Below are 48,312 nucleotides of genomic sequence, written 5' to 3'. Positions count from 1 at the left end.
ACCTTCTATACCAAAAACATTTTGCTGAACGAGGGTATCCGCGCTTGGATGGCTCCTCAAGATCAACCCCACGAACAATTTGTATTCCCTGAGGAAGTTCTACCTCGCGGTAACGCTCTCTAAAAATTAAAATCCGAACTTATGTTCTGAATTAGGGTTATGGTTGCTGAAAATTGACACCACCGAGATGAAATAATCTCTTTGTAACAACCCAAGAAAGTGTCAATATTCCCCATTCTCTAGTTGTCTCTCACCAAAAGGTGAGAGATTTTTTTGTATATGCTTAATATCTCTAAATTTATATGTTATGTTAGGTGAAGGTTATAAACCCGGAGTAAATACTCTGCCCTTTGAAAACTAAGACCGCTTAGGCAATAAGGAGGTGATGCCCATGATAGAAAGTAGTAAATGCATGGGTCATCAGGTTGCAGTTAGCCGGCTGTGTGCCGGGGCTGTTCTCTAAAAGTTAGCCTTAGTCATCTTTGAGATACTAAGTTAGCTCAAGTAGCTAGGCAAGCTCGGAGTTCCTTCCGGCAGTCTGGTTGCAACCTGAAGACCCGCTAGACCGCTCTTACTTAGATCATCCGATCTTAAGTTAGGGCGGATAGTTTTTTATAGGTGACTTTTATTGGTTGCTTTTGAAAACTTAGATAGCGATGCCTGCGGCAAGCAAACCTAACGAATTAAGTTTTTTTAAAAAGAAAAATATCTTACATCAAACCTTGGGGTCTGATCAGATGTGAGCAATAGTGTCTATCTACCAAGTTTGATTTACAGCAGTTTGCGAGTAACTGATGTCAGATGCAAAATGTAACCAATCAATATATAACTAGGAATTTTTTGATATGGCACAACTACTTACCGAAGCGGAAATTCAAGAACAGGCTAAGGTTTTGACAGATTGGACTGTTGAAGACTCCAAGTTGCAGATTACCCGCACATTCAAAGATTTTATTGAAGCAATTGGGTTTGTCAATAAACTAGTAGAGCCGGCTGAGTCAGCAGGACATCATCCAGATATAGAGATTTCCTACAACAAAGTGAAGATTACACTCACAACACATGATGCAGGTGGGTTGACGCAGCCAGACTTTGATGTAGCGCGGGCGATTTCCCAAATCAACTAAGTACAGCATTTCATTAATTCGTAGCGAAGAAATTTGGCAAACATCTGTGTCCCTCTGCGTTTAAAAACGCTACGATTTTACGCAAAGCTGTACTAAGTGATTTCTTTTGATATGTTGCACCAGGCGACTAGAAGTCACCGCAACACAGACTAAGTTGGTAAGCGTGAATAATTAAAGGCTCGTAGTAAGCGACTCCAACCTGATTCTCAGGGCTAGAGCCGCTTATTATCAGCCAATTAAATTGACATTGCGTAATCAGCAGTAGGGAGCGAATGACCTAAACACTACTCCCTGCTTAGATATTTAGATCAGTAGGTGTGACAGTTATTAAGGCGATCGCTCCAATCTTGCCATCTAGATCAGATGTTTTATAATGTTATGATATGAAGATATGTTTTTGCATAAGTTAATCACATAAGTTTTTAACCCCAAGTTAATCGTTTATTAGCTTTGCAAAAACTAAAATTGTAGTAATGGCAACTATGCCTCATCCACAGGTTTCAATAAGATGTCGCATTTTTGAGAATGTAGGTGTAACGAAACCAATTATCTAAACAAGGTGTGAGGAGTAAAGTAAAGATGTCTAATCTATTGTGGAAATCCTTAGTGGTTAGCCCAGCAGTTTTGGGAGCAACATTGCTAGTTTCGGCAACAGCAATTGCGGCTCCAAGTGCAACCACTCAAGTGTCACCAGCTAAACAAACAGGTGTAACTGAAGTTGCCCAACAGCCAGAAGTATTGGCTCAAACAACGATAGATCAAGTTAATCGCTACAGTAACGAAGGCAACCAAAATAACTCTCAGTCTCAAGTAACATCAGTTTCTCAATTTTCTGACGTACAACCCACCGACTGGGCATTCCAAGCATTGCAGTCCTTGGTTGAGCGTTATGGTTGTATTGCAGGTTATCCGAATGCTACTTATCGCGGTAATCGTGCTTTAACCCGTTATGAATTTGCCGCTGGTTTGAATGCCTGTTTGGATCGGGTTAACGAATTGATTGCCACAGCAACAGCTGACTTGGTGACTAAACAAGATTTAGCTACCTTGCAGCGGTTACAAGAAGAATTTTCCGCAGAATTGGCAACTCTACGCGGTCGCGTAGATTCCCTAGAAGCGCGGACTGCTGAATTGGAAGCTCATCAGTTCTCCACTACTACAAAACTAGTCGGTGAAGCCATTTTTGGTGTTACAGATGCGTTTGGTGGTACCAATGGTAACAATAATAATACTGTCTTCCAAGATCGGGTACGTTTAGACCTGCAAACCAGTTTCACGGGTAGAGACGTTTTACATACCCGTCTAGCAGCCGGTAATGCACAAGCTTTTACACTGGCAAATGGTAACGCTGGTGCTGAAGGCACACAAACATTTCAAATTGGTACTGGCAACGGTGGCAACTCTGTCAGTATAGACCGCTTGACCTATGAAGTTCCCATTGGCCCAGCCAACGTTTACATTGCAGCTAGTGGTGGACAGCATAGCCAGTATGCTGCTGTCAACAACCCTTACTTTTTCGATAAAACTGACGGTGGTAACGGTGCTTTATCTACCTTTGCTTCTGAAAGTCCCATCTATCGGATTGGTGGTGGTGCAGGTATAGCGCTGAATGTACCTCTTGGTAAAGGTGGTGGCATTCTGGGAAATAGCTCAATCACTGCGGGTTACTTGGCATCGAATGCTAATAATCCTGGTCTTAATCAAGGTCTGACAAACGGGAGTTATGCTGCTTTAGGACAGTTGAACTTTAGTGTTGGCGATCGCGTGGCTTTAGCTGCTACTTACGTCCACGGGTATAATGCCGGTGGTGGTTCGTTGTTCAACTCAACTGCGGTAAACGGAATTGGACCAGCAGTAGGTACTAATCAAGCTAACACTTTACTAAATGCAGGTTCCAGCAATTCCTACGGTGTTGAGGCAGCCTTTAGACCCAGCGACAAACTATCAGTTAGTGGCTTCGTCTCTTACCACCAGGTCACTGGCTTCGGTGCAAATGATGATTTTAACGCTTGGAGTTATGGTCTTGGAGTAGCCTTACCTGATCTCGGTAAAAAAGGTAACGTTCTAGGTATCTTCGCTGGTGCAGAACCCTATTCCTTTAACCGACCAGGTTTTGTTGGTAACAATGTACCATATCACTTTGAAGGCTTCTACAAGTATCGTGTATCAGATAACATCTCAATCACCCCTGGTGTAATTTGGTTGACCTCTCCTGGTCAAAACAGCAATAATGACGATGCAATTATCGGTACACTCAGAACAACTTTCACCTTCTAGAGTGTTGACTATCCACTAACAATTTTTAAATCTATTTCTCCCCGCCTGACGGCGGGGCTTTTTGTTTGGGAGCATCTCAATCTCAATGAGTGTAAAAACACACCTTGCCCTGATGAAATGATGCCTCCGGCACGCCAAGGGCGAACGCGGCTATACGAGACTTTACCCACGGAGGTGGGTTTCAAATTCTTTGAGTCTGCGTAGGTGGTCACTGAGCCTGTCGTACCACTTCGTGGAAGCAAGCTACGCGCAGCATCTCGTAGAGAAGTGCGGACGAAAGTTTGTGCAGCCGCGATTTCTAAGACACTGTTGGTCAACTCTTGATGGGTTAGACCCCTCACCCCTAAAACCTTGGCTTGGCGTTGCTTTCCCGCCCTGAAATAAATTTCGGGCTAAGAGCTACTGTCCGTTGAAACGGACTAAAATCAAGAGCAATTGCAATGATCGGTTAGACCCCCGATCAATTCGCCAACAGTATCTTTCTAATCGCCTGGTATTTTTGCTTTCGTTGAGATGCTCCCTTTTTGTTTTCAGTAGCAGCAATGGATAAACCCCAGTAGTTAACCGGAGTATACTATAAAAGTTAGGAGTTGTGAGTTAGAAGTTGTGAGTTATGGTGGTTTTTATTATGAATAGACCAGAGTAGGGTAGTCATTAGTAATGCCCCCTCTACAAGTGACTTACCCCGGATTTCTCACCAGATTTATCAAACCGAGGTGCAGAGGTCGTAGGGGCGGGTTAAGCGAGACATTCATGAATGATGGATCATATCTGTTAACCCGCCCCTACTGAAGAGTGAGAAATGCGGGTTACGCCGTGAGCAACTTTTTATGATTTAGGTTGGCGGTATAAAGTTACACAATGTGTAATATCCTAACTCTGGCAATTTTAGATTGAAGGAAAAAGCGTTCGACTGAGCGCTCACGCCGAAGTCTAAAATCCAAATTAAATGACTCCTAACTCTTAACTCCTAACTCCTAATTCCTAACCCCTAACTTATTGCTGCTTGTGGAACTATCTTGTAAATCGGAATACGCAATTCTCGCCTTATTAGAAATGGCCGCTCATTACGAAAGCGGCGAACCGCTGCAAATTCGACAAATTGCAGCACAACAAAATATACCCGATCGCTATCTAGAACAGCTACTAGCAACCTTGAGGCGTGGCGGTATAGTCAAGAGTCAGCGCGGATCAAAAGGTGGCTATCTGTTAACGCGAGAACCACGGAAAATCATCGTTTTTGAGATTTTAGAATGTTTAGAAGGCTTGGAGGTGGGCACTGGTCAAGAAAATCTTAATCCCAAAACGCTAGACAGTTCGGTTATAGAAGAAATTTGGCAAGAAGCAAGTCGCGCGGCAAATTCAGTGTTGCAAAAATATACGCTCCAGGATCTTTGTGAAAAACGAGATTCGCGGCGGCAGTTGGATATCATGTACTACATTTAGTCAAGAGTCATTGGTCATTGGTTAATGACTAATGACTCTTGACTAATAACGAAGTAAGTGGGTAGGAATAAATCAAACTATGTTATGCAATGTAAATATAATTAAGCTAGCTCGTAGTAAGCGGCTTTCTCCCTGAAAATAGGGCTGAAGCCGCTTACTACGACCCTTTAATTATTAATACCCACTTGTTTAATAACTAATAACTAAGGACTAAATTATGCGAATAGCTCGTAACATTACAGAACTGGTTGGTCGTACACCTCTAGTGCAGTTGAACCGTATTCCTCAAACAGAAGGATGTGTTGCGGAAATTGTAGTGAAGTTGGAAAGTATGAATCCCTCGGCATCAGTTAAAGACCGAATTGGGGTGAGTATGATTAACGCCGCAGAGGAAGACGGATTAATTACTCCTGGGAAGACAATATTGGTAGAACCCACCTCTGGAAACACAGGAATTGCCCTAGCAATGGCAGCAGCAGCTAAGGGTTATCGATTAATTTTGACAATGCCAGAAACGATGAGTGCGGAACGACGAGCAATGTTGCGGGCTTATGGAGCAGAACTGGAACTAACGCCAGGAATGGAAGGTATGAGTGGAGCAATTCAGAGGGCGCAGCAAATAGTTAATAACACACCAAATACTTATATGTTGCAGCAGTTCCGCAATCCAGCCAATGCAAAAGTGCATCGGGAAACTACAGCAGAGGAAATCTGGGAAGATACTGATGGACAGGTAGATATAATCGTGGCAGGAGTGGGTACAGGTGGTACGATCAGTGGTGTAGCAGAAGTGATTAAAGCACGCAAGCCTAGTTCTAAAGCGATCGCAGTTGAACCAGCCAATAGCCCAGTTTTATCTGGGGGACGACCTGGCCCCCACAAAATTCAGGGGATTGGCGCTGGGTTTATTCCTCAAGTATTAAAGATAAAATTGATTGATGAAGTGATTACCGTCACCGATGAAGAAGCGATCGCCTACAGTCGGCGTTTGGCAAAAGAAGAAGGGCTACTATCTGGTATATCCAGTGGAGCCGCTTTATGTGCAGCAATTCGTCTTGGCCAACGTCAAGAAAACAAAGGACGTTTAATTGTGATGATTCAGCCCAGTTTTGGTGAGAGGTATTTAAGTACACCGTTGTTCCAAGACTTAGAGGCAAGGTTAGCCGCTAGCGTTAGTTAACGCTACATTGAATTAATGGTCAATTCTCAGCACGTTTCTAACCATTACGAAACTCTCAAAGTTAGTCCAAGTGCAAGCCTTGCGGAGATTAAGCAAGCTTATCGCCGCTTGGTTAAGTTGTTTCATCCTGACAGTAATCAGGAAACAGCCGATCGCGAGCAAATTATCCGCATCAATGCAGCTTATGAGGTCTTAGGCGATAACCAAAATCGCCGCAATTATGACCAAGAACTGCAAGATGACCCTCAAAAATTAAATAGCGATCGCCAACAGCGTACAGCATCAGCACAAAAACATTACCAGACAAGACGAAAAACTGGACGGGATGTTGATGAGCAAGTTGAAGAATGGCTGCGCCAAGTTTACCAACCAGTTAATCGCTTACTTTGTAACATTCTCTATTCGTTAGAAGAACAAATGGATCAATTAGCGGCTGATCCCTTTGATGATGAGTTGTTAGATGAATTTCAGGAATACTTACAAGCCTGTCGAGATGATCTCAAGCAGGCACAAATTACTTTTCGCTCCCTGCCGAATCCGCCTAGTTTAGCAAGAACGGCGGCTCATCTTTACTACAGCCTCAATCAAGTAGCAGATGGACTCGATGAATTAGGTTACTTTCCTTTGAATTACGATGAGCGTTATTTACACACAGGTCAAGAACTATTCCGCATAGCTACGGGATTACACTGTGAAGCACAAGCGTCTGTTACATAGTTATTGCCCAATGCCCAATGACTAAGAAATTAGTTTATGCTGGAAACAGAAAAAGGTTAAGAAATTTTAAATTCTGCTCATAGTATACTCATGCCATGTATTGTTAATCGCCGCGCCCAGTTTTCAGCAAGTCATCGCTATTGGTTGCCAGAACTGAGTGAAGCCGAGAATATTGAGAAATTTGGTGCTGGCTCTAGATTTCCGGGACACGGACATAACTATGTCTTGTTCATCTCCCTAGCTGGGGAATTGGATGAATATGGTATGGTGCTGAACTTGTCTGATGTGAAACACGTAATTAAACAGGAAGTTACCAATCAATTGGACTTCTCTTATCTCAACGATGCGTGGGCAGAATTTCAACAAACTCTGCCCACCACTGAGAATATTGCACGGATTATCTGGCAACGACTAGCACCACACTTGCCTCTAGTCCGTGTGCAGTTATTTGAACATCCTGAACTTTGGGCAGATTATATGGGAAATGCAATGGAAGCCTACCTCACCATCAGTACTCACTTTAGTGCCGCCCATCGGCTAGCTCATCCTAATCTCAGTAATGAAGAAAACACTGAGATTTATGGTAAGTGCGCTCGTCCCCACGGTCACGGGCACAACTATCATCTAGAAGTCACTGTCAAAGGGAAAATTGACCCGCGTACTGGCATGATTATTGATTTAGGTGCATTGAATCAAGTGGTGGAAGATTATGTGGTAGAGCCATTCGATCACACCTTTTTAAACAAAGATATTCCCTACTTTGCCGAAGCTGTGCCCACTGCTGAAAATATCGCACTTTACATTAGTAATTTACTGCGATCGCCGATTGAGGAATTGGGAGCTAAACTTTACAAAGTAAAACTGATTGAAAGTCCCAATAACTCCTGCGAAATCTACTGCACTGAGTCAGAATCAGATTCAGTCAGTGCATCTGTGAATCAGCCAACACTAGCACGAGTTTAGCTAATTGAAAATTAGGCATTGGGCATTGGGCATTGGGCATTGGTTATTAATCATTCTCCCAACTCCCTCACTCCAAATGCCCAGTTAGAAAAGTTTACTAACTAAGCAGTTAAAACCAGGTAACAAAGGACTTGTCAATTCATCTTGACTAAATAAAGTAGCTGCTAACTTTAATGCAGCTTGTTCACGTCGATAAACCTCAACTTTCTTCTGTACAGAATCGCAAATCCAATATTCTTGAACCCCTTGCACCGAGTACAGCTTCAGCTTTGTTTCCCTGTCACGTTTCTCATTTTTTTCGCCGGGTGAGAGAACTTCTACTACTAACTCCGGTGCGCCCGTCAGGTGTCCAGCTTCATCTAGCAAGTTTTTTAAGCGTTCATGACTTGCCCATACCACATCAGGGATCACATTGTCCGAATCTGAGAAAATAATTCCAGGTGTGATCGCAGCTTTACCTAAACCAGTTTCATCTGACCAATTGTTAAGAACTGTAACAATATTGCCACAACTTGATTGATGATCCCAGCTAGGTGATTTAGTCACAAATAGTTCTCCATCAATAATCTCATAGCGATTTCTGCGATCGCTAGCAAATAGCTCTAGGTCAGCAGTCGTCCAACGCACTGGAGTTGTTTGCATAGAAACCCCCTAGCATTTTCTTAAATCATACTTTTAAAAATACCGACGGCGGGCGGAATGTCGCAAATAGCGATAAATGCCCCACGCTAAAACTCCAAAAAAGAGATTTAGTAAAAAACGACTAACTATAAACCACAAAATATCACTGTCAAAAAGCTTTGACGGACTCAAAGGGCTAACAGTCCTGGCTAAGAGAAACAGACCAAAAATAGCATTTCCACCCAGCACAAGGGCAAACAGTACTAAACTTCTCTGCCAGTAACGGCGCTGAATTGTACGGTCTGAAATTAGGGTAATTACAGGTTTACCCTGCACTTTTCGCAGTAATTGTTCTAGTCGCCAAAACATCCATAACAGAAACGGAAATAAACCATAACTCAGGAAACGTAGGGGTAGTGAGTAACGCCAAGCACTAGATAAGACATTAACTAGGGCATGGCAGATTACAGAATTTAGCCAAGCCCTAAAAATAAACTTTTTGTCTTGATTTAACCGAGTATTGGAGGAAATATAAATTCCTAAAGCATATCCCCAAGGAGCAGAGAACATGGCGTGGACTGGCGTGCCAATAGTGCGGTCAAGAATTGATGCGGTATCGTGGAAAAGGTAAATCCAGTTCTCTTCGGCAGTAAATCCAAGAGCAACGGCGATGGTGAAGAGGAAAACCGTCGAGTGAAGTAATCGATATTTGCGTTGCAGATAGTAGGTTGGGATCAAAACCGCAGCTAACTTGCAGCCTTCTTCAATTGTACCTACTTCCACAAGCTGCCGCAAGGCTATACCAGGAAGCCAACGTTTGAGATGTTGCCAGTCTACAAAATAGTTCGCTACAGTTTCAAAAACCCATTCGAGGCTAAGGGCTAAGATGCCAGATATTGCCCCAATGATAAAGAACATCAGTAACTTTAACAAAGGTGGGGCAAATGGCACCCGACAGTAGTAGTAGCCTAGCAGCAACAAGGGTGGTATTACTGCCCACAACAGTAGAGAGAAATCAACCACTCACCTGAGCAATCACTGTACGGTGACGGTGGGTATTGTTGGTGATAGTGGGAGTTTGGAAACCCGCCTCAACAATAGCTTGCTCAATGTCCAAAGCGAAATATTCATCTAAATACGGTTCAGTACTTTTGAGCAAAGTCAAAATGTAGGCTGGCATTTTTTTATAAACTTCAGATTTGGGATTCATATCCATGATTGCCAAGTAGCCACCTGGACGCAGCACGCGCCGCATTTCAGCTAAAATCTGTCGGGTTGGCGCTTGGGGTAATTCGTGGCACATCAGGAAAATGGAAACTAAATCAAAAGAGGCATCAGGTAGCCCTGTAGATTCCGCTTGGGCATGAAGCCAGTTAATCTTAGCTTGACGTTGTTGGGCGCGGTAATTGGCAACGGCTAAGAAGTAGGGAGACAAGTCCAAGCCGGTGATTTTGGCATGGGGATAAACTGCTTGTAAGGCAAAACTACTCAAGCCAACACTACACCCGACATCTAAGATATCTTGCGGCTCCTTGGGAATTTGATTTTTCAGGATATTGTGGTAACTCTGGCGCAGCATAGGATCGCCTTGTGCTTCTTCAGCATCCTGCCAAATCTTCGCGTGGACAGCGTAAGCAGCAGGTTCTACCTCAAAAGCGGCTTGCCAATTGAGATTTCCAGTTTCGTAGGCATGGAATGAGGTGACGTAGTAATCGGGGTAGGAAAGCTGAGGATTTTCTACTTGAGCGAGATCAGCTTTCCAATCAAGCGCCTGTAGTGTTTTGACTTCTTGCGTCCAAGGCACACCAATTCTTTCGGCACGTTTAATCATCATTTGTCTAGCTTGATGCTTGGCTAGGTTAGCTAAAGGCTGGATTGCCAGTATGCCATTTACCAAGCGGGAAGCTAAACCAGGATTATTGTTTACAGCAGCAGTCATAAATCAGTTTGCATTTAAGAGCCTTTTCTACTTATGACATAGTTGCTGGAGGCCAGTCTAGATGCAAATTGAAAAACATTCTGGGGGATGGGGACTGGCGATTGGGGATTGGGGATTGGAGAGATGGGGGAGTATGGAAAGTAGGGAAGCAGGGGTGGAGAAGAATTAATAACCAATACCCAATGCCCAATGCCCTATTTTGCCGTAGGTTTGAGAGCTAACAACATCTCTAATTGACTGGTGGATTTATCGGGGCTATTGGCGGTAAAACCAAGGCCACGAATAGAACTCAGAATAGTGACGGTATCGGCGTTAGATGATACAAAACTATTGAACAGGGGGACAGTTTTAGTTTTATCCATATCCAGGTAGAAATAGCCACCGTTAGGCTTTTGCAAAGAACCAGTAACGGCTTTGAAGGCGTCGCTAGTATCAAGAGATGGATTTTTACGATCGCTAATTGCGTCAGCAATTGGGCCACCAAGAGCTACAAATACAGTATCTTGATCTAGCCAACCATGTGCCAATAAAGCTCCTTGTCGGGGAATTTGCCATTCTGTTACGTCTTTACCACCAATATTTCTGTTGGCGACGTTGATTTGTTGGGTTTTGGCAAGGGTATCCAATTTTGTCAAGGTGGCTTCGGCAGTTTTGCGATCGCTAGTATCAAATACTAAAGCACCGCCAAAACCAACACTCGCTAATACCCCTTGATTTGACGGAATCGCACCAAGGGCAAATTCCCCATTCATCCAGCCAAAAACATCCTTATCCAGGTCAATATTCACGAGTTTCAGTTGTCCTCGCGCTTGTTCCAGAGCTTGCTTCATTTCTGGATAATCTTTTGATTGTTCTACTAGCGTTTCCCAGCTACGGCTGATGCCATTACCGCTAATCAAAGCAAAGGTATCTGTCGGAAATTGCCCGACTATATTCCCAGGACTTGATTGATACTGAAATTTATTTAGTTGCGGATCTAAATTAGCGATCGCTTTTACCCGCACTCCGGCATCATCAACACCAATACCCGCTACCACAGATTTGATCTGCTTTAGTTGCGTCAAGGTTTGTGGGGGTAATTGCTTTGCCTGCGGATTTGCACCTACTAATTGCTGTACCATCCCGGCATAGTCTGGTACATAAATTTGGGCAAGGCTGTTTTTGACATCCACTCCTTTCAGAATGCTGCTAGCACCTTCTGTACTCGCGAAAGAAGACTGTCCTTTAAAGGTATCAATTGCTTTTTCTATAGCTTGCTTTTCGGGGGCTAATACCAGCTGACTATTATTTAAAACTACGCTATACGTCGGCTTGCCATTTTGGGTAGTTTCGACAATTTTTTGACCTTGATAGTCAGACTCCTGTAATTTCACCCCTTTTTGTGACTTCAATTTGTTAGCAAAATTCAATGCGCTGAGTTTGTCCTTGATTCCCACCACTATCAGGATATTCGGTTCCTGCTGTAAATTTGTTGGTACATTAGGTGCGCCAGAGGGCACGTTTAGCTGTACCGGTTTTACAGGATTTGGTGGCAGTACAGCAATCATCACACCACCAGCCCAAGGCTTGATGTCTTTTTCATAAGAAACATTACTGTCACTGAACATTTTCTTATTGAAATCTTCCAGACCTTTCGCCACTAATTTTTGTGCTTCTGGAGTGCCAAACTGCTGTAATTTAGCCCAAGCTTCAGGGTCAGTAGTAACATAAGTTGCCATCAATGCTGTTGAAGGTACTACCTTAGCACTGCCTATAGCGTCTGAACTACCTCCCGATGGGCCGCCTTTAAAATACGTATAAGCTACTATACTTCCTACTACAACTACAGCAGCACCAACAGCAGGAATGAGAAATTTTGATTTACTTTCAGGCATTTTATTATCCTCTTTTGCTCAGATTGTCACCGAGATTTATACAAGTGTCATTGTAGAGTTTTCGGATTTATTAATATTTTCCGCTCATTGATCGGTATTTACTGATAAAATTAGTAGTCCTATAAGTTAGCAGTCTAAGAATTACTCGCAAAAATAATTCAAAGGGATGATGAGCAAATCCGCAAATGATATGCTGTTCCTCTCAAACAAAATAGCCTGATTAGTAGCAACAAGCTATCCTAAGTTATAAGAATAATTAGGAGTATTTGTACTTAATGAGAATTTATCGAGGTGCAAGAGACTCTTGACTCAATGACAAAAAAACGCAGAACATCAGGAAAAATAAATGCGGTAGGGATATGAAAAAATTCCCAGGATCGGTAGCCGATCTTCGGAAGTTCGGGTGAGATTCATTTCAATCCCCCAATCCCCAAGGTGAATTCTCACCTCCATAATGCCCTATTGATTTGGGAAATACAGATACCGCTATTTAGCTTAACAACATCCAACCAAGCCAGACTTTTCAGGATTACAAGGTCAGTAAGGATCAATGTCGAAGTCTTATTTTGATACAGATAATAACGGACACAAACCTTTTGAGTTACCGGGAGCAAGACCACACTACAACCCCGATCGCCCCGGACAGGTAGAGCATATTTTTCTCGATCTCAGTTTGGATATTCCTAAGCAAAGCTATCAGGGCAGTTGTAGCATTCGCCTCTTACCAATCCGTAATGGCATTGATCGTTTAACTTTGGATGCTGTCAACCTGAATATCGAGTCTGTGCAGGTGGACGATGTGCCACAAAATTTTGACTATGACGAGGAACAGCTTTCTATCAAGCTTTCTGAGGCGACCCAGGTTGGTAAACGCTTGCTGATTGCGATCGCTTACTCCGTGGCAAAACCGCAACGCGGTATTTACTTTATCCAACCAGACAAGCACTACCCAAACAAGCCTACTCAAGTTTGGACTCAGGGAGAAGACGAAGACTCTCGCTTTTGGTTCCCCTGTTTTGACTATCCAGGACAACTGTCTACTTCGGAAATTCGCGTCCGCGTTCCCAACCCTCTCGTGGCGATTTCAAACGGCGAATTAATTGACACCACAGAAGATGGTGATTACAAAATCTATCATTGGTCACAGCAACAAGTTCATCCTACCTACTTGATGACTTTAGCTGTAGGTGATTTTGCTGAAATTCGGGATGAGTGGAAGGGTAAACCAGTGACCTACTATGTAGAAAAGGGACGGGAGGGAGATGCTAAACGCAGCATGGAAAAAACTCCCCAGATGATCGAATTTTTGAGTCAAAAGTATGGTTATCCATACCCTTTCCCGAAATACGCCCAAGTTTGCGTTGATGACTTCATCTTTGGCGGCATGGAAAACACCTCCACAACCCTGTTAACAGATAGATGTTTGCTGGATGAACGCGCCGCCTTAGATAACCGCAACACCGAAGCTTTAGTCGTCCACGAACTCGCGCACCAGTGGTTTGGTGATTTGGTAGTGATTAAGCATTGGTCTCATGCTTGGATTAAAGAAGGGATGGCTTCTTATTCTGAGGTGATGTGGACAGAACAGGAATATAGTCTCCCAGAAGCAGCTTACTATCGTTTATTGGAAGCTCGTCGTTACTTAAGTGAAGATAGCAGCCGTTATCGCCGTCCAATGGTAACGCACGTTTATCGAGAAGCTATTGAACTTTACGATCGCCACATCTATGAAAAAGGGTCTTGTGTTTATCACATGATTCGGGCCCAATTGGGAGATGAATTATTTTGGCAGGCAATTCAAACATTTGTCCAAGATAATGCCCACAAAACCGTAGAGACAATAGACTTGCTCAGAGCGATTGAAAAAGCTACCGGACGTAATCTTTTGTTCCTCTTTGACCAATATGTTTATCGTGGTGGTCATCCCGATTTTAAAGTAGCTTACTCTTGGGATGGGGATGCCAATTTGGCAAAAATAACAGTGACTCAAACCCAAGCTGCTGAAGGTAAAAATGGCAGTAAGGATTTGTTTGATTTAAAAATACCTATTGGTTTTGGCTATGTACAGCAAGATTCATCTACCAAAGCCAACACGTCATTTTCAGCACTGACTACTTTTGCTGTGCGCGTGAATGAACGCGAACAAAGCTTCTATTTTCCCCTAGAAAATAAGCCCAAATTTATCAGCTTTGATGTTGGAAATAATTACCTGAAAACAGTAGCTTTAGAATATCCAATCGCGGAGTTAAAAGCACAGTTAGAATTTGATCCCGACCCAATTTCGCGTATTTATGCAGCAACAGCTTTGGCGAAAAAAGGCGGCTTGGAAGCAATCATTGCATTGTCTAAGTCGCTAAAAAATGACCCATTGTGGGGTGTGCGTGTGGAAGTGGCGAAGCAACTAGTCAAAATCAATTTAGATCAAGCTTTTGATGGCTTAGTCGCTGGATTAAAAGATAAAAATGCTCACGTGCGACGAGCTGTAGTAGAAGCACTTAATCAAATCAAAACTGCTGAAAGCTATAAACTTTTGAGAGGAATCTTGCAAAAGGGCGATCCTAGCTATTACGTAGAAGCTGCTGTTTCTCGTGTAATTGGGGCGATTGCATCGGCAAACTTGGAAGACAAACCCAAGGAAGACAAGGTATTAAAGCTGCTGAAATCAGTTTTAGAAGAAAAAGCAGGTTGGAATGAAGTTGTGCGGAGTGGGGCGATCGCTGGTTTAGCTGAATTCAAAAACTCAGAAGCAGCTTTAAATCTGCTCATCGAATATACCAAACTCGGTGTACCACAACCCCTACGTTTAGCGACAATTCGCGCTTTGGGAAAGATTTCTGTAGGTCAAAGTCCGGCTAATTTGGAACGTATTTTAGAAAAATTAACAGAACTAGCCAAAGAAACCTTCTTTTTAACCCAAATAGCCGTAGCCGCAGCATTAGGACAAATGGAAACACCCAAAGCAGTGGGTATTTTGCGATCGCTAGCTGAACAAACAGCTGATGGGCGTGTACGTCGTTCTGCTGAAGAAGAAATTTCCAAGGTGCAAAAGAATATTGGTTCAGAAAAAACCCTGCGTCAATTGCGTGAAGATTTTGACCAACTCAAACAACAAAACCAGGAATTAAGAAGCCGTTTAGAAAACTTGGAGGCCAAATCTAAATAGCACTACATGATAATTAAAAGTAGCTAATTGGTAATTGGTAATTGGGGCAAAACCACTACCAATTACTAAATTTTTAGTTAACGTTGTAATTTTTATTGTGGACACACTGAATATTGTATTTTCCACTTAAATTGCAGGGTATAAATAAATATAATGCCAAGATCCCCGACTTCTCACAGAAGTCGGGGATCTTATATTGTAAGCGGTTACTGAGTTCTCATCTCTTCCTTCAATTTGCATACGTATGCAAATATTTATATTTATATAAAGGATAGTTAAGAAAAGATAAAATCGTCTAGAACCTGGATAATTAGTTGTAGTTTTATAAAGTATAATTAAGAAAAAGATAAACAAATCTAGGCAGTATATAGATACTAAAATCGCCTCGAACACTATCCCCAAAAGATAGAGTTCTAGTTGTTTTAGATAAAAGACTACCGCTATTCTGAACTTGCAACTAACTTGTGGGTCAAGAAAAAAACAATCATTGTAAATTTTTCAGTTGAAGAGGCAAAAAAAGGCGTGGGTCAGTATCAACCTACTCAGCTAAAACTCTATAATCCAGATGCGATCGCTCGCTACTATAGTTACCGCCCCTGGTTAGCCTGGGGGCGACTGCTGAGAATTATCTCCTCTTTTGCAGGATTTATATTCAATCTGAAGTGGGACGAATGGCAAGATCGAGTTGAGCAGAACAAGGGTAAACGAGCTATCCAGTTGCGAGAACTGCTCACCAACCTCGGCCCGACTTTTATTAAAGTTGGTCAAGCCCTCTCCACTAGACCAGACCTCATACGCAAAGATTTCTTAGAAGAACTGATCAAGTTACAAGATCAGTTACCACCTTTCGCTAATGCGATCGCTTACCAGATAATTGAAACTGAACTAGACCGCCCCATTCACGAAAGCTTTAGCGAACTCTCACCTAACCCAGTCGCGGCTGCTAGCTTAGGTCAAGTATACCGGGGTCGTCTAGTTAGCGGCGAAGAAGTCGCGGTAAAGGTGCAACGCCCCAACTTACACCCAGTAATCACACGCGATCTATATCTGATGCGTTGGGCAGCAAGTTGGCTAGCTCCTTGGTTGCCTTTAAATCTCGGTCATGACCTGACTTTAATTGTGGACGAGTTTGGCATAAAGTTATTTGAAGAAATTGACTATATTAATGAAGGCCGCAACGCCGAGAAATTTGCCAGCAACTTCCGCAACGACCTGCAAGTAAAAGTTCCAGGCATTTACTGGCGTTACACCAGTACCCACGTTTTAACCTTGGAATGGATTGATGGCTTTAAGCTGACGGATACTCAACACATCCGCGAAATAGGTTTAGACCCAGAAGCAATTATCCAAATTGGCGTTACCTCAGGATTGCAACAGCTTTTAGAATATGGCTTCTTTCATGCTGACCCTCATCCTGGCAATTTGTTTGCCGTGCCTGATGGTCGTATGGCTTACATTGACTTCGGTATGATGGATCAGTTGGAAGAAGGCACCAAAGAAACATTAGTCGATGCGCTAGTGCATTTGGTGAATAAAGACTACACCGACTTAGCCGAAGACTTTGTAAAATTAGGGTTTCTGACTCCAGACACGAATATTTGTCCGATAGTGCCAGCATTAGAAGCAGTGCTAGGAAATGCTATTGGTAAAAATGTCAAGGATTTTAACTTCAAAACTATTACCGATGAATTTTCGGAACTGATGTACGAATATCCTTTCCGAGTCCCGGCGAAGTTTGCTTTGATTATTCGTTCCCTGGTAACTCAAGAAGGTATTGCCCTGAGCCTCAACCCAGATTTCAAAATAGTGGAAGTGGGTTATCCCTACATAGCACGGCGGTTGCTGACAGGCGAATCAGCAGAATTACGGCGGCGGTTATTGAATGTGTTGTTCAAAGATGGTAAATTTCAGTGGCAGCGGTTAGAGAATTTAATTGCGATCGCACGTACCGATAACAACTTTGATGTATTGCCCACAGCCCAAATGGGGTTCCAATATTTAATGTCGGAAGAAGGCAAGTTTCTCCGGCAACAGCTGGTACTTGCTCTGACAGAAGATGACCGCCTCCACACCGAAGATGTCCAACGCCTGTGGAACTTGGTTAAAGATGACTTAAAACCAGATCGTTTATTAAATGTAGCGATCGGTATTTTAACAGAGTTATCCAGAGAGGGTGCCGCTGCTATCCTCCCAAAAGCTACATTACTTGGGTCTTTTGCTGAAAACCAGTCAACAGATAAAAACTAAAAATCTTTAATATAAATCAGGAGTTTTCATGTACTATTTCCCTGAGCAACCGCCTTATTTTCTCTTACTGGTTGGTTTTCTGACAGCATTAACATCTGGTTTAGCATTATCTGGCACTTTAAAAGTAATTGTGCATAAATGGCCAAGCCAGCGTACAGAAAATACTAAACCACGTTCCTCACTGAAACAACTGCTTGTACCATTTATCGGCATAACAGGCGGTACTTGTCTATTTCTCTCTTCAGGCTTAGAGATATTTGGCTTTCCCTCCTCTTTAGCTTTAGGAGTCGGTCTACCAATTAGTCTCTTTACTTGTTTATTAGTTTGGTTGCAGTTGGGAAGTATGATGACCTTTATAGAACGCGAAGGTATGCAATCTTTAGATTTAGATTCTTTTTCTTAGGATATCACGAACATGCTGACATTGGTGCTGCCAAAACAATCAAAGATAGAGGTTTGGAAATAGTACGTGGGGACTCTGCGAAACTAGTTGTGAATCACCAAAACGCCCAAAAGACATCACCACGCTCTATGAGCAAACGTGGTGAGTTTGGGAACCTGTGTAAACAGGATATTAAGATTGTAAAGTCTTAAGAATCTCCTCGCCTTCAGGCAGGAGAGTGTCAATTAGTAATTCTATCCTTTAAATTACGATAGTTAAGCTTAATATTATTGATTTTCTGATTGAAAAAACTTGTAGTAGTCTTTTTCAGACGTATTAGCGGACTCTGAGACCTAAAGCTTTTTGGTCTTTGCTCTGGCGATTTTAAATACCTATAATGCAAAAACACATCTCGATATGGAATATTAACATCTTCACCAGCGCAAAGTTGAGTAAAATTTGAGGAACTGATACTCATATAGTGTATATAAGTCAGCTGCCGTCCTTGGTCATAGAGGATATTATCTACCGCATCAAATTGAGAAGCCCAGTGATTACCAGTTGCCTGTTCGCAGTCATGAAAAGCAAAGTTATAATAGGAAATTCCACTTCTCAACACCATATAGTTAAATAAAGATTGGTCAGGCGCTAAAAAAGCCATGACATCAGCTTCACCCGCTGCTAATTTGTCAATTAAGTCGGCTCTGAACGCTGGAGAAAAAACATTTTTCTTAGTAGCAAACCAACCAGCACAAAAGACTTTAGATTGCAAGTTATCTGAGTTGAAAACTTGCTGCATAAGCTCTGGTGAACCATCAAAAATAAATTTTAAATCAGACTTATACTGAAAATCATTGACTACCCAATCGTAATTATCTAATTTTTCATATACATAATCTACGGGGCCCATTAACAAGGTATCTGCATCAAAATAAATAAATCTATCAAAGGGGCCATCCACAGCACAAAATTTGCGGTGCATTGGTAACTCATAGAGTTCCGGAAAGCCCCATTCTCGCCAAGTTTTTTGCGCTCTAGGATAATTTTTCCATATCTGAGTAGCAAAGTTATCCCAATAAGCGATGGAATCAGAATCTTCAAACAAAGTGATATTATCTCTAGATGCAATCTCTGCTTTTACCTTGTCTAAGCGATCGTTATATGGAAGTATACAAATAGGAATTTTCCTACCAGCATTAGCTTCTATACTGTTGAGCAACGCAATCAATTGGTCATAGACAACATCATTGGCTAAGATGTAAATGCCATCAATCATTGGGATACTCCTAAATATTAAGTGCGGGCAACAACAAAGGGAAATAAACGGCGAGTCAGTTTGGGAATGAAAGCGAATTTACCCTCATGGAGATAGCGATAGTGTTCCCACAATTGCCAATAGGGACTACCAGTTTTCATCCGTGTACCAGCCCAATGAAGATATTTTAATCGTTGTCCTCGGTCATAGAGGGCATATTCTCGCTGTTGGAAATTTTGCGAACCTGCCCAACTCCCAGGGCCTCCCCCAGGAATTTTGACGAGATTTCCACGCTTGGCAATTAGTTTGAGAACAAGATAATTTAAAATTGGTTGGTCTGTAACTCCTTCAGAAAAATCAAAATATTCGCGATGCGTTGCACATTCGCGCAAAGCTTCATCCATCTGTTGTTCGGTAATAATTCCTTTTCTCGAAGCCCAAAAACCGCTGTTGAAAACATCTTGAAGTTGAGCATCGGAAAAAATTTGCTGCTCTTTGACAAATGCGGAAAAGATATTTCGCAGCTTTTCATTAGCATGATGGTAATCACAACAGAAGAAATCAACTTCTGAAAGTTTGTCTAAATTGTCGGCGATTTTTTCAAAAACGACAATATCCGTATCAATATAAATAAATTCATCTAAAGGCCCAAACCACGTTACCAATTTACGCATTTTGTTGGGTAAGGCAAGGAAATCGCGATCAAAAATTTCTCCGATGCGTTTGGTAAATGTATCAATAAGTTCTAAATCTGGAAAAATTTGGACGTTGTGTAAGGTGGCAAGCTGTTCTGCTACCTTGTGATAATTGTCATTAAAAGGTATAAGATAAACGGGAACTTCTCGATCATAGTAACGAATGCTATTAAGTAAAGCAATAGCATTATCGATAACCCGATCATTGGCAACTATATAAATACCCCTACTCATAAATTATCCTTGGTTAATTAACTTAAGTTTTTGCAAAGCTTTTGTAAGTAAGTTTGGTATTGGAGCGTCATTAGAAATCTTCGGAGGATTTTTAAAGACTGGACGTTTCTCTGGCTCGTGTAGATAACGATAGTAGAGAAATAAATCTCGATAGGGAAACTCAATATTTTCTCCAGCACAGACTGCTTGATTGATATTAGGAGGAATACCAATATAATGGAGATAAGTTAGTCGATTGCCTTTGTCATAAAGAATTTTATCTTTTTCTTCAAAATGTACAGAAGTAACAGAGTTGCCTGTAACCTTATCGTCTGGTAAATGATGAGCAAAGTTATAAATTGGTATACCAGACCTCATAAACATATAGTTTATAACTGGTTGATCTCCTGTTGGATAGAGTATTTCTCTTTCATTTGCTCTCAAAAAAGATAATAGGGTTTCTAATTTATTTTGTTCAAACAGTCCTTTTTTAGAAGCGTAAAACCCTGAACAAAATATTTCTTTTTTGATGCGATTTTCATCAAAAACTTGTAGTAGTTTCGCTGACTGAATATTATAAACTTTATCTGGATGTTTAAACTGGAAATCGTAGACAACACAGTTATATTCATCTAATTTCTGAAAAATCAAATCTAGTGAATTCATCACTAAAGTATCGGCATCCAAATAAACAAACCGATCGAAGGGCCCATCAAAGGCACAAAATCGCCGATGACCACCATAAATTCGATATTTCTTTTTGTTCATACTAGCAGGACTAGCCTCTAGCATAAATTGATCCCAGCGATTGATTGATTCTTGATTATCGTAAAGAAATACATTAGGGCGTTTAGCAATTTCGGCAGCAATCCGTTGTGTCTGATCGTCAAAAGGATAGATACAAACAGGAATTTCTGACCCTAAGATAACATCAATACTGTTTAGCAAAGCCACCAGTTGATCGAAAACATAATCATTGCCAAGGGTACAAATACCATTCATAATTTATGAGTGTTGATCGACAAAGTTTGACAACCAGTTAAGCAGGTTTAATTTGTGTAAGATAATTTGACGTGCTTCTGCGATCGCATCTTTGGCAGCATACCAAGCATCAGGTGTAGCTGTCACTTCTTTGATATAAGCAATGCCTTTTTCATCTAAACTGGGCAATCTTAAAAAACTACCCGGTGGCAATAATTTATCAGCTGCCGGGCCACCATAATAAATTGGCAGACACCAAGCAAGCAAACTATCCCAAAGTTTCTCACTTACATACCAATTATTATTAGCATAGTTTTCAATTGCCAGATTGTAATAGTATGGTGCCATGCCATACCACTTATTACCTAATTCTCCCAACTTTTCAACCCATTCTGGCAAGTTACGCCCATATAAATCAAATTTAATATCACTAGATTGTAGGGACTGCAAAAAGTCTAAACGCTGGCGATGATTTGCTGTGCGATTAATACCCGAAGTAATCCAACTACATGGAGAAACTTTTTCAGGACATGGCATTTCATTTAAATCTTGAAATGAATTTGAGTGATACCAAATAGCAGGCATATAATCGGGATTAGGAGCAAAATCATCAGGGCCAGAAACGTATCCGCAATATTTTTGTGCTTGTTGATAATTACGATTATTTATTTCGACAATTTCATCTAAAGGCGGTTCTCTGAGTAAATAAATAATCCGCTCTTTGTTAACACCACGCAGTAGAGATTCAACATCTACTACTGGTTTTTGCTGCCGTTTGCGAAAACGATCTAACCAAGATATTTGTGGTGATGCTTGAGGAAAATCAAATTGATATGTCACCAGAAAATCTGGTTTTGCTGCTAGTGTCTGCATTTGGATATTGCCCCAAACTCCAAATGGATTTGGGGTCTGTTGCCACAGCCAATCGCCTCTGGATTCTAAACCTCGATAGCTGCTAATCATACCTACAGTTGCAATAGTCATTTTAGTTATTAGTTATTTAGTTATTAGTCATTTTATTTAATCTCCTCAATTTTTCCTTACACAATAAGTTGGGGAAGCAGAGATTCATCAACATAACTAAGGATTTTTGCTGCTCGATTTTCCCAAGAAAACTGCTTGACAAATTCGATACTATTTGTATAGCCTTCTATCTTTCTGGGATGAGTTTCTAAAACCCGCTTCAGACTTTCGGTAAATTTGCTGGGGTTATCTGGTTCACACCAAGCAGCGATGGCTTGGGTATCTTGAAACTCAACTAATGATGGAATCTCCGTCGAGACAATGGGGGTTCCGGAGGCGAAGTAGTCAAACAGCTTTAAAGGAGATGTAAAACTTGCCGCTTTTCCCGAACAATGGGGGTGAGCTAAAACATCAGCTGCTTGTAGCAAAGATGCTAACTCATGATGCAAAACATATCCCAAAAATTTAAGATTATTAACCTGCTTTTCTTTTACCAATTGCTGATAATATTCAACTTCTGTTGGCTTACCACCTGCACAGGCAAATTGCACATTAGGCATTTCGTTAGCTACATCAATTAGTACATCAATACCTTTAAATTGCTGTAGCGCTCCAGCATAAACTACCAATTTTTGGCTTTCATCTTGCAATAGTTTTTGACGCCATTCTGCTGCTTTTTCTGGTTGTCTCTCCATAAATAAGCGATTAAAACCATTGTGGAGCTTAATCACTTTTTCTGGTGGCATCCCATTTTTAATCATGCTTTCGCGGATGGTTTCGACAACGGTGACAGCAATTTGCAACAGCGGATTTGTGACAATTTCTGGCTCAAATGCCTTGTCTTCGTGGTGGTGATGTTCGTAAATTGCAGGAATGCCATTTTTGATAGCAGCTTTGACAAAATTCCAGTTGCGACTGTGGACAAGTTTGGTAGTCGGAAGTATGTGAAATGGTAAATAATATTTGCTGGCAATGGTGTTAGATTCAGTAAATTTGCTCCGAAAATGGTCAATGGGCCAAGGCATCGGTAAGGGAGCAACTTTTAATTTGTCATGGAGGTTGTAATACTTAATAAGTTCTGTGGGTGTTTGTCTTGGTTGAAAAGGACGAACTAGATTAACTGGGTTAATTGCTTTTGCTCCTTTGTCAAAGTACACCAAAACTGTTGAGTATCCCAAATTGGCGGCGGCGTTAGCTGCATTTGTAGACTGCACTAGATGAGCCTCTGGCTGCGGCAACTCTTCACCGATGAAAAAAATATAGTGCTTTTTAAAATTAGGATTTTTCAGATTTTTAGACATTAATACTATCCTCAAACTTTCCTAAATCATCGAGCAGATATACAGCAGATTCATAACTTTCAGTAATTAATCCATTTTGTTCTTCTGTGGTGTATGTCAAATTATCAGCTAGAGAGCGGAGAGAGCTAAGTATGAGGTTAAGAGGAGTCCGAAACTCAACGGAGATTTGATTAAAAATTTGATAATGCTTACTGATAACATTTTGATTTTGGTCAGAGATTGAGATCATTTGCCCACGAATTTGCAAGTTAATGACATCCTCAAAAACATCAATGGTATTGAGAATTCTTAAGGCTGATTTATAAGAGTCTTCAATTAATTCGTGCCGTTCTTGAGAATCGTCTACTAAATCATCAAGTAATAAACGTAGGAACCCAATCATCGAGTTCATCTGCGTCCGAATTTCGTGAGAGATCCGGAGCAAGCTTTGATTGTGTTTGGCAGCAGTTTCAGGACGTTCTGCAAATTGCATTGAGTACAAACGCGAGTAGTAGCCACCCTTTTGCAAAAGTTCTTCATGGGTTCCGATTTCTACTACTTGTCCTTGATCTAATACGGCTATTTGATTGGCTTTTCGGACTGTGGAAAGGCGGTGAGCAATTACTAGGGTGGTGCGATCGCGACTCAAATCATCGAGTGCAGCCTGTACTAAGCGTTCGGAAACCGTATCTAAAGCGCTGGTGGCTTCATCTAAAATTAGAATTTCGGGATTTTGGAGGAGGGCGCGGGCGATCGCTAATCTTTGCCTTTGTCCACCAGATAACATGACGCCGCGATCGCCAATTAAGGTTTCAAATTCCTGAGGCAATTTGCTAATAAACTCATAAGCATTGGCCCGCTTGGCTGCTGTCAGAATTTCATCATCAGTAGCCTCTGCTCGCCCATAAGCGATGTTATTTCGCACCGAGTCATTAAAAAGAAAGGTATCTTGACTGACAATTCCCATCCGCTTTCGCAGAGATACAAGATCGAACTCCCGCAAATCAATGCCGTCAATGCTAATACTGCCAGCGATCGGATCGTAGAATCTGGGCAAAAGGTCCGCCAAAGTCGATTTACCAGCACCAGAACCACCTACCAATGCTAAGGTCGTGCCATGCGGTAAATATAAATTCACATCTTTGAGTACCAACTTCTCATGACCAGGGTAGGCAAAGCAAAGAGAATTAAAAGACACCCCCTCTTTTAATTTTGTATAGGGAAGCTTACCTTTGCCCATGAACGGCTTATCGTGCAGGCTTAAAAACTCATTGGCAGCATCCACACTGGCAGAGGTACTGGCAAAGTTGCTGCGAATCGTATTTAACTGAGAAATCAATGGCAGTACTCGCAGCAGTACTAATAAATATGTCAGAAGTACAGTAGAAAGAGAAGAAACTTGGTTAGCAAAGAAGGTTTTACTTAAAATTACAATCAGGAGTATAGCTGTAATACCCATCACCTCACTCACAGGTGTAATCGCTTCCGAATTAACCTGAGATTGAAAATCTGCTAATTCGCGATCGCGAATTAATTTTTTAATCCGTTGATATTCTTTTTCTTCATTTCCCGTTGCTTTTACCAGTCGAATTCCGTTCAGGGTTTCTAGTATAGAGATTGAGTATGCTCTAGACATCTCACTCAGCTGCTTCCCAAAATTTTTAGACCGAGAAATCGAATACTGATTTATTAACGTCACTAACGATAGCAAAAGCGTCGCAGCAATTGTCAACTGCCAAGATATTGACAGCAATAAACCGACAAAAACTAAAATTGTGATTCCCAAAATAACTATCTTGACCGTACTACTTATAGCACCAGCAGCTCGGCCAACTTCTCCACCAAGACGGTTGATTAAATCACCAACCTTTGTCTTGGCATAATAATCAATATCAACGTCTAGTAATATCTTTAAGCCATCTTCGCGCATGTCTGATGTCAGCTTTCGGCTTAAAGAACTCGATGCTAAGGAACTGGCATAATTAGCTAAGTTCTTTAAAATAATTGTGAAGATAATCGCTCCAGCCATGACTCCTACTCGGTAAGTCTCTGGAGTATTATCAAAGGGAGACATAATCTTTTTTAGAATGGGGGGAGCCGTACTTAAATCTATTTGTTGCCCCACAATTTTTAAAACCACTGGCACAATTAAAGCTGTGCTGATCCCATTAAATAAAGCTCCAGAAAATCCTAACAATATTGTTAGCAAAATCAACCCTGGATATGGTTTAGCGAATCTTAGTAGTAGTTTTCTAGTAGACATTGGATATTTTTATGACACTTTTACTTATTAATATTATTCACAAAATTACTTGCCAAATAAAGCTAATCATCAAATAAATACAGGACTGGGTACTGGGGATTGGGAAAGAAAATATGATTAAGATTTGGTTGGGTTCCCAATCCCGAATCAAGATTCACAACCGAGAAATTACTAACTTGAGCGTGGAAGCCATAGCTTCTATGCTATAATATGCCACACATCTTTCTCTTGCCTTGATACCTTGCTGGTTTGCTGACTCTAAATCCTGAAAAATCAATTGAATTTGTTCAGCAAGCTGTTCAGGAGAAGCAGGTTCGACTAAATAACCAGTATCACCTAAAATTTTGGGAATATCTCCAACGCGCGTTGATAATACAGGTTTAGCCATTGCCATTCCATCTGTCAACTTCAGGGGAAATTGAGCGCGAGTTTCTGGGGTGTTTCGCTGGGGAATGACTACAATATGAGCTGCTGCTACTAAATCAGGCATAACATCAGCTGGATACTTTGGTAATTTGATAATCCAGCGTCCCCACTTTTGTTGGAGTTGGCGATCGTAATCATCATAAGGACTACCACCTACAATCACTAGTCTTAAGTCTGGTTGATTAATTTTATCCAGCGCCATGAGAACATCTTCTAGACCTTTGTAGGGTCTTGGCGCACCAGGAAACATTAAAATACGATATTCAGATAAACCATAACGATTTCTGCTGGACTCAGCATCATATCGAGTGGGATCGAATAAAGAAATATCTTTACCATTAGGAACAAATGTACCGCCAAAACGCTGCTGCAAAAATTCAGTATGCACCGTCACAGCATCAGCATGACTTACTAAACCTTCCATCCATTTCACATACAAAGGATGATAAGGATTCCTGAGTGCGCCGTCTGGTTTCAATAATTCTCTAGCTAATTGTTGAGGTGTAAGACTATAATGCCAGTCATCACCACCATACCAACTGAGTTCCCAATCATCTATGTCTAAAATTAACGGTTTTTTGCTAAATATTTTGTTTAGTAGAGCTACTCCAAAACTCGCTATTTGCGGTTTGATAGCGTAAATTATATCTCCATTAATCTTTGGTAAAAATTTACTAATCTCTCCAAAAAACTCTGGGAAATTTTTGCCCGGTAAATTATAAACTTTTAATTCTGATGGTAAATTTCGATATAAGTTATTTCCAAATAAAAACCCCATGATTTCAACTTCATATTCTAAACTTCTGAGGGCTGTTGCTATCAAGTATGCACGCAAAATAGCTGCGCTTGATAAATCTGAAACTAACAGCGATATCTTGGAAAAATTTTTCACGATTTTTAGACTTATTTTTATTTAGTACGCCAAGGATTTGTAACTTGATTCGGTAAAAATACTTGAGCAAATCTGTCAAAAACCCTTGTGTATAAGGAACGAGTAATGTTTTTAGCATACTGGGGTCGATAAGGATAGGTACAGTGAAGAACTTTAATTTTATCTTGAATATCATAATCCTCTTCCCACTTACTGAGATAATTATAGGTGGGTGGTAGGATTTTTTTATGAGGTTGTACAGATGCGATCGCAGATGCAAAAGCCCCTTGATCTTTTAGAAGTAATCTATCTTGGTTATTTTTGACAATCTCAAAATAACGTTGAAATTCTTCAAAGAATATCTTGGTTACTTCTGTTTTCCGAAAAGCCATAAATCCGCCATTGTACTGGATACTATCTGCTTGTAATGGCAAACCTACAGATTGCAAAATTGGCAAAACATTTGGTAAAAGGTCATCTTGCTTTCCACGCAGTAAATTTGTAGCTTTCAGAATAGAAGGTTGCACATCTTCAGTTAACAGAAAATCATATTCATCCAAATACTCAAATACGTCGTTGATATCGGAAAGTAAGCAAATATCTGAATCCAGGTAAATCGTTTTATCAAACTCTGAGGCTGCATATAAAGCCAGTTTAGCTTGCCTTGATGCTAAAACAGTATTTTCATTTGTAGGCGCTGGCTTTAAAATTACATTTTTAAAAGCCTTTAATAACGGATAAAGAACTACCGGTACTTGGTCAATTAAAATAATTATTGGCTCTTGATGGAACTTTCTAATTGCCGCTAAAAAATGAATACAATCTTGAAAAGAGTAAAGTCCGGTTAAAATGGTAATAAATCCTCTTGTAGAATTCATAAAATATCTCAGATAAAGAGTTAATCTAAAAGCTTTTGCACTTTTAAAGAAAATTTTTCCCAACTTAAATCTTCAACGGTTTTACTGATATCAGTTTGAATATCAAATGCTTGCTCAATTAAGTCGCATACTACTTGATATGGACTATCAGTATCAAATAAAAAGCCATTTTGCCCATGATTGATAATATCAGGAGCAAACCCTGTTTTACTCGCTACTGGCACAATATTACACATCATCGCCTCAATTAAAGGTATTGGGCCACCTTCTAATTTTGACGCTGAAACAAAAACATCCATCTGAGCATAATACTTCGGATAATCCGCATAGGCAGCTTGAATGTAAGATAGGTTTGGTAAAGCAAGTAGTTCTTCAAATATTTCGTATTGATCCCAATTTCTTCCTAGGAGAATAAACTTTCTATGGGGCATTAATTTGATGATATTGAATATCATCTCTGGAGATTTTCTGAGATAGTAGGCTGTACAAAAGCCAATAGTGCCATTTGAGCGTTGATGGGGTTGAAAAATCTTAGGATCGGCACCACCTAAAATAAAAGTCGTTTGTTTTCTATTTACTCCTTGACTATTAATCAATTCTGCAAATTGGGAACAAGTACATATAACTTTAGTAGTTTGATTGAGTGTATAAATAAGTTCTTCATTACTTCTACCAATATCTTTCGGATGGGTATACCAAACGAGTAACTTGCTTTGCCAAAGAATTGGATTTTGCTTCAAAGCTATGGGTAGAAAAGAGTAGTGAGCAAAAAAGTATGCTTTAGCTTGAGGGAGATCGGCCAGAGAATAGGCAAAAAAGTAATCACCGGGAAAATATCTAGCAATTTCTCGGCATATACCTTCGAGTATCCAGCCTTTAGCATCGTTAATTACAAAAACTAGATCGTACAGTTTAGCTGGCGAACTATCTCCTAATAACTTGCTAATGTTTGATTTAGTTCTCTCAAAAATATATGGATATTTATAGCTTTCTATTCGACCTATAGTTAAAATTTTAAAGAATATTTTTTTAATTAACGCCCGATCTAAAAAATGCATTTTTAATAATCCATTTTATTAAAATTATGAATCTAATCTTAAGTGATTTGTATTTTTAAAATCAAAAAAGAATACAATAAATGTAACTTTTTATTTGCGGTTATTACCAGAGAAATTTCACTGATAAATTCAGATTTATTTTACTTTTGTTAAGTGTATTTACTGGAGAGTTATAGTAGTATATTGTCGGGTTCAATATAGCAATAGGATTTGATTTTTTAACTCATTTGCATGGCGCGCGTTGGCGTTGGCAAAGCCTCTCGTAGAGAAGCGCAAGCGCAGGGAGTAGGGATATAGAGAATCGGCCTTTTTAATCTGTACGGAGTTTTTTCACGCAATTAAATAGGAGTCCTACGGTAGATTACAGTTATACTGAACCAAGTATAAATACTTGATATAGCTTGTGCAAGTAGCCTTATTACTTGATAAGTCTTAAGATTATAAGGAATATGCCGAAAATCCTTGAGGAACAGGCGCATAGCGCCCTATTCCGTACTCCAGGCTGCGTGATGTTCGCCCTTGGCGTCTCCCCTTAGGAGAAGGCTGGCTGAGTCCTTCAGGACTCCATGAAGTTTTGTTTTGCCTTGATTGTTAGTTTATACCAAGTAATGAATACCAAACATATATTATGTTGTGAGGGAGGCAGAGGTAATGCAGGTAATCCGTCTGGAAGCACTCTCAGACAACTACATATTCTTGTTACACGACTACAAACAAAATATCGCCGCTGTTGTCGATCCAGCGGAGGCTCAACCAGTATTGAAAAAACTGGCAGAATTAAAAGCTGAGTTGGTAGCAATTTTTAACACCCACCATCATAACGATCATGTGGGTGGTAATAAGCAATTAATAGAAGAATTCCCCCAACTGATAGTTTATGGAGGAGCCGAAGATCGTGGGAGAATTCCTGGACAACAGGTGTTTTTGCAACAAAGCGATCGCGTCCAGTTTGCAGACCGCATAGCTGAAGTTATCTTCGTCCCCGGACATACCCGCGCTCATATCGCTTACTACTTTCCCCCCGAAAAAGCTGGTGATACAGGTGATTTATTTTGCGGCGATACCTTATTTTCTGGTGGTTGTGGTCGCTTGTTTGAAGGAACACCGGCCCAAATGGTGGACTCTTTAAGCAAACTGCGTTCTTTACCCGATGATACACATATCTGGTGTGCCCACGAATACACCTTAAAAAATCTGCAATTTGCCCTAACTGTGGATGGCGACAACGCCGACTTACAAAGACGCTTCAATGAAGTGAAGGCTTACCGTAGTCGAGGAGAAGCCACCATACCCTCGCTATTAGGAGACGAGAAGCGAACCAATCCCTTTTTACGTTGGGATCAGCCATCATTACAATCAACCGTTAAGAGTGGCGATGGAGTGCAAACCTTTGCACGTATACGGGAAATGAAAAATAACTATTAGTCATTGGGCATTGGGCATTGGTTCATCTTTCCCAGTCCCCAGTCCCCAGTCCCCAGTCCCCAATCCCCAATCCCCAATCCCCAGTCCCCAGTCCCCAGTCCCCAATCCCCAATCCCCAGTCCCCAATCCCCAGTCCCCAATCCCCAATCCCCAGTCCCCAGTCCCCAATCCCCAATCCCCAATCCCCAGTCCCCAGTCCCCAATCCCCAATCCCCAATCCCCAATCCCCAATCCCCAGTCCCCAGTCCCTAATCCTCCAACTTTCTAGGGCGAATAGTTGCGATCGCACCCTTTCTTTCGCTACGATCTGTAAGCTTTAGGGTATTAGGCCAAAAAGCTTGGAATACAGCACTGAGATTGTGAGCTATGCTGCCCAAACCCAAATTAATCAGATTTTACAGGAAAAACAAAAAACGATGGCGAAACGTGTGCAGTTAGTTTTAAATCAGGATATCAGCAAGCTGGGAAAATCTGGCGACTTAGTAGAAGTAGCTCCTGGCTACGCTCGTAACTATCTGATTCCTCAGAAATTGGCAACCAATGCCACTCCTGGTATTCTCAAGCAAGTAGAACGGCGTCGCGAACAAGAGCGTCAACGGCAATTAGAACTCAGACAACAAGCCCTTGAACAAAAAGAATCTTTAGAAAAAGTTAGCAGCTTGACAATTGCCAAGCAAGTTGGTGAAAACGAAGCAATTTTCGGTACTATCACCACCCAAGATGTTGCAGATGCAATTAAGGCAGCCACCGGTCAAGAAGTCGATCGGCGTGGTATTACTATCCCCGATATTAACCACCTTGGTACTTATCAAGCCGAAATTAAGCTGCATTCTGAAGTAGCGGCGCAAGTCAATATTCAAGTCGTGGCTAGCTAACTCAGGAGAGGGACGAGGGGGATGAGGGGGATGAGGGAGCAAGGGAAGTAAAAGTGAATAATAACTCCTAACTCCTGTACAGACGCGATTAATCGCGTCTCTAGCAAAATATTAAAACTAAAATCGTTTATGGCTGAAGAACGGAGTTTTCAAGGCGACGGTAGCGATACCTACGGCGGTAAACTACGCCTACCACCACAAAATATTGAGGCGGAAGAAGCGATTTTGGGGGGTATTTTGCTAGATCCAGAAGCGATTAGTCGAGTTAGCGATCGCCTCCTTCCCGAAGCTTTTTACATTAGCTCTCACAAAGATATTTATCAGGCTGCTGTGAGGCTCCACGCCCAAGGTAAACCCACAGACTTACTCTCAGTCACAAGTTGGCTAACCGACAATGAAATGCTTGCCCGCATTGGTGGCAGAAATAAGTTAGCAACTCTAGTAGATCGCACCGTGTCAGCCGTTAACATCGACGCCTTAGCAGGGTTGGTGATGGAAAAATACCTGCGGCGACAGTTAATTAAAGCTGGCAATGAAATTGTGCATCTTGGTTACGAGACAGAAACCGAGTTACCACAGGTTTTAGATCAGGCAGAACAGAAAGTATTCGGCGTTACTCAAGAGCGTCCCCAATCGGGTTTAGTTCACATTTCTGATACTCTAATTAATAATTTTCAGGATATTGAAGATAGAAATCAGGGTATTGCCTTACCTGGAATTCCCTGCGGATTTTACGATTTAGATGCTATGACTAGCGGCTTTCAGCGTTCTGATTTAATTATTGTCGCGGGCCGCCCATCAATGGGAAAATGCCTAAGCTTTGATTCAGAAATTGTCCTTGGGGATGGACAGATTGCCACAATTGAAGAATTATATAACCAACGTTATGGCTCATTATTGACGTTAAACAATGATTGGAAATTTACCTTTACTCAACCATCTGCATTTGTAAATGATGGTATCAAGCCAGTTTTTCGTGTCACTACTCGCTTAGGGCGAACTATTGAAACCACAATCACTCATCCCTATTTAACTATTAAAGGCTGGCAAAGACTAGAAAATCTGAAAGTCGGTGATAAAATTGCTGTCCCGCGAAAAATAGATGTATTTGGCACAAAAACCATCCGTGAGTGCGAAGTTAAGTTATTAGCTTATTTAATTGGCGATGGCGGATTAACTAACTGCAATCCCCGATTTACAAATGGTAATCCATTACTGCAAGCAGATTTTTCGCAAGCAGTTGCAGATTTTGGTGGTTTAACAGTTCGTTGGGAAACTTCTCAAGGAAAACGCACACCATCACTTTGTGTTCGAGGAGATTTAGAATTTATTGCTATTCAAAGACAAGTTTTTGCTCAAAGTTTTAAACTAGCAATTCAATCGCAGTTATTGACAGGAAAAGAAATAAGTCAATTAGTTGGAGTCAGTCCCACTTTACTTTGTGCTTGGAAGCAAGGAGAGTGTGTACCAAATTTAGAAACTTTTGGTTCATTATGCGAAATTTTACAATTAGAGTCAGAAGAGTTTGTATCTCATGGATTTGCCTGCATGAGCAAATCTCGAAAGAATTCGCTGACACTTTGGTTAGAAGAATTAGGTTTGTGGGGTAAAGATGCTCATTCTAAAACTATCCCAAACATAGTTTTTAAATTAGAGCGATCGCAAATAGCCTTATTCCTTAATCGTCTCTTTGCTACAGATGGATGGGCTACGCTCCTTACTAGTGGACAATCACAGTTAGGGTATGCAACAGTCAGCAATAAATTAGCAAGGCAAATCCAACATCTTTTACTAAGATTTGGCATCATTGCCTCTCTTAGAAAGCGGTCTGTCAAGTATAATAACACCCGCAGAACAGCATGGCAATTAGATATTACTGATGCCTTATCTATCAAAACTTTTATTGCAGAAATAGGTATTTTTAGTAAAGAAGAAGCAATAGCAAAAGTTGCAGATGCAATATCTCAAAAAAGATATCAAACTAATCGTGACTTGATACCTATAGAGATTTGGGAACAAATAGCAGTAGCAAAAGGCAATGAAACTTGGAGTAGTTTAGCTAGACGTGCAGGTATTCAAGGCTATACAAATATGCATGTTGGCAAACGTGCTTTAAGGCGGGAAAGACTTTGGATACTAGCCACAGCTTTAGATAATTTACCACTTCAACAGTTAGCAGCAAGTGATGTTTATTGGGATGAAATAGTTGCCATTGAGTCAGTGGGAAACAAGCAAGTTTATGACTTAACAATTCCAGAAACACACAACTTTGTTGCCAATGATATTTGTGTTCACAATACAGCATTCTGCTTAAACCTCGCTCATAATATTGCCGCTTCTTATAAATTACCAGTTGCTATTTTCAGCTTGGAAATGTCAAAAGAGCAACTGACGCAACGGTTATTAGCTAGCGAAGCGCAAATTGAAAGTAGTTATCTGCGGACTGGCCGCCTCAGTCAAACGCAGTGGGAACCTTTAAGCCGTGCTATTGGTATCCTTTCGGAGATGCCAATTTATATTGACGACACGCCGAATATTACAGTTACACAAATGCGTAGTCAGTCAAGAAGACTACAAGCTGAAATTGGAACTGAATTAGGACTAATTGTAATAGATTACCTGCAATTGATGGAAGGAGCAGGCGATAATCGCGTACAAGAATTGTCAAAAATTACGCGTCAACTCAAAGGTTTAGCGCGGGAATTATCTGTACCAGTTATTGCCCTATCTCAGTTGAGCCGAGGAGTGGAAGCACGCACTAACAAGCGTCCGATGTTATCAGATTTGAGAGAATCCGGTTCGATCGAACAAGATGCCGATTTAGTAATCATGTTGTACCGCGATGAATATTACTCTCCCGATACTCCCGATCGCGGCATTGCAGAAGTTATTATAGCTAAACACCGCAACGGGCCTACGGGTACTGCGAAACTTTTGTTCAATCCACAGTTTACAAAGTTTCAAAATTTAAAAATTTAGCCTCAAAGTTACAGATACTTTTCTCATGTTTTCTAGCTGTACTTCTGCCCCATCTGTACTCTGAAATACCTAATTTTTTTGATAGGGCATTGGGCATTGACAACAGAGAGAATAAAAACTTCTTTTAATAATTTTCCCTTGTCCCCAGTACCCAATCCCCAATCCCCAGTCCCTAATCCCTATTTAACTCCCAGCAATTCCACATCAAAAATTAGAGTTGCATTGGGTGGAATCACGCCACCAGCACCACGAGCGCCATAGCCTAACTCAGATGGGATGATTAACTTACGACGACCGCCGACTTTAATAGTGCTAACTCCTTCGTCCCAACCTTTGATTACTTGTCCAACGCCTATTTTAAAGCTGAAGGGTTGGCCGCGATCGCGTGAACTATCAAACTGAGTACCATCTTCTAGAGTGCCGACATAGTGAACTTCAACTGTTTGTCCAGGTTTAGGAGTCGCCCCAGTCCCCTCTTTTAAATCGACATACTTTAATCCAGAGGGGGTAGTTACGACATTAGCATCAGACATAGTATTACTCGCAATTAAGATATTGTTTTCAGTTACAGCTGTGGATACTGGCGGCGTTTGGGTTAACTCAGCAGCAATGGCAGTACTCTGTTTACTGCCTACTTGCCCCACAACCAAAAGCACAACACACACCAGCATGAACGCCACGCTGAGGAAAATTGGTTTCAAAATCAGTTCTCCTTACTTAAGTATCCTGGCAAAAACATTACCAACAGGACACAATTAGTTTAAATCAGAAAGGGCATTTTAACGCCAAAGCTTATTTTCTAAATCGCGCAATTGACGCTCTAAACGGTCAATTCTACCCCTGAGTTCGTCCACTTCCGACTGGCGAGCCACTCCCAAATCCTGCATCATATTTCGCATTTGCCGCTGCATTTGGATATCGAAGTTTCCCTGTTCCGACTTTAACTGCTGGGCAATATCATCTATTACCGCCTTGGCTTGCTCAGGATTGAGCTTACCGTCTTTAACTAAATCATCGCTGACTTGCCGCAGTTTTTCTGCGACTATAGACGTTGTACCAAGACCGACCATCATTAGCTGTTGTAACCAGTTGTTGTTGTCCATACTCCCTTCCTCTTACTTATTAACCAGCCGACCCTTGCTTGCTCCTGAGTGTAGGCAATCAAGCTTCTTAAAGCGTGGTTATTCTAGCCTACATCTCTATTTTGGCAAATTGGCAAGCACAAAGATAAGGATCAAAGGATGTGATTATAGAACTCCTCAAGTTTAAAGTTGCCCAAATTTACCTATTTTGGCGATGTCAGAGGCGATTCCCCATAAATTACAAAGCTCACATTCACCGCAAAGGGTGAGTGTGAGTAGTTCATGGGAAGATTTTATCTAGAAGGAGGCACAAATTTGGAGCGAGGGCTGAATATCGGGATTTATCCTTAAACAAGAAGTTAAATTTGTGTACGCCATTTCTGCAAAGCAATCTCGTAATCCTCTGATTTGCTCTGATAAACACTCCACCAATGAAAAAATAGTCCTAATCCCCATCCTAATACTGGAAAAATAGCCCAAAAATAACTAGGACTAGTGATTAAATTTAAGAGAATGAGGAATAAATTCACCGCGAGGAAAGAAACAAAGTGTGTCCAAAAGGCTCTGCGTCGGAAAGTATTAAATGTGTGTCGTGAACGTTCTTCTTCTTGTTGAGCCAACCATTTTTGTTCAGTTGTTTCCAAAATATTAGAAGAAATACCTAACTCAGATGCCATTTCTAAAAGCTGTTCTCGTGAAAATTCACCTTCGTGTTTACGAGTGAGTGCTTTTTGCAGGATTTGTTCTACATCTTCAGAATCGTAAGTCATTTTAATTACCTTATAAGTTTGTGTGTAAATGCGCCTTTTATTTCACGAACTTATCTCTCGGTTTCGTTCAATTCAGTTAGCAAATGCATCCACATTTTGCACCCAATACTTAGTTACATTCGCAACACTATTATTTTCTCACAATTGATTTATGGCTACTGTATTTGTCAATACCTCTATAATTGCTTTGATGAGTGCGATCGCTATTACGGCATTAAGCCAAAGGAGTCTGGTAGCTCGATTCCAGGCAAAGAACCAACTACATCTTGCTGCCTCAATCGAGTAAATATCGCTGAAATAACTCTTTGAAATTTCCGCAAATATTAAATTTAATGGAAGATTTAAGATATCAGGAAGGGTGTACGCTACCTAGTAGTCTGTCAAGTTTAATTTGATAGGTTCGTAGTTTGCACTTTAGCGCAAACTACGAACAATCCACACCCCTCAACTATTTCTTGATAGACCAGTGGGAATCCGTCAATAGAGGACTCAATCAATGGGATATGTAATTGCTACTGCAAATATGAAAGGTGGCGTTGGTAAAACCACCCTCACCGTCAACTTAGCTACCTGTTTAGCTAAAAATCATGGCAAGCGGGTGCTTGTCCTTGATTTAGATAGCCAAATTAGCGCCACACTCAGTTTGATGTCGCCTTTAGATTTTGCCAAGCGCCGTAAACAAAGCAAGACATTTAGGTATCTGATAGACGAAATTATCAATCCAGACCCGCAAGCAAAACTCACAATTCAGGATATCATTCAATCCCCGGTTTGTAATCTTCCCGGACTAGATTTATTGCCGGGAGACATCGATTTGTATGATGAATTTGTTGTTTCAGAAATGCTGCATAAGCAAGCAACTGCTTTGGGTGAACAAGACTTTGAAACAATTTGGAATCGCTTTGAAAGGGTTTTGATTAATAACATCTTAAAACCAGTACGTCAAGAATATGATTTTATCCTGCTCGATTGTGCCCCTGGCTATAATCTATTGACTCGTAGCGCTTTGGCTGCCAGCGATTTCTACATACTTCCTGCTAAACCAGAACCATTATCTGTAGTAGGTATTCAACTGCTAGAAAGACGGATTGCCCAATTAAAAGACAGTCATGGACATGAAACAAAAATAGATATAAAAATGCTGGGAATCGTATTTAGTATGTCTAGCGCTAACCTGCTCACTGGTAGATACTACAAACAGGTAATGCACCGCGTTGTTGAAGATTTTGGTGTAGAAAAAATTTGTAAAGTACAAATACCAGTTGATGTCAATGTTGCTAAGGCTGTTGATAGTTTTATGCCAGCTGTTTTAAATGCTCCCCAATCAGCAGGTTCCAAAGCGTTCTTTCAGTTAACTCAAGAGTTGTTGCAAAAGCTGTAGCCCTACTCGTTAATTTATGAACTACATGATTTCCGACTTATGAAATTAGATATATGAGTGAAAATTAGCGTTTATACAAGGGTTTACGGCAAAAAATAATTAATCTCACCATATATCTATTAAATTAGGTCGGAAGTCTGAATATTTCTATTTTTACAAAGCTTTGAAGAAAGAGAATTTATACTTACTCGGTGCGAAAAAAACTACGTGAAACAAATCTCAAATCCCAATTTTAAAATTCTCTATTGAAAAAAAAATTCTTGTAGGTATGGGGTCATTCTAAAATCTAAAATCCACAATTCAGTGACAAATAATTTATCCTTTTCTAAAGTTCAGCAGTTATACGGAAGCTATAATTGGTGAGATTCAGCTATTGAGTGAAAAGGTAAGTAAATCTCACTAAGAAACTCACTGAGAAACTAATGGTTAGTAACGATTCTGCGCAGGTAGAGAACAATCAGCATTTGCTAATACGCCTACCACGAACTCTGAGTTATCTCGAAACCTGGGGCTTTGGGTTAACAGGTCATGTTGGATGGATTGGTACTGCCCCCATCATTCATGCAGCGTTAGGGCCAAAAGCTATCTTAGTTTGGTTTTTTGGCACGATTATTTCCTTTTTACTTAACTTGCAGGTACAAAGTTTAGGTAGACATTGGCCAGATATCGCTGGAGGAACACCAAACTATACCACAAGGCTATTAAAGAACTTTCCTGCCTTAGGCCGTTATGCAGCCTTAGGATACTTTTTTAGCTGGGCAGCAGCACCAGCATTGTATGCGATTATTCTCACCGACCTAATTAAAGTCAATTTTGAAACATTAGGTATTTCTTGTCCAGAAACTTTATTAAGAGTTTTATTTACAGCGATTCCTTTTATTTTAGCCTTCAGTGGTACTCGTGCTTTAGCACTCCTGCATCTGTTTTTTGTATTCCCAGCAATTTTATTACTGTTATTGTTTTGTATTCAAGGCGTATTATGGTTAGTCTTCTCATCTGCTAGTTTTAAATTGATCTCAACTAGCACACATAGTTTGAGCTTTGAAGAATGGGCAAAGTGGTTTTTTTTAGCTAGCTATTCAATTTATGCTTGTGAAACTACTTCTTCTTTTGTTGCTGATAGTCGCCACCCATATAAAACTTTAAAGTTCTTAACTGTCGCTGCTTGGTTAATTCCTCCAGTGTTTCTAGGTGGTTCTTGGGTATTAATGTGTTCGGCTCAAAATCCTACAATAGGTGACGATACGTTCTTAAATCTGGTGGCAGCTTCTAAGCCTTTTTGGGGTGAATCTGCCCCCTTTTTAGTAACACTTTTGATTACTATATCTTGCCTTCTAAGTTCTGCTACGGCAGTTTCCAACTCTCCTCGGATATTATACCAACTTGCCTTAGACAGACAGCTTTCTCCCATATTTGCATTAGTTTCCCGTCAAGGTGTCCTTGGTCCTGCAATTTTAGTTACCTTTATACTCAGTTTGCTTTGTCTAAATTTGGGAAATGTATCTCAACTTGTCACAGTGGCGGGCACATGTTATCTCATGTCAATTATGGGATTACATCTGGGATTATGGCTGTGTCGTGGCAAACCCCACGTGTTATGGCCTTGGTGGTCACTAGGTTTTTTCTTGCTAGAAACAGTAGTTCTAATAGTGGGAGGTTTAGCTTGGAATTGGAGAGATTTCTTAGTGGGATTATTATTACCTATTATTCTGATGAGCGGAGATGTAGCGCTACGTCGCTTAAGATTTGCGCCATTACACCCAAACTGGTGGACACAGCTTTACGATACTAGGTCTAGTAGAAATAACCCAGACTTTGTAGTATTACAAGTGATTGTTTTAGTATCATTAATTTGTACTACCGCTACAATCAGTTGGATTATCCGCGATTTTTTAGATAGATTTTCTAATAATCCTCAAAACTCTTTACTAGCTATTTTATTAGTGACGCTTTCTTTTACAGGAGTAGCGATCGCTTGCTGGACAACTTTACCAGAAATTATTGCTATTGACGAAGCACGCAAACAAGCCAGAAACCTATTTATTACTACTCTCGATACTGTTCCAGATACAGTTTTAGTCTTAGATGAAGACGGTACAATTTCTCAAATAAATGCTGCTGCTGAAGAATTATTTCAAACAAGTGTTCAGCAGTTACTTGGGCAAAATTTGAATCAAATTCTAATATGCTATCGCGGTAAACCGGAGGAATGGTCTATTAGAAGTGAGCAAACTTTAAAAATCAACCAAGGTTTACGAATTGTTGAATCGACTATTTCACAGCCATTTAATTCGCAGCTACGGGAGTATATTGTGATCGTGCGTGACATTACTAAGCGAAAGCTAGCAGAGGAAGAATTAGTCCAGTATCGTTATCAGCTTGAGCAGTTGGTACTAGAACGCACTATTGAACTTATTAGAGTTAATCAACAATTGCAACAAGACATTCTCAAGCGTCAAGAAGCACAAGAACAATTACTGCATAATAGTCTTCATGATGGGCTAACTGGATTACCTAATCAACGATTGTTTATGGAGCGGGTGCAGCAGGCAATAGAACATAGTAAACTGCAAAATAATTATTTATTTGCTGTACTTTTCTTAGACCTAGACCGATTTAAAGTTGTTAATGACAGCCTTGGACATCTACTAGGAAATCAACTTTTGATTGCAATTTCTCATCGGCTAAAGTCAGTTTTGCGAGGCGGAGATATAGTTGCTCGTTTTGGTGGAGATGAGTTCACAATCTTAATTGAGGAAATTGAGGATATTAGTACCGCCATACAGGTAGCCGAGCGAATTAAAAAGGTTTTAGCTTTGCCATTTCAATTAAATGAGCATCGGGTATTTACTAATGTTAGTATTGGCATTGCTTTAAGTAAAGCAGATTATGAGCAAGCAGCGCAGATTCTACGTGATGCTGATGTGGCAATGTATTGCGCTAAATCACTTGGTAAGGCACGTTATGAGGTTTTTGATCCCAAGATGCACGAGGGTGCAGCTTTGCTTTTGGAGTTAGAAACTGCTTTACGTCATGCGCTACTCAAGCAAGAAGAATTTCGCCTGGATTACCAGCCAATTGTTTCACTGACAACTGGCAAAATTATTGGATTCGAGGCACTGATACGTTGGTATCATCCAGAACGAGGGCTGATTTCTCCTCAGGATTTTATTCCCCTGGCCGAGGAGACTGGAATGATTGTTAGTATCGGGCAATGGGTGCTTTATGAAGCCTGTCACCAAATGCACACATGGCATAAACAATTTCCTACCTCAACACCTCTGACAATTAGTGTGAATTTTTCTGGTAAACAAATCACGCAACCTGATGTGTTTAAAGAGGTTAAACATATATTACAGCAAACTGGACTGGAGCCGTGCTGTTTGAAATTGGAGATTACTGAAACCTTGCTGATGGATAATTTTGAATTGGCTATCACTGTACTTTCTCAGTTAACAGCGCTGAATGTCGAGATGCACATGGATGATTTTGGTACTGGTTATTCATCCTTGAGTTATTTGCATCGCCTACCAATCAAAACTCTTAAGATCGATCGCTCTTTTGTCACCAGTATAGGTAGTCGAGGAGAAAATTTAGAAATTATTCGAGCGATTGTAACATTAGCTCATAATTTGAATATGTCTGTAACAGCAGAAGGGATAGAAACTGTAGAGCAATTAGCACAATTGAAGGCTTTACAATGTGATTATGGACAAGGGTATTTTTTCTTACCACCTATGGAACGGGCAGAAGTAGAAATACTACTTGCTGCTAACTTGTACGGAAAAAACTTTTTAAAGAGATAAACCAGGAGTCAAAATACAGAATTCAGAATACTCTACCCATAAAGTCGCTTAACTACATCTACATTAATTAGTGTAGTGCTGGTTGTAGCTGGAAATCCTCTACGTTATTAACTAACCCTTCTTCTAACAGAAGTTCGTTAACAAAAATATCGATTTTATCCCGATTGATATTTTGCATGACTATCAGGTGTACCCAGTTTTCACAAATGGCTAACTGCCACTTTTTAATTAACTTTTGAGAAGGTTTTTGAAACACTACGGTATTGGAAAAATCATTGAGCATACATGGATATTCTCTGATTTTAAGTTGTTGGAAAAGATATTGGGCGTTATCAATACAGGTCTTTGCTTCTTTAGCTAATCCATGATAACCTCTTGTTTTTATTGCATACCAGAGAATCAGAGGTGTATGACCGTTTCTAGAACCCAGAATTGTTGTATCTGTTGAACCGATATATTCAATTGCTGTTTCAACTTTTTCTACCCATTTTTTCTTAGTTAAAACAACACCGCAAGGTACGGGAGAACCAATGAATTTAGCAGAAATAGCTACACTATCTATGGGTTTTTGAAAGTTAACTTGCGGAGCGCCATCTAGAAAAGGTAATATTAATCCTGAAAGTGCAGCATCGCAATGAATGTAGTAATCTTTTATCTGATTGCGCTCTAAAATTTCTAGAACTTTGTCTAAGTTATCAATCGCACCTTTGACAGTAGTCCCAATATTTAAATTTACGATCGCTGGACAATTACGATTTTCGCTAATGAGTTGTTCAAAATGTTCATAATTCATCTCTCCGTTAATTTGCGAATTAACAATATTATGTTGAATGCGGAATAATTTGGCTGCTTTGGGTATTGAGTAATGAGAATCTTCTGATGAGTAAATAATCCCATGAGGGTAGATTTCCCTTGCTAAGAATATTCCATATAAATTACCTTCAGTTCCGCCAGCAGTAACATAACCCCAAAACTTATTTTCTGGAATTTTATAGAGGTTAGCAAAAAAAGATAATACTTCTTGCTCAAACTTCCGAGAATGCAGTCCAAAATCTGGCTCAATATAAGGATCTCCAGCATTATTCAACAGAAAATTGAAAAATTTGCCGATCACACTGTAGTCACAACTTAAATTATATGGATAGCCTGCATGAAACTGCGATCGCTGTTCTATTTGCAGCAAAAAATCTGCCAACTCTTTAGCAACTGTATCTGACATATCTTTTTCTCTCTTAAATTTTGAGTTAATGGATGCTTCAGTCTAATTTCTACGTATTAATCCATACCTTTATATTTTCTTAACAATCTAGAGACTCCCCTTTCTTTAAAGAAGATACAGGTAAAATACGTAGCTATCTTCAGTAAAAATACTAGATTTTTTTGTTCTAAAGTATATTACCCTTAGGACTTACGCACTTTACAAAAGGACTATAATGTGTATTACGTAAAATATCTATTTCCAGCGCTGACTCAAAAGACCTCTCCCTCGTTTTACTACGTAAAATAATCCCTCTCCGATTTGGAGAGGGAAAGACTGGAAATTTAGTTAAAAATAAGGAGAAGTTCGGCGAATTAACGTATATTTACTAGAACTCTCCAGCTAAGGCTGCAACGCATCGTTCGCAAATTAAGGGATGTTCTGCTGATTCTCCCATACGAGTAGAGTAGTTCCAACAGCGATCGCATTTTTGCCCATCTGCCTTTACCACACCAATTCCCCAGTCTTCCGTCTGCGCGGTGTATTCTAATCCTTGCAATCCCTCAGCAGAATCTAATAATTCCACCTGGGAAGTTAGCAATAAATACCGCAGTTCGTCAATCCCGTTCCCCTTAACAGGATTAAAGGCTTTGATAGCATCGCCTAACTGTTTGTGAGGTATATGAATCAAAGCTTTGGCTTCCAGGGAAGAACCAATGAGTTTTTCTATCCTGGCTTGTTCTAAGACCTTATTAACATCGGTGCGGAGTTGTCGCAGCGCTTGCCAAAATTCTGCTAACTCAGGATTACGCCATTTTTCCTCAACCTGCACCCAACCTGCCTCAAACACTGATTTGTAAGGTGTTTTGTAAGGGAGATATTGCCAGATATCTTCAGCCGTGTGGGATAATACTGGTGCGATCGCTCTAGCTAAATTTTCTAAAGCTATCTTCAGCACTGTTTGACAACTGCGACGGCGGAAAGCATTCGGGGCGCTGATGTAGAGTCTATCTTTGGCAACATCTAAATAGAAGTTAGATAAATCCACGACGCAGAAATTCTGCACTGTTTGGAAGAAGCGGAAGAATTGGAAACTCTCAAAAGCTTCCGTCACTTCCTCAAATACTTCGGTGATGCGGTGCAGCATATAACGGTCAAGTTCTGGCAATTCCTCAAAGGGGACTGCATCTTTTTCCGGGTCAAAATCATCCAAGCTACCCAACAAAAACCGCGCTGTATTGCGAATTTTGCCTCTAACATCATTCATTTGTTTGATGATGTTTTTCCCAATGCGGACATCGCCGGAGTAGTCTACCGATGATACCCACAATCGCAAGACATCTGCACCGTAGGCCGGTTCTACTTTTTGATTTTTCCCGCCTTCAATGATTGTATTGGGGTCAACCACATTACCTTCTGACTTACTCATCTTCCGCCCTTGTTCGTCCAAAGCGAAGCCGTGAGTTAGTACAGTTTTGTAAGGCGCAATGTCATTTACCGCTACACTGGTAAGCAAGCTTGATTGAAACCAACCACGATGTTGGTCGGAACCTTCCAAATATATCTCAGCAGGGTAGTGTAACTCTGAACGCTGTTGAGTGACAGCAGCCCAAGATGAACCAGAATCAAACCATACATCCATTGTGTCTGTACCTCTGCGGTAAGACTTACCATTTTGACGATAAGATTCTGGTAATAACTCCTCAACTGATAATTCCCACCAAGCATCAGAACCTTTTTCTGCGATGATTCCTTGAACGTGATTGATAATTTCTTCGTTCAGCAGTACTTCCCCAGTTTCTTCATCGTAGAAAACGGGAATCGGTACACCCCAAGCCCGTTGACGAGAGATACACCAATCGGAACGTTCCGCCACCATTGGCGTGATGCGATTTTCACCTTGGGCTGGAATCCATTTTACCGTGGCGATCGCCTTTAGTGCTTCTTCTCTAAATCCTTCCACCGAAGCAAACCATTGTTCAGTGGCGCGGAAAATCGTTGGTTTTTTCGTCCGCCAATCATAAGGGTACTTGTGGGGGTATGCTTCTTCTTTCAGCAAGGAACCAGCAGCCGTTAATGCATCAATTACCGCCTGATTTCCATCACCCAGCACATTTAACCCCGCAAATTGTCCCGCTTCTTCGGTAAAATTGCCATTGTCATCCACTGGTGCAAGGATGGGCAAACCGTAGCGCTGACCAACGATGTAGTCTTCTTGACCATGACCAGGTGCAGTATGCACCAACCCAGTACCCGACTCAGTTGTGATGTAATCACCGCCCACAACAATCGGACTTTCCCGGTCATATAGAGGATGACGGTAAGTAGTATGTTCTAAATCATTCCCCTTGAACGTGGCTTTTAGAGTTAACTCAACCCCCAACGTTGAAGATAAACGTTCTACTAAGTCAGCAGCAACAATCAGGTATTTGAAATTACTCTGCGCCTCCGCATCTGGGCGTGAAACTTCCACCACTGCATAATTCAAATCCGCATTCACCGCCACAGCCAAATTTGCCGGAATTGTCCAAGGTGTAGTTGTCCAGATAGCCACACCCAAATCTGACTGATATTTCGCCAACAGTGGTTTTACAGCTTCCGCCAAACTCGTAATTGGGAAAGCTGCATAAATACTGCGGGAAACGTGACCTTCAGGATATTCCAACTCAGCTTCCGCCAAAGCGGTTTTAGAACTAGGACTCCAGTGAACTGGCTTCAAACCGCGATAGATGTAGCCTTTTAAGAACATCTGACCAAATACGCCAATTTGAGCCGCTTCGTATTCCGGCTTCAGAGTTAGATAAGGGTTGTCCCAATCGCCCCAAATACCGTAGCGTTTAAAATTTTGGCGCTGGTTATCTACCGTAGCTAGGGCAAATTCTTTCGCTTTTTGCCGCAGTTGTAAAGGCGTTAAATTTTGCCGTTCTGCTGACTTCATGTTCTGCAAAACTTTCAACTCAATTGGTAATCCGTGACAATCCCAGCCAGGAACGTAGCGAACTTTACGACCTTTTAGTAGTTGGTAGCGATTAATAATATCTTTGAGAATTTTATTTAAGGCATGACCAATATGGAGTGAGCCATTAGCGTAGGGAGGCCCATCGTGCAGTATAAATAATTCGCCGGGGTTATTTTCAAAGAGGCGATCGTAAATTTTATTTTCTTCCCAAAATTTTTGGATTTCAGGTTCACGCTTGATGGCGTTTGCCCGCATATCAAAGTTAGTCTTGGGTAGGTTTACAGTATCTTTATAACTTCCTGGTTCGGTCACAGTCTCATGCCTAGAATTAGGTGTGCAGGTTCTATTAATTATAGAAGATGGCATGAAAACCAAAATTTGCTATTTTGCTCACCGAAACAGTGCTGAGTGAAGAAAAAGTGATTTAGTGGTCTTCTCCCAAAGCAAAGACGCCAAAGGCGAACAATCAGTGGCGGGTCTGAATCCGAACACGAGCAAGTCTGGTTGTAGCTGGAGAGCCAGCGCTTGACCTTTGATGCCGTCTTCAGCTTGACTGCAAGCGTATTGTGCGTCACATACACTCAGCAACAAACATAAACACAGCTTGTACAGCTTGTGGTGTTAAAGTTGGATAATTATCTAAAATAATTATCTAAAATTTGCTCTACCGTCCAACCATAAATGTTTATATAACGGCAAATACAGCATTGAATATGAGAGGCAGGTGGTGTTCGCAAAAGCGATGATGGCATTATGCGATCGCAATATTTTAGCGAAAAGCGATCCACTCGGAAAAATCGTGCGATCGCTTAATATAAAAATATCCGCAACGCCCAGCCAATAGGTGAAAAGCTATGTCAGAGACTATCCTAGCTGCACCAGATATTCAACTCCCGCCCAGCCAAGCAGAATTGCCCTATGATGACGGTATCCCAATGGAAAGCGCACGCCATAAAGCCCAGATGGACTTGCTCATAGATGCTCTCATACCTTGGTTGGAAGAACGAGAGGATGGGTTTATTGGCGGTAATATGTTCGTTTACTACAGTCTGGCGCAGGTGCGAAACAAAGACTTTAAAGGACCAGACTTTTTTACTGTGTTGGGAGTTCCTAAAGGAGAACGTCGCAGTTGGGTAGTTTGGGAAGAGGGGAAAGCACCAGATGTAGTTATTGAGTTACTTTCTGACAGCACAGCCCAAGCAGACAAAAACTTAAAAAAGTTGATTTATCAAAATCAAATGCGTGTACCGGAATATTTTTGGTATGACCCTTTTAATCCTGATGATTTAGCTGGTTTCTCTAATGAAAAAGGAGTTTATCAACCCATCGCCACAAATGCTCAAAATCAGTTGGTGAGTCAATCTTTAGGGTTAGCATTGCAGCTTTGGCAGGGAAATTATAAAGGTATTAATGCTACTTGGTTACGCTGGGCAATGTCGTTAGGGGAATTACTGCCAACTCCTGAAGAAAAAGAACACCAAAGAGCAGACAAGGCAGAATCACAGCTATTACAAACTGCACGCAACTTACTTGAGTCTGGGATGACAATCGAACAGGTAGCTAGGTTAACAGGTTTGAATAAATCTGAAATAGAAATGTAGAATTCAGGAGTCAGAATGGGCCACGCCCCGTTGCGCTAACAGAATTCATTCTGAATTCTGAGGCGATTGTGGCAATCAGCGCAATATCTGAAAATAGCTTAAAAGCTGGTATAAAAGTATGTATAATTCATAAGGTAGCACATCTGTGCTACCATACATTGCACTTAACTAACCCTGACACTCAGCACTACTTGGGTGATTTCACTCCACCACTGTTACTGAAGCCCCTTCATTTGATGGAGGTATACTGGGTAACTCCAGACAGTATCCAGCACCATAAACTGTCTTAATATAGCGGGGATGGCGAGGATCTGGTTCTAGCTTGGTTCTTAAATGCCGAATATGGACTCGAATCGTTTCTATGTCATCATCAGGATCGTAGCCCCAAACTTCTCTGAGGATTTCGCTGGGAGAAACCGTTTGACCGTGGCGTTGCAGCAAGCAGTGAAGTAGCTCAAATTCCAAGTGAGTCAATTTCACCGTGTCATTGAACCATATTGCCTCAAATCTTTCGGGAACGAGGGTTAATGAGCCATAGTTGAGAATCTCACTGTGCTTTGCGGCTTGAGGAATGCGGTCAGTCCGCCGCAAAAGTGCCCGCACCCGCGCTAGCAGTTCTTCAACTTCAAAAGGCTTAGTGAGGTAGTCATCTGCGCCAGCATTGAAGCCTTCCACCTTGTCCTGAGTTTGGCTCAAAGCCGTCAACATTAACACGGGAATCTCAGAGGTGCGATCGTCGCGGCGCAGGCGTTGGCAAACGGTAAACCCATCTACCCTGGGCAACATTAAATCGAGCATGATCAAGTCTGGTTGTAGCTGGAGAGCCAGCGCTTGACCTTTGATGCCGTCTTCAGCTTGACTAACATCGTAGCCAGCCATTTCTAAGTTGACGGCAACTAGTTCTGAAATCGCTGGGTCATCGTCTATGACAAGAATCCTCGGCATTCTTAAAAAATTATTACTACTTATTAAGGATAATTAACAACCTTTGATAGATACAAAGATTTTTGAATCAATGATGAAAAAGTTTTTAAATCTTACATAAATATTAAGATTAAATGACTGTGAAATCAAGACTCAATTACACGAAATCTTATAGTCTATGATGTGTTATACTCCCCCCTACAATCCGTCTTGGTTTTTACAAAACGGTGTGATGATGACTGTATACACCGCTTTGTGGGGAAAGCGTTACTGGAAAAGTACTACTCTCTTACAAGAACCGTCTTATCACGAAGAAATATTTATTGGTGGCCAAGGTGTGCCAATTTTTGGCTTGGTTGCTATCCCAGAAAACGCTCATAGCACGATTATCGGTACTTATGGCATTACTGGAGAGTTGGAGACGGAATGGTTTTTGAGAGTGCTAGGACGTAAAGCCTACGCTCAAGGATACGCGATGGTGTTATTTGATTGG

The 48,312-nt window shown here is 40.9% G+C and carries 37 protein-coding genes and 2 pseudogenes (1 of these 39 cut by a window edge); 18 read left to right on the top strand and 21 right to left on the bottom strand.

The genetic code is table 11. The features are described from left to right. The 7 genes and pseudogenes from V7K67_RS22135 to V7K67_RS22105 form a co-directional block, all read left to right on the top strand. A pseudogene (locus V7K67_RS22135) lies at nt 1-123 on the top strand (photosystem II D2 protein (photosystem q(a) protein)); the annotation flags it as partial. Between the two features lie 722 nt (nt 124-845). Beyond that, nucleotides 846-1,127 carry a 4a-hydroxytetrahydrobiopterin dehydratase gene (locus V7K67_RS22130; RefSeq protein ID WP_334709523.1) on the top strand — a complete coding sequence of 94 codons (282 nt, stop codon included), beginning with the start codon at nt 846-848 and terminating at the stop codon, nt 1,125-1,127. Between the two features lie 579 nt (nt 1,128-1,706). Next, nucleotides 1,707-3,404: an iron uptake porin gene (locus tag V7K67_RS22125; protein WP_335168423.1), complete on the top strand. Its 1,698-nt coding sequence runs from the start codon at nt 1,707-1,709 to the stop codon at nt 3,402-3,404. Nucleotides 3,405-4,412: 1,008 nt separating this feature from the next. Beyond that, nucleotides 4,413-4,850, top strand: a complete 438-nt coding sequence (locus V7K67_RS22120; RefSeq protein ID WP_334709521.1) for an RrF2 family transcriptional regulator — start codon at nt 4,413-4,415, stop codon at nt 4,848-4,850. A gap of 217 nt (nt 4,851-5,067) precedes the next feature. Then, complete coding sequence (gene cysK / locus V7K67_RS22115) at nt 5,068-6,030, top strand: cysteine synthase A (protein WP_334709520.1); 963 nt, start codon at nt 5,068-5,070, stop codon at nt 6,028-6,030. A gap of 15 nt (nt 6,031-6,045) precedes the next feature. Beyond that, entirely contained in the window at nt 6,046-6,747 is a 702-nt protein-coding gene (locus tag V7K67_RS22110; protein WP_334709519.1) for a J domain-containing protein, read from the top strand. A 90-nt stretch (nt 6,748-6,837) separates the two neighbouring features. Continuing rightward, nucleotides 6,838-7,710, top strand: a complete 873-nt coding sequence (locus V7K67_RS22105; RefSeq protein ID WP_334732898.1) for a 6-carboxytetrahydropterin synthase — start codon at nt 6,838-6,840, stop codon at nt 7,708-7,710. A gap of 84 nt (nt 7,711-7,794) precedes the next feature. Here V7K67_RS22105 and V7K67_RS22100 read toward each other — a convergent pair whose 3' ends face one another. The 4 genes from V7K67_RS22100 to V7K67_RS22085 form a co-directional block, all read right to left on the bottom strand. Then, nucleotides 7,795-8,352: a Uma2 family endonuclease gene (locus tag V7K67_RS22100; RefSeq protein WP_335168420.1), complete on the bottom strand. Its 558-nt coding sequence runs from the start codon at nt 8,350-8,352 to the stop codon at nt 7,795-7,797. A 33-nt stretch (nt 8,353-8,385) separates the two neighbouring features. Next, nucleotides 8,386-9,354, bottom strand: coding sequence for a PrsW family intramembrane metalloprotease (locus tag V7K67_RS22095; RefSeq protein ID WP_335168418.1), 969 nt, complete (start codon nt 9,352-9,354; stop codon nt 8,386-8,388). After that, entirely contained in the window at nt 9,347-10,270 is a 924-nt protein-coding gene (locus V7K67_RS22090) for a class I SAM-dependent methyltransferase (protein ID WP_334732896.1), read from the bottom strand. The genes V7K67_RS22095 and V7K67_RS22090 overlap by 8 nt, the downstream gene beginning before the upstream one ends. A 194-nt stretch (nt 10,271-10,464) precedes the next feature. Further along, nucleotides 10,465-12,144 (bottom strand): DUF3352 domain-containing protein, encoded by a 1,680-nt coding sequence (locus V7K67_RS22085; protein WP_335168416.1) that lies wholly within the window; start codon nt 12,142-12,144, stop codon nt 10,465-10,467. Nucleotides 12,145-12,694: 550 nt separating this feature from the next. Here V7K67_RS22085 and V7K67_RS22080 point away from each other — a divergent pair. From V7K67_RS22080 to V7K67_RS22070, 3 genes are all read left to right on the top strand, one after another. After that, nucleotides 12,695-15,307 (top strand): M1 family metallopeptidase, encoded by a 2,613-nt coding sequence (locus V7K67_RS22080; protein ID WP_335168414.1) that lies wholly within the window; start codon nt 12,695-12,697, stop codon nt 15,305-15,307. A gap of 522 nt (nt 15,308-15,829) precedes the next feature. Then, nucleotides 15,830-17,554: an ABC1 kinase family protein gene (locus V7K67_RS22075; RefSeq protein WP_334732893.1), complete on the top strand. Its 1,725-nt coding sequence runs from the start codon at nt 15,830-15,832 to the stop codon at nt 17,552-17,554. Between the two features lie 28 nt (nt 17,555-17,582). After that, nucleotides 17,583-17,957, top strand: a complete 375-nt coding sequence (locus V7K67_RS22070) for a hypothetical protein (RefSeq protein ID WP_334709510.1) — start codon at nt 17,583-17,585, stop codon at nt 17,955-17,957. Nucleotides 17,958-18,177: 220 nt separating this feature from the next. Here the strand turns inward: V7K67_RS22070 and V7K67_RS22065 are convergent, their stop codons facing one another. The 9 genes from V7K67_RS22065 to V7K67_RS22025 all read right to left on the bottom strand — a co-directional run bounded on the left by V7K67_RS22065 (nt 18,178) and on the right by V7K67_RS22025 (nt 28,819). Then, nucleotides 18,178-19,212 (bottom strand): Npun_R2821/Npun_R2822 family protein, encoded by a 1,035-nt coding sequence (locus tag V7K67_RS22065; protein ID WP_335168412.1) that lies wholly within the window; start codon nt 19,210-19,212, stop codon nt 18,178-18,180. Between the two features lie 17 nt (nt 19,213-19,229). Continuing rightward, nucleotides 19,230-20,120 carry an Npun_R2821/Npun_R2822 family protein gene (locus tag V7K67_RS22060; protein ID WP_335168410.1) on the bottom strand — a complete coding sequence of 297 codons (891 nt, stop codon included), beginning with the start codon at nt 20,118-20,120 and terminating at the stop codon, nt 19,230-19,232. A gap of 3 nt (nt 20,121-20,123) precedes the next feature. Continuing rightward, nucleotides 20,124-21,101, bottom strand: coding sequence for an Npun_R2821/Npun_R2822 family protein (locus V7K67_RS22055; protein WP_335168408.1), 978 nt, complete (start codon nt 21,099-21,101; stop codon nt 20,124-20,126). 3 nt (nt 21,102-21,104) lie between these two features. After that, nucleotides 21,105-22,064: a glycosyltransferase family 10 domain-containing protein gene (locus tag V7K67_RS22050; protein WP_335168406.1), complete on the bottom strand. Its 960-nt coding sequence runs from the start codon at nt 22,062-22,064 to the stop codon at nt 21,105-21,107. 56 nt (nt 22,065-22,120) lie between these two features. Further along, entirely contained in the window at nt 22,121-23,344 is a 1,224-nt protein-coding gene (locus V7K67_RS22045; RefSeq protein ID WP_335168404.1) for a glycosyltransferase, read from the bottom strand. Continuing rightward, nucleotides 23,337-25,586 carry an ABC transporter ATP-binding protein gene (locus V7K67_RS22040; protein ID WP_335168402.1) on the bottom strand — a complete coding sequence of 750 codons (2,250 nt, stop codon included), beginning with the start codon at nt 25,584-25,586 and terminating at the stop codon, nt 23,337-23,339. The genes V7K67_RS22045 and V7K67_RS22040 overlap by 8 nt, the downstream gene beginning before the upstream one ends. A gap of 154 nt (nt 25,587-25,740) precedes the next feature. Continuing rightward, the gene (locus V7K67_RS22035; RefSeq protein ID WP_334732886.1) at nt 25,741-26,904 is read right to left on the bottom strand and encodes a glycosyltransferase family 4 protein; all 1,164 of its coding nucleotides are present in this window, start codon (nt 26,902-26,904) and stop codon (nt 25,741-25,743) included. Nucleotides 26,905-26,921: 17 nt separating this feature from the next. After that, nucleotides 26,922-27,761, bottom strand: a complete 840-nt coding sequence (locus V7K67_RS22030; RefSeq protein WP_335168400.1) for a hypothetical protein — start codon at nt 27,759-27,761, stop codon at nt 26,922-26,924. A gap of 20 nt (nt 27,762-27,781) precedes the next feature. Next, nucleotides 27,782-28,819, bottom strand: a complete 1,038-nt coding sequence (locus V7K67_RS22025; protein WP_335168398.1) for a glycosyltransferase family 4 protein — start codon at nt 28,817-28,819, stop codon at nt 27,782-27,784. Between the two features lie 651 nt (nt 28,820-29,470). Here V7K67_RS22025 and gloB point away from each other — a divergent pair. Next, entirely contained in the window at nt 29,471-30,244 is a 774-nt protein-coding gene (gene gloB / locus V7K67_RS22020) for a hydroxyacylglutathione hydrolase (RefSeq protein ID WP_334732883.1), read from the top strand. Here the strand turns inward: gloB and V7K67_RS22015 are convergent, their stop codons facing one another. After that, nucleotides 30,245-30,475, bottom strand: coding sequence for a hypothetical protein (locus V7K67_RS22015; protein ID WP_335168396.1), 231 nt, complete (start codon nt 30,473-30,475; stop codon nt 30,245-30,247). Nucleotides 30,476-30,660: 185 nt separating this feature from the next. On the opposite strand from V7K67_RS22015, the gene rplI reads away from it, so the two are divergent. Next, the gene (gene rplI / locus V7K67_RS22010) at nt 30,661-31,119 is read left to right on the top strand and encodes a 50S ribosomal protein L9 (RefSeq protein ID WP_334709524.1); all 459 of its coding nucleotides are present in this window, start codon (nt 30,661-30,663) and stop codon (nt 31,117-31,119) included. 129 nt (nt 31,120-31,248) lie between these two features. After that, a complete protein-coding gene (gene dnaB, locus V7K67_RS22005) occupies nt 31,249-34,098 on the top strand; it encodes a replicative DNA helicase (RefSeq protein ID WP_335168394.1) in 2,850 nt (949 codons plus the stop codon). Nucleotides 34,099-34,277: 179 nt separating this feature from the next. Here dnaB and V7K67_RS22000 read toward each other — a convergent pair whose 3' ends face one another. From V7K67_RS22000 to V7K67_RS21990, 3 genes are all read right to left on the bottom strand, one after another. Continuing rightward, nucleotides 34,278-34,799, bottom strand: a complete 522-nt coding sequence (locus tag V7K67_RS22000; RefSeq protein ID WP_334709498.1) for an FKBP-type peptidyl-prolyl cis-trans isomerase — start codon at nt 34,797-34,799, stop codon at nt 34,278-34,280. A gap of 78 nt (nt 34,800-34,877) precedes the next feature. Continuing rightward, the gene (locus tag V7K67_RS21995) at nt 34,878-35,201 is read right to left on the bottom strand and encodes a phasin family protein (RefSeq protein ID WP_179066815.1); all 324 of its coding nucleotides are present in this window, start codon (nt 35,199-35,201) and stop codon (nt 34,878-34,880) included. A gap of 338 nt (nt 35,202-35,539) precedes the next feature. Next, nucleotides 35,540-35,950 carry a 2TM domain-containing protein gene (locus V7K67_RS21990; RefSeq protein WP_334732880.1) on the bottom strand — a complete coding sequence of 137 codons (411 nt, stop codon included), beginning with the start codon at nt 35,948-35,950 and terminating at the stop codon, nt 35,540-35,542. Between the two features lie 151 nt (nt 35,951-36,101). On the opposite strand from V7K67_RS21990, the gene V7K67_RS21985 reads away from it, so the two are divergent. The 3 genes from V7K67_RS21985 (at nt 36,102) to V7K67_RS21975 (ending at nt 41,137) form a co-directional block, all read left to right on the top strand. Further along, nucleotides 36,102-36,236: a hypothetical protein gene (locus V7K67_RS21985; protein WP_334709496.1), complete on the top strand. Its 135-nt coding sequence runs from the start codon at nt 36,102-36,104 to the stop codon at nt 36,234-36,236. A gap of 210 nt (nt 36,237-36,446) precedes the next feature. After that, entirely contained in the window at nt 36,447-37,331 is an 885-nt protein-coding gene (locus V7K67_RS21980) for a ParA family protein (protein ID WP_334709494.1), read from the top strand. 422 nt (nt 37,332-37,753) lie between these two features. Beyond that, nucleotides 37,754-41,137: an amino acid permease gene (locus tag V7K67_RS21975; RefSeq protein ID WP_335168391.1), complete on the top strand. Its 3,384-nt coding sequence runs from the start codon at nt 37,754-37,756 to the stop codon at nt 41,135-41,137. A gap of 67 nt (nt 41,138-41,204) precedes the next feature. On the opposite strand, the gene V7K67_RS21970 is transcribed toward V7K67_RS21975, so the two are convergent. From V7K67_RS21970 to V7K67_RS34505, 3 genes and pseudogenes are all read right to left on the bottom strand, one after another. Then, on the bottom strand, nt 41,205-42,356 hold the full coding sequence (locus V7K67_RS21970; protein WP_335168389.1) for a histidine decarboxylase: 1,152 nt from the start codon (nt 42,354-42,356) through the stop codon (nt 41,205-41,207). Between the two features lie 367 nt (nt 42,357-42,723). Then, a complete protein-coding gene (gene ileS / locus V7K67_RS21965; protein WP_335168387.1) occupies nt 42,724-45,606 on the bottom strand; it encodes an isoleucine--tRNA ligase in 2,883 nt (960 codons plus the stop codon). Nucleotides 45,607-45,783: 177 nt separating this feature from the next. Then, nucleotides 45,784-45,864, bottom strand: a pseudogene (locus V7K67_RS34505) (DNA-binding response regulator); the annotation flags it as partial. A 284-nt stretch (nt 45,865-46,148) separates the two neighbouring features. Between V7K67_RS34505 and V7K67_RS21960 the strand changes: the two are divergent. After that, on the top strand, nt 46,149-46,895 hold the full coding sequence (locus V7K67_RS21960; protein WP_335168385.1) for a Uma2 family endonuclease: 747 nt from the start codon (nt 46,149-46,151) through the stop codon (nt 46,893-46,895). A gap of 201 nt (nt 46,896-47,096) precedes the next feature. Here V7K67_RS21960 and V7K67_RS21955 read toward each other — a convergent pair whose 3' ends face one another. Continuing rightward, entirely contained in the window at nt 47,097-47,840 is a 744-nt protein-coding gene (locus V7K67_RS21955; RefSeq protein WP_334706301.1) for a response regulator transcription factor, read from the bottom strand. Nucleotides 47,841-47,997: 157 nt separating this feature from the next. Between V7K67_RS21955 and V7K67_RS21950 the strand changes: the two genes are divergently transcribed. Then, nucleotides 47,998-48,312 carry the start of a YheT family hydrolase gene (locus V7K67_RS21950; protein ID WP_335168383.1) on the top strand. 750 nt of this gene lie beyond the right edge of the window, so 315 of the gene's 1,065 nt are visible here — the first part of the coding sequence; the start codon lies at nt 47,998-48,000; its stop codon lies beyond the right edge, outside the window.

The organism is Nostoc sp. (genome assembly GCF_036917155.1).
GTDB lineage: Bacteria > Cyanobacteriota > Cyanobacteriia > Cyanobacteriales > Nostocaceae > Nostoc.
Note: the sequence above shows the minus strand (reverse complement) of the source record. Positions and strands in the feature narration are given on the sequence as shown.

What these genes read in the sequence shown, in the direction of transcription:
- V7K67_RS22130 (WP_334709523.1), top strand. Translation starts at nt 846, where the DNA reads ATGGCACAACTACTTACCGAAGCGGAAATTCAAGAACAGGCTAAGGTT.
- V7K67_RS22125 (WP_335168423.1), top strand. Translation starts at nt 1,707, where the DNA reads ATGTCTAATCTATTGTGGAAATCCTTAGTGGTTAGCCCAGCAGTTTTG.
- cysK (WP_334709520.1), top strand. Translation starts at nt 5,068, where the DNA reads ATGCGAATAGCTCGTAACATTACAGAACTGGTTGGTCGTACACCTCTA.
- V7K67_RS22110 (WP_334709519.1), top strand. Translation starts at nt 6,046, where the DNA reads ATGGTCAATTCTCAGCACGTTTCTAACCATTACGAAACTCTCAAAGTT.
- V7K67_RS22105 (WP_334732898.1), top strand. Translation starts at nt 6,838, where the DNA reads ATGCCATGTATTGTTAATCGCCGCGCCCAGTTTTCAGCAAGTCATCGC.
- V7K67_RS22100 (WP_335168420.1), bottom strand. Translation starts at nt 8,352, where the DNA reads ATGCAAACAACTCCAGTGCGTTGGACGACTGCTGACCTAGAGCTATTT.
- V7K67_RS22090 (WP_334732896.1), bottom strand. Translation starts at nt 10,270, where the DNA reads ATGACTGCTGCTGTAAACAATAATCCTGGTTTAGCTTCCCGCTTGGTA.
- V7K67_RS22085 (WP_335168416.1), bottom strand. Translation starts at nt 12,144, where the DNA reads ATGCCTGAAAGTAAATCAAAATTTCTCATTCCTGCTGTTGGTGCTGCT.
- V7K67_RS22080 (WP_335168414.1), top strand. Translation starts at nt 12,695, where the DNA reads ATGTCGAAGTCTTATTTTGATACAGATAATAACGGACACAAACCTTTT.
- V7K67_RS22070 (WP_334709510.1), top strand. Translation starts at nt 17,583, where the DNA reads ATGTACTATTTCCCTGAGCAACCGCCTTATTTTCTCTTACTGGTTGGT.
- V7K67_RS22065 (WP_335168412.1), bottom strand. Translation starts at nt 19,212, where the DNA reads ATGATTGATGGCATTTACATCTTAGCCAATGATGTTGTCTATGACCAA.
- V7K67_RS22060 (WP_335168410.1), bottom strand. Translation starts at nt 20,120, where the DNA reads ATGAGTAGGGGTATTTATATAGTTGCCAATGATCGGGTTATCGATAAT.
- V7K67_RS22055 (WP_335168408.1), bottom strand. Translation starts at nt 21,101, where the DNA reads ATGAATGGTATTTGTACCCTTGGCAATGATTATGTTTTCGATCAACTG.
- V7K67_RS22050 (WP_335168406.1), bottom strand. Translation starts at nt 22,064, where the DNA reads ATGACTATTGCAACTGTAGGTATGATTAGCAGCTATCGAGGTTTAGAA.
- V7K67_RS22045 (WP_335168404.1), bottom strand. Translation starts at nt 23,344, where the DNA reads ATGTCTAAAAATCTGAAAAATCCTAATTTTAAAAAGCACTATATTTTT.
- V7K67_RS22040 (WP_335168402.1), bottom strand. Translation starts at nt 25,586, where the DNA reads ATGTCTACTAGAAAACTACTACTAAGATTCGCTAAACCATATCCAGGG.
- V7K67_RS22030 (WP_335168400.1), bottom strand. Translation starts at nt 27,761, where the DNA reads ATGAATTCTACAAGAGGATTTATTACCATTTTAACCGGACTTTACTCT.
- V7K67_RS22025 (WP_335168398.1), bottom strand. Translation starts at nt 28,819, where the DNA reads ATGCATTTTTTAGATCGGGCGTTAATTAAAAAAATATTCTTTAAAATT.
- gloB (WP_334732883.1), top strand. Translation starts at nt 29,471, where the DNA reads ATGCAGGTAATCCGTCTGGAAGCACTCTCAGACAACTACATATTCTTG.
- rplI (WP_334709524.1), top strand. Translation starts at nt 30,661, where the DNA reads ATGGCGAAACGTGTGCAGTTAGTTTTAAATCAGGATATCAGCAAGCTG.
- dnaB (WP_335168394.1), top strand. Translation starts at nt 31,249, where the DNA reads ATGGCTGAAGAACGGAGTTTTCAAGGCGACGGTAGCGATACCTACGGC.
- V7K67_RS21995 (WP_179066815.1), bottom strand. Translation starts at nt 35,201, where the DNA reads ATGGACAACAACAACTGGTTACAACAGCTAATGATGGTCGGTCTTGGT.
- V7K67_RS21990 (WP_334732880.1), bottom strand. Translation starts at nt 35,950, where the DNA reads ATGACTTACGATTCTGAAGATGTAGAACAAATCCTGCAAAAAGCACTC.
- V7K67_RS21985 (WP_334709496.1), top strand. Translation starts at nt 36,102, where the DNA reads ATGGCTACTGTATTTGTCAATACCTCTATAATTGCTTTGATGAGTGCG.
- V7K67_RS21980 (WP_334709494.1), top strand. Translation starts at nt 36,447, where the DNA reads ATGGGATATGTAATTGCTACTGCAAATATGAAAGGTGGCGTTGGTAAA.
- V7K67_RS21975 (WP_335168391.1), top strand. Translation starts at nt 37,754, where the DNA reads ATGGTTAGTAACGATTCTGCGCAGGTAGAGAACAATCAGCATTTGCTA.
- V7K67_RS21970 (WP_335168389.1), bottom strand. Translation starts at nt 42,356, where the DNA reads ATGTCAGATACAGTTGCTAAAGAGTTGGCAGATTTTTTGCTGCAAATA.
- V7K67_RS21960 (WP_335168385.1), top strand. Translation starts at nt 46,149, where the DNA reads ATGTCAGAGACTATCCTAGCTGCACCAGATATTCAACTCCCGCCCAGC.
- V7K67_RS21955 (WP_334706301.1), bottom strand. Translation starts at nt 47,840, where the DNA reads ATGCCGAGGATTCTTGTCATAGACGATGACCCAGCGATTTCAGAACTA.